The sequence below is a fragment of the Pseudomonas sp. NPDC085632 genome, from assembly GCF_044541255.1.
Lineage (GTDB): Bacteria > Pseudomonadota > Gammaproteobacteria > Pseudomonadales > Pseudomonadaceae > Aquipseudomonas.
This window is the reverse complement of sequence record NZ_JBITSX010000039.1, coordinates 1-44,837: the sequence shown is the minus strand read 5'-3', so window position 1 is coordinate 44,837 and position 44,837 is coordinate 1. Positions and strand designations below refer to the sequence as shown.

Here is a 44,837-nt window from a genome sequence, read left to right as displayed (position 1 = left end):
CCATCCCCTTAGCCAAGACAGGTGACGCTCACGCACGATGAGCGCGCCTTTATGATCGGAGCAGATCATGAATAACAACAACAACGACCAAAGCCTTACGCAGATTGAAACCCACGGGGTCGAACAGATCCCGGACCACGAACGCAGCGCAGGCCCGACGGACTTGTTCCGGATGATCTTCGGTGGTTCGAATACCTTTGCCACCGCCGTGCTCGGCAGTTTCCCGGTGCTGTTCGGTCTGTCTTTTCAGGCTGGCGTCTGGGCGATTGTGTCGGGCGTGCTGCTCGGCTCGCTGATCCTCGCACCGATGGGCCTGTTCGGCCCGCTCAACGGCACCAACAATGCCGTGTCGTCCGGTGCGCATTTCGGTGTGCATGGGCGGATCGTCGGTTCGTTCCTGTCGCTGTTGACCGCTATCGCGTTTTTCTCGCTCTCGGTGTGGAGTTCGGGGGATGCGCTGATCGGTGGTGCAAAACGCCTGATCGGTCTGCCGGAAACCGACCTGACCCTGGGTCTGGCTTACGGTCTGTTCGCGATTCTGGTGCTGACCGTGTGCATCTACGGCTTCCGCTTTCTGCTGTGGGTGAACAAGATCGCGGTGTGGAGCGCCAGCCTGTTGTTCCTGCTGGGCATCTTCGCCTTCGCCGGTCCTTTCGATGTGAACTACGCCGGTACGGTGAACCTCGGTCAGCCGGGCTTCTGGGCCGCGTTCATCGGCGCCGCGCTGGTAGCGATGAGCAATCCGATATCCTTCGGTGCGTTCCTCGGTGACTGGTCGCGCTACATCCCGCGTGAAACCTCCAAGCAACGGATCATGGCCGCCGTCGTGCTGTCGCAGATCGCCACATTCATCCCGTTCCTGTTCGGCCTGAGCACCGCGACCATCGTCGCGATCAAGGCGCCGGACTACATCGCGGCGAACAACTATGTGGGTGGTTTGCTGGCGGTGTCGCCGAGCTGGTTCTTCCTGCCGGTGTGCCTGATTGCGGTGATCGGCGGCATGTCCACCGGCACCACCTCGCTGTATGGCACCGGGCTGGACATGTCCAGCGTGTTCCCGCGCGTGCTGTCGCGCGTGAAAGCGACGCTGCTGATCGGCGTGCTGTCGATTGCCTTCATCTTCATCGGGCGCTTTGCGGCGAACCTGGTGCAGAGCGTGTCGACCTTCGCCGTGCTGATCATCACCTGCACCACGCCATGGATGGTGATCATGATCATCGGTCTGCTGGTGCGTCGCGGCTTCTACTGCCCGGATGACCTGCAAGTGTTCACCCGGGGCGAACAGGGCGGCCGCTACTGGTTCAGCCACGGCTGGAACTGGCGTGGTCTGGGCGCGTGGATCCCGAGTGCGGCGGTAGGTTTGTGCTTCGTGAATTTGCCGGGACAGTTCGTTGGCCCGCTGGGTGAAATGGCCGGCGGCATCGACATCAGTTTGCCGGTGACCCTGGGCCTGGCCTCGGTGGTGTACCTGACGCTGCTGAGCCTGTTCCCGGAACCGCGCGAAGTGTTCGGCCCGAAGGATGCCCGTAGTCAGGGCGCGAAGTCGCCGGTTAAAGCAGCAATGCGCCAAGCCGCCTGAGTAAACGCCTACCTCCTGTGGGAGCGAGCTTGCTCCCACAGTGAGACTCGAATTCAGCCTCACCATAAAAAAGACAATCGGAGACACGCCATCATGGCTTTGGATTTATTCGTCGTCCTCATCTACGCCGCCGGCATGCTCTTGCTCGGCTACTTCGGCATGCGCAAGGCCAAGACCAACGAGGACTTTCTCGTTGCCGGTCGTAACCTCGGCCCAAGCCTGTACATGGGCACCATGGCCGCGACCGTACTGGGTGGCGCGTCCACCGTCGGCACCGTGCGTCTGGGTTACGTGCATGGCATTTCCGGTTTCTGGCTGTGCGCAGCACTCGGTTGCGGCATCGTCGCGCTGAACCTGTTCCTCGCCAAACCACTGTTGAAACTGAAGATCTACACCGTTACCCAGGTCCTGGAAAAACGCTACAACCCGATGGCCCGCTCCGCCAGCGCGGCGATCATGCTGGCGTACGCGCTGATGATCGGCGTAACCTCGATCCTCGCCATCGGCACCGTGCTGCAAGTATTGTTCGGCCTGCCGTTCTGGATCTCGGTACTGCTCGGCGGTGGCGTGGTGGTGGTTTATTCGGCGATCGGCGGCATGTGGTCGCTGACCCTCACCGACATCGTCCAGTTCATCATCAAGACCGTGGGCCTGATGTTCATCCTGTTGCCGATCTGCCTGTACCGCGTTGGCGGTTGGGACGAACTGGTACTGAAACTGCCGGCGACTGCCTTCAGCTTCACCACCATCGGCTGGGACACGATCATCACCTACTTCATGATCTACTTCTTCGGCATCCTGATCGGTCAGGACATCTGGCAACGGGTGTTCACCGTCAAGACTGCCAAAGTCGCGCAATACGCCGGCAGCATCGCGGGCATCTACTGCATCGTCTACGGTCTGGCCTGCGCCCTGATCGGCATGGCTGCGCACGTGTTGATTCCGGATCTGGACAACGTCAACAACGCCTTCGCCGCCATCGTCAAACTGTCACTGCCGGACGGCATCCGTGGTCTGGTGATCGCTGCGGCACTGGCCGCCATGATGTCCACCGCCAGCGCCGGCCTGCTCGCCGCTGCCACTACGTTGACTGAAGACCTGCTGCCGAAACTGCGTGGCGGCAAACCATCGAGCCTGGGCATCAACCGCCTGTTTACCTTGCTGACCGGTGTGGTCGTGCTGGGTATCGCGCTCGTTGTAAACGATGTGATCAGCGCCCTGACCCTCGCTTACAACCTGTTGGTGGGCGGCATGCTGATCCCGCTGATGGGGGCGATCTTCTGGAAACGCGCGACCACCGCCGGCGCCATCGCCAGCATGGGCCTGGGTTTCGCCACCGCGCTGCTGTTCATGTTCAAGGACGGTCTGGATGCCAACACGCCGATCTACTACAGCCTGGCTGTGGGTCTGGTGAGTTTTGTGGTGGTCAGCTTGGTCTCCCCTCGCCCGGCAACCGTGGCGAGTGCGATCTAAGCTCTGATGTAACGACTTGATGCTTTCTTCGACGGGTGTGGCGTCGGTTGCCACACCCGTTTTTTTACGTCTGGAGAAAATGATTTATGAAGATCGTTTCTCGCGATCAGTGGTTTGAAGTGCAGCACCTGAACGATGGCATTCGGCTGATTCACGAGCCGTATATCCGCCCATTCTACCGCTGCAACCTCTGGCATGTGCAGGGCCGCGACAAAGACTTGCTGCTGGATAGCGGTTCGGGGCTGGTCAGCCTGCGCGTGCAGTTGCCGTGGATTACCGAACGGCCATTGGTGGCAGTCGCCAGTCATTGCCATTTCGACCACATCGCCGGGCATCATGAGTTTGACGAGCGGCTGGTGCATCGCGCCGAGGCTGACATCCTTGCGGCGCCGGATGGCGAGAATGATTTGAGCCGCGCGTTTGTCGGCGACGACATGTTCGAAGCGCACCCGGATTGCCCGTTGTGCTACGCCGAATACCGGGTCAAAGCCGCGCCGGCGACCGGGTTTGTCGAGGACGGTGATGTGCTGGATCTGGGCAATCGTACGCTGCAGGTACTGCACACGCCGGGGCACTCGCCGGGCGGGATCAGCCTGTATGAGTCGGCGACGCAAACGCTGTTCAGCGGCGACATCATTTACGACGGGCCGCTGATCGAAGACGCCTACCACTCCAATCTTGAGGATTACGCCACCAGTCTGCGACGTTTGCAGGCGTTGCCGATCCGCACGGTGCATGGCGGACATTTCGGCAGTTTTTCCGGGGAGCATTTGCGCTCGATGATTGACGAGTGGTTGCGCGGGCACGCCTGAGGCCTGCTTCACTCAAGCACAACAACCCTCAGAAAAATCTGCCATGAGAAGAGCTGCCGTACGTGCCGCCGTACACCGATATATCCGGCGTCTGCTGGAAACCCGCGAGTTCAATGACCACACCAGCCTGGTGCAACTGGGCCTGGAGAAAGCCGATATAGAAGATTTGATCTTTCATCTTGAAGATGAATTCGGACTGACGGCGTTCACCGCCGAGGAAGACCGCATGCTCAAGACCGCGAAGACCGCGAATGACTTGAGCCGGTTCTTGTTTGAGATCGGCCGTCATTAAAAGCAAAAGATCGCAGCCTGCGGCAGCTCCTGCATTGATCCGTGCAGGAGCTGCCGAAGGCTACGATCTTTTGATCTTTTATTTATGCACTACCGCCGACGAGGCTGGCGCCGGCGCTGCTCGTCATCGGTGCGGATCGGTACAGGTTGCAGAGGCGGTTCGATCAAGCCGAGGGCAACACCCAAGTCGTGCAGCCAGTTTTGAATTTTCTCTTTCATCGTCATGCCCCCTTCAGGGTGGTGCTGAGCGGCCGGAATTCTGAGGCCGCTTCGCACTGATAATAGTCCGAAGTCCTACGCAATGCTCAGCCAAATCCGCAATGATCTGTTACTGAATTGAACAGAAATCGTCGGCATTGGTTCAGGCGGTTTCGCGGGTTTCGATCTGAGCCGCAGGATAGACAGCCTGCTGCACCTCGATCCAGGCATTGAGGTTGGCGCCGACCATGCCTTTGCGCCACATGAGCCATGTTGTCGCACCCACAAATGGCTCGGCCAACGGATGCGCGGCGACGCTCTCGCGCCCCGGCAGACTGGCCAGCATCGACTCCGACATCAGCGCCACACCACTGCCGGCGATCACACAGGCGAGCATGCCCTGATAGGACTCGATCTCCATCGCCCGGCCCATAGTCGCGTGGTAGTGCGAAAACCAGGCCTCCAGACGCATGCGATATGAACAGCCGCGACGAAAGGTGAACACCGACCGCCCTTCAACGTCCCGGGCGCCATGTACTGGCGGATGATCAGGTTCCGTGATCAACACCAGTCGTTCCTCGCACAACGGCACACCGTCCAGGCCAGCCAACTCCAGTGGGCCATCGACCAACGCGGCATCCAGGCGTCCGGTCAGCAACCCCTCCAACAACTCACCACTCGGGGCCGACTGCACCTGCAGATTCACCGCCGGATAGCGCTTGTGATACTGCGCAAGCAACGCCGGCAGGTGGATCGCCGCCGTGCTGTACATGGTGCCCAAAGCAAAATCACCGGCCGGCTTGCCACCCATGACCGCCGCGCTGGCCTGATCGCGCAGGGCGAAGAGTCTGGCGGTGTAGTCCAGCAGGACTTTTCCTGCAGGCGACAGTTGCAAACGCTGACGCTCACGGACGAATAGCTCGACGCCCAGTTGCTCTTCGAGCTGCTTAAGCCGGGTCGACAGATTCGACGGCACCCTATGCAGGCGTTCGGCGGCGCGGGTAATTGACCCCTCTTCGGCCACGGCCTGAAAGATCCGCAGTTGACTGAACTCCACAGCCTTTCTCCAGAACAGAACAAGTTACTCACTATTATTCAATTTTAAAGAAAGTCAATCAGTCCTAGCCTGACGGTCATTGATCCTTCAACGGAATCCCGACCATGTCGCCACTGATTCGCTTATCCGCCTGCTTCGTGGCCCTGATGATGGCCATGGGCATCGGGCGTTTCGCCCTCACCCCGCAAATGCCACACCTGCTCAGTGAAGGGCAGATCGACCTGACGGCCGCCGGTCTGATTGCGGCGGCCAACTACCTCGGTTATCTGCTCGGCGCGGTGGACGCGATGTTTGCGCATCGCCCGCAGCAGGTGCAACGCCGTCTGCACGGCGGCTTGTGGTTGTGCGTACTACTGACCTTGGCGTCGTTCTGGGCTGAAGGGTTCTGGTCGCATCTTGTGCTGCGCTTCGGCACCGGCGTGGCGAGTGCCTGGGTGTTGGTGATGATCACGGCGTTGAGTCAACCGCTGGCAGCGGCAGCGGGCCGTGCACGCTGGGGCGCTCTGGTATTTGCCGGGCCGGGTCTGGGGATTTTTCTGACGGGGTTGTTGGCACTGGTCTCACATCTGCTGCAGCAGACGTCTGCGACGTTGTGGCTGATTTACGCTGCGGCTGCGTTGGTGATGATGCTGGGCGTGTGGCGGCTTCTGCCAACGCCCGTTGCAACGGTTACGGTAACTGCGGCGGCAGTCAAACCATCGAATCGAGGCATTGCGCGGTTGGCCGTGATCTATGCACTGTACGGCGTCGGCTACATCATCCCGGCGACCTTCCTCTCGCAAATGGCCAACGTGCAGTTTCACGGGCAATGGCAGGCGGATCTGTTCTGGCCATGCTTCGGTCTTGGCGCCGCGATTGGAGTGTTGCTGGTGAGCCTGCGGCGCCACGATCCACAGACCACAAGGCATTGGTTGATGGCGACGTTGTGGCTGCAAGCGGCCGGTGTGTTTGCCTGTCTGTTGGGCAGCGGCCTCGGCCTGGCGTTGGGTGTGCTCTTGTGTGGCACGCCGTTTCTGGCCTGCATGCAACTGGTGATGCAGCGCTCGCGGGAACTGGCGCCTCACGCCACACAGCGCAATGCCGGCATGCTCACCGCGTGTTTCGCGGTAGGCCAACTCAGCGGCCCGCTGCTGGCGGCGTTGAGCAGCCATTTCAGCGGCGGTTTGCAGCCGGCATTGGTGATCGCCGGCAGCGGTTTGCTGATTGCCGGCGGACTGGCAATGCAATCGACTAACGTTGGCCGAGCGCTTTGCGCAAACGCCGGCGCAGCCACTGCTCGGCGCTGACTAAGGTGATGCCGAGCAACACCAGCACCGCGCCGATGATGAAGTTCACACTCAGCTGTTCGCCCAGCAGGATCACACCAAAGGTCACGCCGAACAGCGGCGTCATAAACGAGAAGACCGCCAGGTTGGCCGCCAGATACCGGCGCAGCAACCAGAACCAGACCAGGTAACTGAAGAACGACACCACCAGCCCCTGGAACAGCACACTCGCGACCGCCACAGTGGTGAGGCTGACATGAGTGATCTGGCCGCTGAAGAGCGCGATCAACAGCAGGCCGAGGAAACCGACGATCAACTGATAAAACAGGGTCAACGTCACCGGCGCTTCCGACAATCGCGAGGCGCGCACCACCACCGTGGTTGCGCCCCAGCAGGCACCGGCCAATACACCAAAGGCATCGCCCAGAAGCATGCGCCGATCAAGGTTGTCCCAGGACACGCCGCCCGCGAAAGCAATCGCAATGCCGATAAACGCGAGCAGAATCCCCAACCATTGCAACGGCCGCAGGCGCTCGCTGGCCAACAGGAAATGCACACCCAGCGCGGTGAAAATCGGCGCCGTGTAAAGGAACACCGACATGTGCGCGGCGGTAGTCAGTTGCAAACCTTCGGCGATGAAGAAGAACTCCAGACCGAACAACGCACCGGCCAGCAGCCCGCCACGCCAGGTCACGCCAACCTGATCCCAGCCGCCCTTCCAGCAGATCAGCAACCCCACCAGCAACGCAGAGATCCCCGAGCGCGCGGCCGCTTGCATGACAGGCGCGATGTCCGGTGCCGCCCATTTGATCATCACCTGCTGCACGCCCCAGATCAGGCACAAACCGATCATCACTTGCAGGGCAAAACGGTCGACGTTGCGCCGCTCGACACTCATCGCAACACCTCGAACACACACAACATGGCAGGCCATCCAATGGTCAGAAAACAGTGCCGAGGATTATCAATCAGTCGGGCGGAAAAAGCCGTCTGGAAAAGACATTTGTTTCTTCAGTGGCTGCAGCAGTGGATGGCTGTCGGCTGCGCAGCCATTCGCTGGCAAGCCAGCTCCCACAGGAACCGGGGTTGCTCACTGATTCTTTGTTCAACACAAAACCCTGTGGGAGTCTGGCTTGCCAGCGATGGCGTCAGTTCAATCAACCCGGCTCATGGATCTGAATTCAGTCGTTTAGCCAACAAGAACCCAACGCTACAAGCCACAGCAGTAGCAAACGTCCCCCACGCCCAATCCATCAACGTCACCTGCACCGACCACCCTCGCAATGTTGCCAAGTTCGTCAGGTCATACGTGCCGTAAGCTACCAGCCCTAACAACGCGCCCCGCTTCGCCGCCCATTGCCACGTCACGGCCGGCAGCACCACAAACACCACGCAGCCAAAAACATACAGGCAATAAAAAACCGCTGCGGGTACCAGCAGCGGTTTTTCGAGCATCAGCGAACCGAGCAGTTCGCGATAGGTCGGCGCCATCAACAGGCCGAGCCAGAGGCCGTCGAGCAGCAGAAACGCAATCAACGTCGCAACATAGGCAACCAGAGTTTTCTTCATCACACCCGCCCTCATGTAGGAGCTGCCGAAGGCTGCAATCTATTGATCTTCAAGTTCAAAAGATCGCAGCCTTCGGCAGCTCCTACATGGGGCCAGCGGTGTCTCAGGTTAGTTCAATGCGATCAGCGTGAATGACGATCTTGCCTTCCTTGTACAGCGAGCCGATGGCCTTCTTGAAGTTGCCTTTGCTGACGCCAAACAGACTGCTGATCAACGCCGGATCACTCTTGTCACTGACCGGCAACGTGCCGCTGTTGTCGCGCAATTTGCTGAGGATCTTCGAGTTCAGGCTGCTGGCCGCTTCCTGGCCAACCGGTTGCAGGCTCAAGGCGATCTTGCCGTCGGCACGGATTTCCTTGATGTAGCCTTTCTCGCTCATGCCGGCGCGCATGAACTTGAAGATTTCATTCTTGTGGATCAAACCCCAATGCTTGTTGTTGATGATCGCCTTGAAGCCCATGTCGGTGGCTTCGGCAACCAGCAGATCAACTTCCTGACCCGGGCTGTAGTTCGCCGGGGTCTTGTCGAGGTAGCGATCCAGACGCGCAGTGGCGGTGATGCGGCGGGTGTGCTTGTCGAGGTAGACGTGCACCACGCAGTATTCGCCGGCGGTCATCTGGCGCTTTTCTTCGGAATACGGCAGCAACAGATCCTTCGGCAGCCCCCAATCGAGGAACACACCGATGCTGTTTACTTCAACGACTTTCAGACTGGCAAATTCGCCGACCTGAACTTTTGGTTTTTCCGTGGTGGCGAGAAGTTTGTCTTCGCTGTCCAGATAAACAAATACGTTGAGCCAATCTTCATCTTCGGTAGGAATATCTTTCGGAATATAACGATTAGGCAAAAGAATCTCGCCGTCAGCACCGCCGTCCAGATATAAACCGAAGTTAGTGTGTTTAACCACTTGCAAACTGTTGTAACGCCCGACTAAAGCCATTTCCAGAACCCTCATTGCGTGGGCGGCATTCTACCCGTTTTTGGCCTGGCCGTCGGGCGGCAGATCGGCACAGGTGGAAAATCGGCGCAACGCCTTGATTTTCCTTGTTTGCGCCTGGGCTGAGGTGCCGCTCGTCAGGCAGGCTCGACCGCTGACGGTTGAACATTCCAATGCCCCCGCACATTAATGTTCTTATTTAAAACAGCAGGTTAGCCGGATATTTCGAATATTGAATCGAGAATAATGCAGCACAGCAGTGGGTTATTCCGGGGGATATTTACCAAGCAATTGTCAAGTTATTCCTGTACGATGCCTGGCCGAGTTACTTTTCTACAGGTTAATGGCCGCCATGCGTGTAAAAGCATCCACCAGCAAAGCAAAGCCAGCTCCAGCCGTTGAAACCAGCGAATCGATCAACGATCAGATCGCAGCGTTCCTCAAGTCTGGCGGCGAGATCCAGCAAATTGCCAAAGGCGTCAGTGGCCAGACATTCGGCCCGTCCAAGCAGATCAGCCTGGGCAAGAAGTAACACCCGGTTTTACACCCGTCCAGAGGCGCTTTGAGCTTCGAAGCGCCTGGACTGGCACCGCGCAACACCCCCTTCTTTTTAAACAAAACCCTGGTAAATCGACGAACGGCCATCAATGCCGAGCATTCGCCGGTATCCTTGCACGCGTCTAGATCAAGCGTTTCAGCAGGCCCGCCGCCCTGCCCTCGCTGTTCATGGAGTGACGCATGCGCAAATTTTCCTGTTTATCACTTGTAGGCCTGCTGGCTTGCGCGACCGCGCACGCGCAAATTTTCCAGCGTGAACTCGGCGACTTCGATCTCAAACTTGGCACCACCCCCACCCGCAGCATGGCCCAGGGCCTGGTCAAACCGGCGGCAGTCGGCTCGTTCCATGGCGGCCTCGACCTGAGCCACGACAGCGGCATCTACGTCGGCCAGTACGCACCGAGCATGGGCATCTCGCCGGGCAAGAACCTCGAGATCGACTCCTACGTCGGCTTTAAACAGCCTTTCGATCAGACCCTCGGTTACGAAGTCGGGATGATCCACTACAGCTATCCCAAGGTGGACACTCTCGACAGCCAGGAGCTGTTCGGCGGTTTGACCCTGCTCGGCAGCCGCTTCGGCGTGGCCTTCAGCAACGACCCGGATAAACAGAACAACACCTTGTTTGCCGATCTTGGCGGTAATCAACCATTCGGCATCGGCGTCAGCATGAAATACACCACCCACCAACTGAACACGCCGGTGGCTGTGGACGGTGGTTATGTCGGCAGTTTTACCGATTGGTCAGTGAAATTGTCCCGGCCATTCATGGGCGTCGATCTCGACCTGATCTACAGCAACTCCAGCCTCAGCGGCAGCGATTGTTCGGCCTATTCCGGGCACAACAGTCAGTGCGACGGCCTCGTCACCCTGAAGGCTGAACGCGCGTTCTATTGATCGGCTGAACTGCCGGGTTCATTCTGCGTTCACATAGGAATCAGCCCCTCGAAGCCAGGCTTACGCAAGGATTCGCCCATGTCTCGCTGGTTCAAACACATCGCCGCACTACTGATTTTCACTCTCGCCCTCGGCGCTTGCAGTCGCGTCGGCCTGGCCTATCGCAACCTCGACGTGATCATTCCATGGACGCTCGGCGATTACCTGGACATGAACGGCGAGCAGAAAGACTGGTTCAACGAACGCCTCAAGGACCATCTGAGCTGGCATTGCACCACGCAATTGCCGGGCTACCTGGACTGGCTTGATCGCCTGCAGACAATGGTCGAAACCAATCGGGTCACCGATGCCGCATTGCAGGCCCGCACGGTAGAGGCCAAGCAGGCCATCGCCGAAACGGCGCGGGAGATCACTCCGTCCGCCGTCGAACTGTTGCAAGGTCTGGACGACAAACAGGTGGCGGAAATGAATGACGCGTTTGCCAAGGATTTGCGCAAGCGCCAGCAGGAATACCTGAAACCACCGCTCGATCAACAGATTGCCGAGCGTGGCGCGCGAATGGTCAAACGCCTGAACGACTGGCTCGGTCCCTTGAGCGCCACGCAAGAGCAGCGGGTCATGGCGTGGTCGACCGCCCTGGGCGATCAGTACACGCAATGGATCGCCAATCGCGCCCACTGGCAGAAACAGTTCAGTGCTGCCGTGGCGCAACGTAAAAGTCCCGAATTCCCACAGAGAATCGAGACGCTTCTGGTCAATCGCGAGAGCTTATGGACAGCGGATTACCGCAAGGCCTTCGCCGATACCGAGGCGCAGGGACGCTCGCTGGCGGTGGACCTGATGGCCGAAAGTACGCCGCAACAGCGTCAGCGGTTGTTGAAGAAGATCGAGGGCGTGCGCAAAGACTTCAATGAGCTCAAATGCCTGAAGGCTGCGAAGCAGAATTAGAAGATCAAAAGATCGCAGCCTTCGGCAGCTCCTACACCGATCTCTATAGGAGCTGCCGAAGGCTGCGATCTTTTGCCCTGTGGAGGATCAGGCGATCTGGGCTTTAGACGCCACTTCATCGAAGGTTGCCTCGGCCAGCGCATCCTCCTGCTCATCCAGCACCTGACGCGGATGGTCGTTGCCGGGAATGCTGCTGTCGATCAGGCTCAGCAGGCTTGAACCGCGCGGCGTCAGGACAAAATTGTTGCCCGTGCTGCCCTCTTCATCCGGACGCGGTGCGATGTAACCGCGCAAGAGCAGCAAACGCTCATAATCGCAGGCCAGCGTTTTCAAGTGATCAAGGTTCTCGATCGGCTCGCCCGCACTGGCTTTCGCCGCCGCATAGTCTTCGGCATAAGCCCGTGGTGCGAAACTGTGGCCGGCACTGTTCTGCACTTCGTGCAGCAAGCGTTCAATCAAATCCCAGTTATAAGTCGTCATCCTGATACAACCTCCGGTGCGCGTGATTTATGCCGCGTTCATAGGTTGTGACCGGAGCGGCTCGCAGCCGTTCAGCGGCATTTTCCGAGCCGACCGACCGGCGGTCTGTCGATCCTGCGCAGGGTTAAACGACTAGTCTGAAACAGGCTTCAATCCCGCAGGAGAAATCATCATGAACGCTGAGAATCATCCGGTGGTATCGCGCGAAGAATGGCTCGCCGCCCGTAAACAACACCTTGCCCACGAAAAAGCCTTCACTCAGGAGCGCGACCGCCTTAGTGCTGAACGTCGCGCGTTGCCATGGGTGAAGGTCGACAAGAATTACCATTTTCAAGGCCCGAACGGCGAAATGAAACTGGCTGACCTGTTCGGCAAACACAGCCAGTTGATCGTTTACCACTTCATGTTTGCCAAAGACTGGGAGGAAGGCTGCCAGGGTTGCTCGTTCCTCAGCGACCACATTGATGGCGCCAACCAGCATCTGGCCCATCACGACATCGCCGTTGTGGCTGTTTCTCACGCCCCCTTCAACGAGTTTCAAGACTTTAAACGGCGCATGGGCTGGAAGTTTGATTGGGTGTCGTCAGAGGGTTGCGACTTCAATTATGACTTCGGGGTTTGCGCCCGGGCAGAAGATGTCGCGGCGGGAAAGGCTACGTACAACTACGAAAAGACTGACAGCGCCGAGGAGGAAATGCCGGGGCTGAGCGTGTTTTATCGCGACTCAAAGGGCGACATCTTCCACACCTATTCAACCTATGCCCGTGGCCTGGACATGTTGGTCGGCGCCTACAACTACCTCGACCTGACGCCCAAGGGCCGCAATGAGGACGAGATCATGGAGTGGGTGCGGCATCATGATCGTTATGAAGGCGATTCCAGGTCGAGTTGCTGTCACTCTGAGTGATGAGCAATGAACTTTTCGCCCTCTCCTGGCCTCAACCGGTTAACCCGCCTTAACCGGAACTGAGGCCTGCCCCGATGAAAACCCTGATCAAGCTCACCCTTGCCGCCACCCTCGCTTGCGCCCTGCCCGTCTGGGCCTGTACGCCGGAAGAGGCGACTGCCAAACGTGAACAACTGGCCAAGGAAGTCGCCAAGCTCACCGAACAGAATCCGGCCAAGGCCAAAGAGATCAACGCCGAGTTGCAGAAGATGGATCTGGGCACGGCCAGCAAGGATTTGCCGGACAAGTGCCAGCTGATTGATCAGCGGTTGAAAGAGTTGGGTACCGCCGAAAAGAAAGCCGAAAGCTAGAAGCAAAAGATCGCAGCCTGCGGCAGCTCCTACATCAAACCCTGCAGGAGCTGCCGCAGGCTGCGATCTTTTGCCTTTATAAATGCACAAATGCATTTATTTATTTGCACAAACGCATATCCGCATCTACGGTTACATCGAGCAAAGAGATCGGCAACCGCCATCGGAGATGGCAACCCTCAAGCGCCGATCGCTCGGCAACACCCTTACAAGCGGGACGCTTGTTTTCATTCATGGAGGATTGAAAATGTTAACCACTGAAGCAAGACCCTTTACCAGTGAATCACTGCCAAGGTGCCTCATCGGCCATCTGCTCGACCCACAACTGGTCGAAGTCGAAGCGGCCGAACATGCCAGCGCGCTTGCCGCTGGCAGCCTGAACTTCAACATGCAGCAACAAACCCAGACCAACTGGTGCTGGGCCGCCGTTTCCGCCTCGGTCGGCAACTATTACGGCACCGGCAACTGGACGCAGTGCGGCGTGGCCAGCACCCAACTCGACCGCAACTGCTGCAATCAACCGGGCCCATGCAACGTTTACGGCTATCTGGATTCCGCCCTGCAAACCACCCGCAGCTACAACGGCATGAATCAGGGCTCGCTGCAGATGTCGGCCATCCAGAACCAGATCAGCATGGGCCGCCCGGTCGGCCTGCGTTGCGCCTGGTACGGCGGCGGTGCGCATTTCCTGACGATTTACGGCACCAACGGCGATTACGTGTTGGTTGCGGACTCGATCTACGGCTATTCGACCCGTGCGCTGAATGCCTTTCCCCGCGCCTACAACGGCGGCGGCAACTGGACTCACACTTACTTCACGGTAAAAAACTAGGAGGGCGACATCATGCAACTGACTTATCCAAAGGCGCCTTCCAATGGCGTACTGACCTTGCGCCCAGCGCTGCAAGCCGCGCTGCAAACCCAGGGTTTTGGCGCCAACCGGCAGTTCGCCAACGCGGCGCCGGCAAAGATCAGCCTCAGCGAGGCCTACCGTGGCTATTCGCTCAGTCTGGATGACCTGAGCCACGGCAAAGGCCTGAAAGAGGCCCGTCTCGGCGACTGGCATTACCTGGTGTTTGCCGATGGCGTGACGATTGCCGATGCGCAGTTGGCCGAGGTGCGCGGGCATGTCGAGTTCGCCTCGCTCAATCACGGCAACCTTGCCGCTGCCACCGTCGGCGCGCTGAAACTGGCAGAACAGGCGTCGCAGCTAAAGGGTAAAACCGTCGAACTGCGTGTGTTGTTTGTCTCGGCGCTGCACGTTGTGGCGATATGGCTGCACGCCGATGGCGAAGATGTGCTGATCCCGATCGAGCCGACGCCCAAGGAACTGGCGAGCCCCGGGTTGTACAGCGAAGCTGCGTTGCTGGCGCAGTTGAAGCCGGCGGCCGATCAGGCCAAGCGGCGCTTTGACGCCGACACCAGTGGCCAGCTCGGCAACTGATGGACGAAAAAAAACCCGGACACTGTCCGGGTTTTTTATGCACGCCTGAAAAGCTTACTCAGCCGCAGGCTCTGCCGGCTTGCGGCGCTTGAGCGGCGCCATGCCATCGCTGCTGACCAACGAGTCCGGCTTCGGACGGTTGGCGCTCTTGCGCTTGGTCGGCGTCTTGGCGGCGGTTTTCTTCTTGTCGCCTTTGGCGTCAGTCTTTTTCTTCTTCACGCCAACGGCTTTGCCCGAAGCCTTGACCTTTTTCGGTCCGCCGTAGGTGCCTTTGACTTCCTTGATGGTGCGGCGCTCGAAGCTCTGCTTCAGGTAGCGCTCGATGCTCGACATCAGGTTCCAGTCGCCGTGGCAGATCAGCGAGATTGCCAGACCGTCGTTACCGGCGCGGCCAGTACGGCCGATGCGGTGCACGTATTCGTCGCCGCTGCGTGGCATGTCGAAGTTGATCACCAGATCCAGACCATCCACGTCCAGACCACGGGCCGCGACGTCGGTAGCGACCAGAATCTTCACGCCGCCCTGCTTCAGACGGTCGATCGCCAGTTTGCGATCCTTCTGGTCTTTCTCGCCGTGCAGCACGAACGCCTTGTATTCCTGAGCTACCAGGCGGCCATAGATGCGGTCGGCCATGGCGCGGGTGTTGGTGAAAACGATGGCCTTCTGATAGGTCTCGTTGGCCAGCAGCCAGTTCACAATCTGCTCTTTGTGCTGATTGTGGTCGGCGGTGATGATCTGCTGACGGGTGGTCGAGTTCAGTTGGCTGACCGCGTTGAGCTGCAAGTGCTCAGGGTTGTTCAACACCTTGCCGATCATGTCGCGCAGACCGGAACCGCCGGTGGTGGCGGAGAACAGCATGGTCTGCTGACGGTTCGGGCATTCGTCGACCAGACGCTGCACGTCTTCGGCGAAGCCCATGTCGAGCATGCGGTCGGCTTCGTCGAGCACCAGCACTTCGACTTCTTTGAGGTCGAGGTTACCGGCGTTGAGTTGCTCGATCATCCGGCCCGGGGTACCGATAAGGATGTCCGGCACCTTGCGCAGCATCGCGGCCTGGACCTTGAAGTCTTCACCGCCGGTGATCAGGCCGGATTTGATGAAAGTGAACTGCGAAAAGCGCTCAACTTCCTTCAGCGTCTGCTGGGCAAGCTCGCGGGTCGGCAGCAGGATCAGCGTCTTGATGCTGACGCGGACCTTGGCCGGGCCGATCAGGCGATTGAGGATTGGCAGAACGAAAGCGGCGGTTTTGCCGCTACCGGTTTGCGCCGTCACCCGCAGATCACGCCCTTGGAGCGCCAGCGGAATGGCCGCGGCTTGCACAGGCGTTGGCTCGACAAATTTCAGCTCGGCCACAGCTTTAAGCAGGCGTTCGTGCAGGGCGAATTGGGAAAACACGGGTGCTACCTCGAAGATATGCAAAAAAACAGCTGCATAGGTTACCGGTTTCGAGCGCTCAGGCCGAGTTTCTTTATGCAAACGGACGTAATCAGTGGCTTTTTTGTTGCTCGATTTGTCTCCAACGGTAATACACGGCGTCTTAAATGCTCTAATCGCCCATCGCGTCTTACAGAAGAATCGTTGCTCATATGGATTTCAAACAGCTCTGGCTCAACGCCCAGGACCTCTGGGGCACTCTCGAACAGCATCCACTGTTGCAGGCCGGCCTCGCCCTGACGGTGTTGCTGGTGTTCGCGCTGGTACTCGGACGAGTGGCACGTTATCTGATCCTGCACGCCAGCCGCATGCTCGGCCGCCAGCCGGCGCTGCACTGGATCAATGACTTTCGCCACAACAAGGTGTTTCAGCGCCTGGCGCAGATGACGCCGTCGCTGGTCATTCAGTTCGGCCTCCACCTGGTACCGGAACTGAGCAAGACCGCCATGACCTTCCTCGGCAATGTGGCGCTGTCGTTCACCATTCTGTTCCTGTTGCTGGCGGTCAGCGCCCTGCTCAATGCCCTGCTCGACATCTATGCACGAACCGAACACGCCCGTACGCGCTCGATCAAAGGCTACGTGCAGCTGGCGAAAATGGTTTTGTACGTGTTCGGCGCGATCATCATCGTCGCCACACTGATCGACCGCTCTCCGCTGTTGCTACTGTCCGGTCTGGGTGCGATGTCAGCGGTGATTCTGTTGGTCTACAAGGACACGCTGCTGTCATTCGTTGCCAGCGTGCAGTTGACCAGCAACGACATGTTGCGCGTCGGCGACTGGATCGAGATGCCGCAGGTCGGCGCCGACGGCGACGTGGTCGACATCACCCTGCACACGGTCAAGGTGCAGAATTTCGACAAGACCATCGTCTCGATCCCGACCTGGCGGCTGATGTCCGAGTCATTCAAGAACTGGCGCGGCATGCAGCAATCGGGCGGGCGACGGATCAAGCGCAGCCTGTTCATCGACGCCAGCGGCGTGCGTTTCATCCGTGATGACGAAGAAGAAAAGCTCTCGCAGGTGCACCTGCTGACCGACTACATGAGCCGCAAGAAAGCCGAGCTCAAGGCATGGAACGAGGCCCAGGGCAATGTTGCGGCGATGGCGGCCAACCGTCGGCGCATGACCAACATCGGCACGTTCCGCGCCTATGCGCTGGCGTATCTGAAGAGCCATCCGGAGATTCAGCCGAACATGACCTGCATGGTCCGCCAGATGCAGACCACCGCGCAGGGCATTCCGCTGGAGATTTACTGCTTCACCCGTACCACCGCGTGGGCCGATTACGAGCGGATTCAGGGGGATATTTTTGATTATCTGCTGGCGGTGCTGCCGGAGTTTGGGCTGAGTCTGTATCAGCAGCCGAGTGGTGGGGATTTGCGTTCCGGGTTGCTGCCGGCGGTGCTCGGCGCGGCCAGCATCCCTGAACCGCAGAAACACCTGATGTAACCCACGATTCCCGTGTAGGAGCTGCCGCAGGCTGCGATCTTTTGACCTTAAAGATCAAAAGATCGCAGCCTGCGGCAGCTCCTACATGGGTTCATGCAGTGCGGCGGATGCCCAGTCGACTGATCCATACGGCAGCAAGGATGACGCTGCCACCAAGGAACAACCGTCCCAGTTCCTCATGCTGGTTCCAGATCAGCAGATTCAGCAGCAACCCCACCGGCACATGCAGATTGTTCATCACCGCCAGCGTGCCGCCGTTGACCATGCACGCGCCCTTGTTCCACCAGTACATGCCCAGTGCGGTCGAGACCAGGCCGAGGAACAGCAACACGCCCCACTGCAACGGGGCTTCCGGCAGGAAGTTGGCTTTGCCGAACATCAGGAATGCCGGCAGCACCACCGCCAATGCGCCGAGGTAGAAAAAGCCGAAACGCCGGTAATGCGGCAGATTACTCGGGTGTTTCGCCACCAGATGCTTGTACATCACCTGCCCTGCGGCGTAGGTGAAGTTGGCCAGTTGCAGCAGCAGGAAACCCATGAAGAAGTCCGGACTGAAGCTGTCGAAGCGAATCACCGCTGCCCCGCTCACCGCCACCAGCGCGGCGATCAGCGCCCACGGGTTGAAGCGGCGGTTCAGCGCATCTTCGATCAGCGTCACGTGCAGCGGCGTGAGGATGGTGAACAGCAACACTTCCGGCACCGTCAGCACGCGGAAGCTGAGGTACAAGCAGACGTAGGTCACGCCGAACTGCAACGCGCCGATCACCAGCATGCCGCGCATGAACGAAGGTTCCACCGAGCGCCAGCGGGTCAAAGGAATGAACACCAGCCCGGCCAGCACTACACGCACCAGCACCGCGAAGTAACTGTCGACGTGGCCGGCCAGGTATTCGCCGATCAGACTGAAGGAAAACGCCTGGATCAGCGTGACAAAAAGTAGATAGCCCATGCTCGCCTCGAAATCGAATGGCGGCGACGATAGCGGTTTTTCGATTCCGCAACCAACACAAATCCCCGTGTAGGAGCTGCCGAAGGCTGCGATCTTTTGATGTTGATTTTAAAAAACAAGATCAAAAGATCGCAGCCTGCGGCAGCTCCTACAGGGGATCGGTGAATCCCAGGCAAAAAAAAGCCCGATCTCGCTAATGCGTTCAATCGGGCTACAGCACTCAGGAGCAACAAGTGCAAAGGGAGGTTCGATGCGCGTAGAGCCTTGAAGGGGTTGCGCCAGGTCACTTAAACAATCGGCGATTATCTGGGGATTAACCTATCAAGCGACCTGGGACAGTTTGGCGTTGGCCTGATTCAAGCCCTTCTCCTGGAAGTCGCCACCGAGGTTCATGCCCTCGGCGTGAATGAACGTCACGTCGTTGATGCCGATGAAGCCCATGACCTGACGCAGGTACGGTTCCTGATGGTCCGCCGGGCCGCCGGCGTAGATACCGCCGCGAGCGGTGAGCACGTAGGCACGTTTGCCGCTGAGCAGGCCTTGCGGGCCGGTTTCGGTGTACTTGAAAGTCACACCGGCACGCAGCACGTGGTCGAGCCAGGCCTTGAGGGTGCTCGGGATCGCAAAGTTGTACATCGGCGCCGCCATCACCAGTACATCGGCGGCGAGCAACTCATCGGTCAATTCGTTGGAACGATCCAGCGACGATTGCTCGTTGGCGTTGCGCTGCTCGGCAGGCTTCATCCAGCCACCCAGCAGATTGATGTCCAGGTGTGGCACCGGGTTCACGGCGAGGTCACGTACGGTGATCTGATCGGCCGGGTGCGCCGCTTTCCACTGACTGATAAAGGTCTGGGTCAGTTGACGGGATACCGAGTCTTGCTGGCGGGCGCTGCTTTCGATGATCAGAACGCGGGACATGGTGTGTAGCCTCCATCCGAGAATGTTGTAGGTCGATGGAGTGAAGGTTAAACAGAGTTGAATCGATGAAAAAGCGCAAATAATTGCTGCAAAGCATCGAATAATTCGTTTATATGCACCTGGAACATGTGGGAGCGAGCTCGCTCGCGAAAGCAGTATGTCAGTCAAGGAATGTGTGGACTGACACTACGTCTTCGCGAGCAGGCTCACTCCTACAGGGATCGATGTTATTTCGGGGTGCAGGTCAGTTTGATGCGCAGCTTGATGATCTCGCGGGTGAACTTGGCTGTGGCGTTTTTATGTTTGCCCGCCGCCACTTCGATCGTGCGGGTTCGCGGTGCTTCCGGGCCATTGCTGAACACTGCTTTGCACGTCGCATCGACGTCACCGTAGTTGGCCACCCGAATCGAGCCGATGTCGTTATCGGTGTCGAAGGTCTCGTAGTCGATCTTCATGCCGTTGAGGTCTTTCTGCACATCGATCGGGTAAGCAAAAGCAGTCAGCGGAAGCAGCGCCAGCACCACACAACAGAATTTTTTCATTCGGCAGTCTCCATGAGGGACGGCCAGCTTAGGACAAGAGGAGCTATTGATGAAAGCGCCCCGCGTGACCCTGGATCAATGGCGAACATTGCAGGCCGTGGTCGACCACGGCGGATTCGCCCAAGCGGCGGAGGCCCTGCACCGTTCGCAATCGTCGGTGAGCTACACCGTCGCCCGCATGCAGGACCAGCTCGGCGTGCCGTTGCTGCGCATCGACGGGCGCAAAGCCGTACTCACCGAAGCCGGCGGTGTGCTGCTGCGCCGCTCGCGGCAACTGGTGAAACAGGCCAGTCAGCTGGAAGACCTTGCTCATCACATGGAGCAAGGATGGGAAGCCGAAGTACGGCTGGTGGTCGATGCGGCCTACCCGAGCGCACGCATCGTCCGCGCACTGACCGCGTTCATGCCGCAGAGTCGCGGCTGTCGCGTGCGTCTGCGTGAGGAAGTGTTGTCGGGTGTCGAGGAAGTGCTGCTTGAAGGCGTGGCCGATCTGGCCATCACTGGCCTGAGCATTCCCGGTTACCTCGGTGCGGAATTGAGCGACGTCGAATTCGTCGCCGTCGCCCACCCCGATCACCCGCTGCATCGGCTCAACCGCGAATTGAGCTTTCAGGATCTGGAAACCCAGATGCAGGTGGTGATTCGCGACTCGGGTCGTCAGCAACCACGGGACGTTGGCTGGCTCGGCGCCGAGCAGCGCTGGACGGTCGGCAGCCTTGCCACGGCCGCCACTTTTGTCAGCAGCGGCCTCGGTTTTGCCTGGTTGCCCCGGCATATGATCGAACGCGAACTGAAAGATGGCTCGCTCAAGCTGCTACCGTTGGACAGGGGTGGCAACCGCAACTCCAGCTTCTATCTGTATTCGAACAAGGACAAACCCTTGGGCCCGGCCACACAAATCCTCATCGAACTGCTGCGCACCTTCGACACCTTGCCGCTGGACGCACCGTTCGCCGCCCCTGAACAAGCCTGACACGGAGTTCACCGATGGCGTATTTCGAGCACGATGGTTGCAATTTGCACTACGAGGAATATGGCCACGGCACGCCGTTGCTACTGGTTCACGGGCTCGGTTCGAGCACGCAGGACTGGGAAATGCAGATCCCGGCACTGGCCGCGCATTACCGGGTGATCGTCCCGGATATTCGCGGTCACGGGCGCTCGGACAAACCGCGCGAGCGCTACAGCATTGCCGGTTTCAGTGCCGATGTGCTTGCCCTGATCGAGCATCTGAACCTTGGCCCGGTGCATTATGTCGGGCTGTCGATGGGCGGCATGATCGGCTTCCAGTTCGGCGTCGATCAGCCTCATCTGCTCAAGAGTCTGACCATCGTCAACAGCGCGCCCGAGGTCAAAATACGCAGCCGCGACGACTACTGGCAGTGGTTCAAACGCTGGAGCCTGATGCGCGTGCTCAGCCTCGCGACCATCGGCAAAGCCCTTGGCAGCAAACTTTTTCCCAAGCCGGAACAAGCCGATCTGCGGCAGAAAATGGCCGAACGCTGGGCAAAAAACGACAAACGTGCTTATCTCGCCAGCTTCGATGCAATTGTTGGCTGGGGCGTTCAGGAACGACTTTCCCGAGTGTCCTGTCCAACGCTCGTCATCAGCGCCGACCGTGACTACACGCCCGTCTCGCTGAAAGAAACCTATGTAAAACTGCTGCCGAATGCGCGGCTGGTGGTGATCGCCGATTCGCGCCACGCCACCCCGCTGGATCAACCCGAACGCTTCAACCAAACGCTGCTGGAGTTCCTCGCCGCAGCCGATACTCAATCTCAGGATCACTGACCCATGTTGAAAAAACTCGCCCTCGCCGCTGGTACTGTGCTGTTTGCCGCCAACCTGATGGCTGCCACGCCGGCCAAAGCACCGCACGTGCTGCTGGACACCACCAACGGCCAGATCGAAATCGAACTGGACCCGGTCAAGGCACCAATCAGTACCAAAAACTTTCTCGATTACGTCAACAGCGGCTTCTACAACAACACGATTTTCCACCGTGTGATCCCGGGCTTTATGGTCCAGGGCGGCGGTTTCACTCAACAGATGCAGCAGAAAGAAACCAAGGCTCCAATCAAGAACGAACACAAAAACGGTCTGGCGAACGTTCGTGGCACCTTGTCCATGGCTCGCACTTCCGTACCTGATTCGGCGACCAGCCAGTTCTTCATCAACGTCAAGGACAACGACTTCCTCGACCAGGGCGACGGCTACGCAGTATTCGGCAAAGTGGTCAAAGGCATGGACGTTGTCGACATCATCGTCAACTCGCCGACCACCACCAAAAGCGGCATGAAAGACGTGCCTTCCGACCCTGTGTTCATCAAGTCGGCCAAAGTCATCGACTAAGCTGTACAGGGCGTATCGAGCGGCGCGGGCCTGATCCCGCGCCGCTCACACCGATAAAAGGAGAGCCCGTACTCCGGGCGGTTATCTGATGCTCTATCGCCGTTTCGAACAACTGATCGACATATTCCGTGAAGCCCCGACGGCGTCTCCGCCGGACCGCGTTCTGCCCTTCTATACCTATTACCTCAAGCAGGTCTGGCCGAGTTTTGCCGCCCTGCTCGTCGTTGGCCTGTTCGCCGCGTTGATCGAAGTCGCGCTGTTCAGTTACCTGAGCCGCATCATCGACCTGGCCCAAGGCACGCCCAACCCGAATTTCTTCAGCGACCACGCCCTCGAACTGACGTGGATGCTGGTGGTTGCGCTGGTGCTGCGACCGATTTTCTTCGGCCTGCACGACTTGCTGGTGCACCAGACCTTGAGTCCCGGCATGACCAGCATGATCCGCTGGCAGAACCACAGTTACGTGCTCAAGCAGAGCCTGAATTTCTTCCAGAACGACTTCGCCGGGCGCATCGCCCAACGCATCATGCAGACCGGCAACTCGCTGCGTGATTCGGCGGTGCAAGCGGTGGATGCGCTGTGGCACGTAGTGATCTACGCAATCAGTTCGCTGGTGTTGTTCGCCGAGGCTGACTGGCGCCTGATGATCCCGCTGCTGACGTGGATCGTCGCCTACATCGGCGCGCTGTATTACTTCGTTCCGCGCGTGAAAGAGCGCTCGGTGGAAGCCTCCGATGCGCGCTCGAAACTGATGGGCCGCATCGTCGACGGCTACACCAACATCGCCACGCTGAAGCTGTTTGCCCACACCAATTTCGAACAGCACTACGCCAAGGAAGCCATCGAAGAACAGACCGTCAAAGCGCAAATGGCCGGCCGCGTCGTCACCAGCATGGACGTGGTAATTACCGCCATGAACGGCTTGCTGATTGTCGGCACGACGGCGTTGGCCCTGTGGCTGTGGACGCAGTCACTGATCACTGTCGGCGCGATCGCCCTGGCCACGGGCCTGGTGATTCGCATCGTCAACATGTCCGGCTGGATCATGTGGGTGGTCACCGGCATTTTCGAAAACATCGGCATGGTCCAGGACGGTCTGCGCACCATCTCGCAACCGGTCAGCGTCACCGATCACGAGCAGGCCAAACCACTGGACGTGGCCCGTGGCGAAGTGCGTTTCGAGCACGTGGATTTTCACTACGGCAAGAAGCGCGGGATCATTGGCGACCTCAATCTGAACATCAAACCGGGCGAAAAAATCGGTTTGATCGGGCCGTCCGGTGCGGGTAAATCGACACTGGTCAACCTGTTGCTGCGCCTGTACGACGTCGAAGGCGGACGGATTATGATCGACGGCCAGAACATCGCCGAAGTCGGCCAGGAAAGCCTGCGCGCGCGGATCGGCATGATCACGCAGGACACCTCGCTGCTGCACCGTTCGATCCGCGACAACTTGTTGTATGGCAAGCCTGACGCCACCGATGCAGAGTTGTGGGACGCGGTGCACAAGGCGCGCGCCGATGAGTTTATTCCGCTGTTGTCGGACGCTGAGGGGCGTACCGGGTTTGACGCGCATGTCGGTGAGCGCGGGGTGAAATTGTCCGGTGGCCAGCGTCAGCGCATCGCCATTGCCCGGGTGCTGCTCAAGGACGCGCCGATCCTGATCATGGACGAAGCGACCTCGGCACTGGATTCGGAAGTCGAAGCGGCGATTCAGGAAAGCCTGGAAACCCTGATGCAGGGCAAAACCGTGATCGCGATTGCCCACCGACTCTCGACCATCGCCCGCATGGATCGGCTGGTGGTGCTGGAGAACGGCAAGATTGCCGAGAGCGGCACTCACGCCGAACTGCTCGCCCATCGCGGCCTGTATGCGCGGCTGTGGGCGCACCAGACCGGTGGGTTTGTCGGGATCGATTGATCCCTCCAAGATCGTTCCCACGCTCTGCGTGGGAACGCAGCCCGTGACGCTCCGCGTCCTGGACGCGGAGCGTCCCTTGAAGCATTCCCACGCAGAGCGTGGGAACGATCACCGCCACAGCCCGCCATCCACGGGCGCTGGCGGTTTTTTTGTGGTCGCTGGAAATCCGTTGAAAGCCTGCTGTACTCAGCCAAGGTTCCGGAATGGGAACCTGTCGTAAGTCTGCAAGGACGCACAACTCGATGCAGTCTCGATAGCAGGGCTATCAAGGACGCCTCTCATGTCTCTGTTCAAACGTTCAGTCACTGAGTTGTTGGGTACGTTCTGGTTGGTATTGGGTGGTTGCGGCAGCGCGGTGATTGCCGCGTCTACACCGTTGGGAATCGGGGTGCTGGGGGTGGCCCTGGCGTTTGGTTTGACGGTGCTGACCATGGCGTTCGCCATTGGCCACATCAGCGGATGTCATCTCAACCCGGCCGTGTCGGTCGGCCTGTTCGTCGGTGGTCGGTTTCCGGCCAAAGAGTTGCCCGCCTACATCATCGCGCAGGTGCTCGGCGCGATTCTCGCGGCGGCGCTGATCGCCCACATCGCCAGCGGCAAGGAAGGTTTCGACATCGCCGCAGGCCTTGCTTCCAACGGTTATGGCGAGCATTCGCCGGGCAAATATTCGATGGCGGCGGGTTTTGTCTGTGAAGTGGTGATGACCGGGATGTTTGTGATCATCATCCTCGGTGCCACCGATAAGCGCGCGCCTCCCGGGCTGGCCCCGATCGCCATCGGCCTGGGCCTGACGCTGATTCACCTGATCTCGATTCCGGTGACCAACACCTCGGTGAATCCGGCGCGCAGTACCGGGCCGGCACTGATGGTCGGCGGCTGGGCGATTGCGCAGTTGTGGATGTTCTGGGTCGCGCCGTTGATTGGCGCGGTGGTCGGTGGCGGGATCTATCGCTGGCTGGGCAAGGAAGAAACCTGAGGGGTGCCTGAGATCCCTTTGTAGGAGCTGCCGAAGGCTGCGATCTTTTGATCTTGATGTTCAAAAAACAAAATCAAAAGATCGCAGCCTTCGGCAGCTCCTACAGGGGATCTACGTTTGGCGGTAGGGCAACGCTGTTTTCGCTTCTTCGGCATACGCAAGAATGCCGGCGCGTTCCTGTTGCAGGAAATCCTTCACCGCTGCTTTCAGACCCGGATGCAGCAAGTAATGCCACGAATGCGTGATCACCGGCTCGAACCCGCGAATCAACTTGTGCTCGCCTTGGGCGCCAGCATCGAAACGCTGATAACCCTGGGCAATCGCGTAATCCATACCCTGATAAAAACAGGTTTCAAAATGCAGGCGATCATACTCGGCCAGACATCCCCAATAGCGCCCGTAGAAACTGTCGCCACCTACCAGACTGAACGCCATCGCCACGGGCCGTGAGCCCTGTTTGGCCAGCACCACGCGAATGGCCTCGGGCATGCGCTCGGCCAGCAGACTGAAAAACTCCCGCGTCAGGTAGGGCGTCTGACGCCGCACCGCATAAGTGTTGGCGTAGCAGGCGTAAACAAAATCCCATTGCGCCTCGTCCAGCTCACGCCCCTCCAGCCACTCAAATTCAAAGCCCTGCCCCGCCACTTGCTCGCGTTCCTTGCGCATCTGTTTGCGCTTGCGCGAACTGAGCACGTCGAGGAAATCCTGAAAGTCTCGATAACCGCGATTCTGCCAGTGATATTGACAGCCAATCCGTTGCAGCCAGCCCGGTTGCTCGGCCATCGCGGCGTCAGTGAAAGCGTCGGTGAAATTGATGTGCGCACTGGAAAGCCCTTCGATCTCCAGGTAACCAGGCAGGCTCTTGAGCAATTCGAAACCGTCTTCGACATTGGCCGCCAACAAGCGCGGGCCGCTGACCGGGCTGAACGGCACAGCCGTCAAAAGCTTGGGGTAGTAATCGATGCCGGCCCGGGCGCAGGCGTCGGCCCAGCCGTGATCGAACACGTACTCGCCGTAGGAATGCCACTTGCGATAACCGGGTAACGCGGCGATCAGGCGATCGTCTTCGATGTGCAGTAAATGCTCCGGCTGCCAGCCGGTGTGGGGGCCAACGCTACCACTGTCTTCCAGCGCACTGAGGAAGGCGTGGCGCAGAAATGGCTGAGTTTCAGGCACCAGTGCATCCCAGGTTGCAGGAGCGATTTGAGACAGGTTTTGCAGGCGTTGCAACGGCATCAACAAGCTCTCCACAACAGGACTTCAGTGCCCGGCGAGTATCGCCGATTGCGCGGCTTTGCACACCCGCAATCGGCCGACACCGCTCTAGATCAATAGTTCAGGGCCAATCGATATCGTCATCAACCTGCCATCACTGTGCCACCGCTCTGTCATAAACCATCGCGATACTGGCGCCTGTTTTTAGAGCGCCGGGTTCTACCCGGACACTGTTTTCCGACGTTCGAATCGTCGGTTGTGCCCCGGATGGCTGTGCCATCCCCTCTCATCTTCGGAGATTGCTATGCGTCTTGCTTCCACGAAAACTGCGGCGGCCCTGTGCGGTGGCTTGTTGCTGGCCATGAGTGTTCCGGCCAGTGCTGCAGTCGACGCCAAACTGCTCGACATGCTCAAGGCTAACGGTTCCATTTCCCAGGCGCAGTACATCGAACTGCAAACTGAACTGGCCAAGGATCAGAAGGCTCAGCAAATCGCGCAGCAGGCGCAGCAAGAGACCAACGAACAAGTCGCCGCCGTTGCGAAGAAAACCAACGAACAAAGCGTCTTCGACCAGAAACTGGCCTGGGCCGCGAAGACTCAGTTCAAGGGCGACGTGCGTATCCGTCAGGAAACCATCAAGATCGACGGCGAGCCGAACAACGGTGGCCGCGACAAGGATCGTCAGCGTATCCGTGCCCGCCTGGGTGCCTACACCGAGATCAACCCGCAAGTCGACACCGGCATCCGCATCGCCACCGGCGGCGGCGACGATGCCCGTTCGACCAACCAGGACCAGGACAACTACTTCGACAAGAAGCAGATCTGGCTCGACCTGGGCTACATCGACTACCACCCTGATCAGATCAAGAATCTGCACATCATCGGCGGCAAGATGCTCCAGCCGTGGGTCAGCATGGGCGACGTGATCTGGGACAGCGACATCAACCCGGAAGGTCTGGCCGTTACCTACAAATACCCGTTGGGCAGCAGCGCCGAACTGTTCGGCAGCCTGGGTAACTACAACCTCAAGGACAACGTCGACGGCGATGGCGTGCAATTCCGTCACGACCTGCGTCTGACCGCCGGCCAGTTGGGTAGCCGTTTCAACATCACCGACAACCTGAAAGTGACCCTGGGGGGCAGCGTCTACGCCTACCAGAACGACGAAGACAGCCGCTGCACCGGCACGTCCACACCGTGTGCGCTGGCGGTCAACGGCAACTCGGCCAACAACGAATTCCGTCTGTATGAAGGGTTCAGCCAGGTCGACATCGGCGGTCTGCCGATGCCACTGTCGTTCTACGGTCAATACGTGAAGAACAACGATGCCGTGACCGACCAGGACACCGCGTGGCTGTTGGGTGCCAAGTCGAAGGTCTTCGGCCTGAACCTCGATTACAACTATCGTGACGTGCAGCGCAACGCCGTGGTCGGCGCCTTCACCGACTCCGACTTCGCCAACGGCACCACAGGTTCGCGTGGTCACAAGTTCAAGGTCGGTTACGACATCGACAAGAACTTCGCCATCGGTGCCACGTACTTCCTGACCAAAGCCGACTTCGCCAGCCGTACTCAGCGTGACGCTGACGCCAACACCCTGCAGCTGGATGCGGAAGCCAAGTTCTAAGAAAAGAGCGACAAGCTTCGAGCGACAAGTCGCAAGTCACCGCTCCCCTTGCGATTTGCCGATCGAAGCTGATTTTCCTGCAGCCCGATGCAGTTACAGCGATCCCCATCATCCGTTCGCTGGCGCTGCATCGGGCTGTGTTTTTTCACGGGCTATCGTCCCGCCGCTGCGCCGCCAGGCGTTCAGCCAACGCATCCACTCCCTCCTCCGGCTTCTCCGGCATCGCCTTCAAGGTCGCTTGCATCAAACGCATCTGACGAATGAAGCGCCGACAGTTCGGGCAAAACATCAGGTGATGACGCACCAACAGCTTTTCGCGAAAGCTCAATTGGCCATCGAGATAATCGCTGGAGCGCGCCACTTGTTCCTTACAGGTCAGCATTCCCCGGTCTCCTCAAAATGCTCCACGGTCGCGAAGACTTTCAGCCGCGCACGATGCAGCAGCACACGGACATTGGAGAGGGAGATCTCCAGAAGATTACAGATTTCCTCAAGCTCCAGTCCCTGGCGCTCGCGCAACAGCAAAACGCTGCTTTGCAGTTCCGAAAGGTTCAGCAGGGTGTGCTCCAGACAGTCGCGCAATTCGCCTTCAGTGAGCAGCGCTTCGGGAGTGTCCTGATGCCAGGCGAAAGGGGCAACCAGCCAATGGCCATCACCTGGAGAAAAGCGGTCGTCGTCGATCGTGCCGTGGGGCGATGGCAAATCATCCATCAACACTTCCCGGCGATTTTGTTTATAACGACTTTTGGCCGAGTTGGCCGTGATGGTCAACAGCCAGGTCTTGAGACTGGAGCGGCCTTCGAAGGTAGCAATGTGGCGCACCACCGACAACCAGGCGTCCTGCACCACTTCTTCAACGTGGCGCTGGCCGACAATCGCATACGCCACGGCGCGCATGGCGCTCTGATACGTCGTCACCAGTTCCTTGAAAGCCTGTTGTTCGCCCGCCAGCAGGCGCGCAAGCAGTTGGGTGTCGTCAGCCGCCATCCAAAAATCTCCTTGTGCCGATTCCGAAAATGATAGCGGCAGGTCTTCACCTGCCGCCATTTCCGAAAAATTACAGCGTTTGAGCCGATTCGGATGTAGGAAAGGTCGGCGCGTTCAAGAGGAAATTAAACCAATTTTCAACGCTTGCGCAGAATCACGCTGCCGATCGAATAGCCTGCACCGAACGAACTCAAAACAGCCAGCGAACCGGCAGCCAGATCGTCCTGGTATTTGTGGAAAGCAATGACCGAACCTGCGGAGCTGGTGTTGGCGTAGGTGTCGAGAATCACCGGCGCTTCTTCTTCGGTGGCTTCGCGGCCCAACAGCTTGCGCACGATCAGGTGATTCATGCTCAGGTTGGCCTGGTGCAGCCAGAAGCGCTTAACGTCGCCGACGTTGAGCTGGTTTTCTTGCAGATGTTCACCGATCAGCTCGGCGACCATCGGGCAGACATCCTTGAACACCTTGCGGCCTTCCTGCACGAACAGCTTGTCGCGGGTACCGATACCCTCTTCCGCTGCGCGGTTGAGGAAGCCGAAGTTGTTGCGGATGTTGTTGGAGAACTTGGTCAGCAGCTTGGTGCTGACCACGTCGAACTGGTACGCGGACGTCGCGGTATCAGCACGCTCGATGATCACCGCAGTCGCGGCGTCGCCGAAGATGAAGTGGCTGTCGCGGTCACGGAAGTTCAGGTGACCGGTGCAGACTTCCGGGTTGACCATCAGGATCGCCCGGGCCTGGCCCAGTTGCACGCTGTTGGCCGCGGCCTGAATACCGAAAGTCGCCGAGGAGCAGGCGACGTTCATGTCGAAACCGAAGCCTTGAATGCCCAGTGCTTCCTGGACTTCGATGGCGATGGCCGGGTAAGCGCGTTGCAGGTTGGAACAGGCAACGATCACACCGTCGATGTCAGCGGCAGTTTTGCCGGCGCGCTGCAGGGCCTGTTCGGCAGCGCCAATGGCCATCTGACAAAGTACCGACCATTCGTCGTTGGAACGCTCCGGCAGGCGTGGGGCCATACGTTGTGGATCGAGGATGCCGTCCTTGTCCATGACAAAACGGCTCTTGATGCCCGAGGCTTTTTCGATGAACGCGGCGCTGGATTCGGTCAGGGCCTGGATTTCGCCACTGGCGATGGCCTCGGCGTTGTCGGCATTGAACTGGGCGACGTAGGCGTTGAAAGACTGCACCAGCTCTTCGTTGGAGATGCTGTTGGCCGGGGTGTACAGGCCGGTGCCGCTGATGACGACGTTATGCATGGTCGTTTCTCTAATCTGTTCAGGCAGAAAGTGCTGGAACCGTCGTACCAACACACAAAGGGTCTATTCCCATCCGGGGGACGCAAACCTGGCATCGCATTATTCCGTCGCGCGACACGGCCGAAGGCTCTGGGTCGCGAAACCGGCGTTTATGGTCGCGAAGTTTGCCATAAACGCAGGCTTTTGGCGCCTTTCTCAAGATCAACGCGGATGATCGTTCCCACGCTCCTGCGTGGGAATGCAGCCCGTGACGCTCTGCGTCACTGGACGCGGAGCGTCCCCAGAGGCGTTCCCACGCAGAGCGTGGGAACGATCAGCGGCGGGGGCTCAGGGTTCTACTTGGGTCCATTGCTTGTTCAGGCGTTTGTCGGAGATCGGCACTTTGGTCCCCAACTGTTGGGCAAACAGCGACACCCGGTATTCCTCCAGCCACCAGCGATACAGCTCAAGCTGCGGATCGCGTTTGCCTTCCTGCGCATGTTTGGCCGCGCGGGTCTGGTATTGCGCCCAGAGGCCGGCGAGTTCGCCGCTCCAGACGCGATCCTTCTGCACCTGCGCGCCAAGTTTTTCGAAACGCTGCTCGACCGCCTTCAGATAACGCGGCAACTCTTTGAGCCACTGCATCGGCGTCTCGCGGACAAAGCCCGGATACACCAGATTATTGATCTGCTGCTTGATGTCATTCAGCGCCACGGCTTGGGCCAGATCGATCTTGCCCTTGAAGCGTTTTTGCAGACTGTGCCAGAGCTTGAGAATCTCCAGCGTCAACCGGGCGACGCGCTCGGCGTGCTCGGTCCAACTGCCGCGTTTGCGCTCGGCCAGTGCCGCCAACCCGGCACCGTCACGGGGCAACGGGTCTTCGCCTTCAAGAATGCAGCTGTCGAGGCTGGCCAGCAGAATGTCTTCAACCAGCGCATCAACGCGGCCCAGTTCGCGGTAGAGCAAGCCCAGCTCAGTCTGCCCCGGCAACTTGCCGCGCAGGAATTTGGCCGGCTCGGCCAGTTGCTGCATCAACAACCGCTGCAACGCGCGACGATGCTGGAACTCGGCCTCGGCCGGGGTCGAGAAGCGCCCTTCCTTGACCGTACCGCCCTCTTCGACCAGCGCCGGATACACCGTCATCGACAGCCCGGCGATCTTCTGCTGGGTCTTTTCCGCCACCGGGGCGAAGACTTTCGCCTCCACCGGCTGCTGACTTTTCGCACTCTGCGGCACCGCTAGCGCGGCCTGACTGGCTTCGGCAAACCGTGCGGTCAGCTCGGCAAGATCGCGACCTTCGCCAAGGAATTTGCCTTGGCCATCGACGATCTCCAGGTTCATCCGCAAATGCCCTTCGACGCCTTGCTCAGCTTCTGCCCACGCCTCATCGCTGACCCGCGCACCGGTCATGCGCAGCAATTCGCGGCCCAGCGCTTGCGGTAACGAGCCTTCGGCAAAGGTCATGCGTTGCAAGGCAGCCTTGATAAAGTCCGGCACCGGCACGAAGTTTTTGCGCAAAGCTTTGGGCAGGTTGCGCACGAGGGCGATGCACTTGGCCTCGATCATCCCCGGCACCAGCCACTCCAGACGCTCCGGCGGCAGCATCGGCAACAGCGGGGCCGGCACACGCAGGGTCACGCCGTCACGCGGATGATTGGGTTCGAAGTGGTAGGTCAGTGCCAGCTCCAGATCGCCGATGTGCAACGTGTCCGGGTAATCGCGCGCGGTGACTTCACTGGCCTCGCGGGCCAGCACGTCCTCTTCGCGCATGATCAACAGCTGCGGGTTCTTCTGGCTGTTGATGCGGTACCAACTGTCGAAGGTCGCGGTCTGATGAATCTCCGCTGGCAGCCGCGCATCGTAGAACGCGTACAAGGTTTCTTCGTCGGCGAGAATGTCGCGGCGACGGGCCTTGGCTTCCAGTTCGTCGAGTTGTTCCAGCAGTTGTTTGTTCGCGCTCAGGCACTTGGCTTTCGATTGAATTTCGCCACGCACCAGGCCTTCACGGATAAACAGCTCCCGCGAAACCACCGGATCCACCGGACCGTAATGCACCGGACGGCGGCCGACCACGATCAGCCCGAACAAGGTGATCTGTTCGAACGCCACGACCTGGCCGCGCTTCTTTTCCCAGTGCGGTTCAAAGTGGTTTTTCTTGATCAGGTGCCCGGCCAGCGGTTCGATCCAGTCGGCATCGATCTTGGCGACCATGCGTGCGTAGAGTTTGGTGGTCTCCACCAGTTCGGCGGTCATCAGCCACTGCGGGCGCTTCTTGCCGATGCCCGACGACGGATGAATCCAGAAACGTCGCTGACGCGCGCCGAGGTAATCGCCGTCTTCGGTTTTCTGGCCGATCTGGCTGAGCAGGCCGACCAGCACCGCTTTGTGCAGTTTCGGATAATCCGCCGGCTCTTTATTCAGGCTCAGCTGCATGTCGCGGCAGATCAGGCTCAATTGGCGGTGAGAATCACGCCACTCGCGCAGACGCAGGTAGTTGAGGAAGTTCTTGCGGCACCAGTTGCGCAGCGGGCTGGCCGTCAGCGCCTGGCGCTGCTCTTCAAAACCACGCCACAGATTCACCAGACCGGCGAAGTCCGAGTCGATATCTTTCCATTGCGCGTGCGCCTGATCGGCGGCTTGCTGACGCTCCGGCGGGCGTTCGCGCGGATCCTGGATCGACATGGCACTGGCGACGATCAGCACTTCCTGCAGGCTGCCGAGTTTGGCCGCTTCGAGCAGCATGCGGCCCATACGTGGGTCGACCGGCAGGCGCGCCAACTGGCGACCGAGCGGCGTCAACTGACTGTTGCGATCAACCGCCGAGAGCTCTTGCAGCAGGTTGAAACCATCGCTGATCGCCTTGCCATCCGGCGGCTCGATAAACGGGAACGCGGTGATCTCGCCGAGACGCAGATGCAGCATCTGCAAAATTACGGCGGCGAGGTTGGTGCGCAGAATTTCCGGATCGGTGAACTCCGGGCGACCGAGAAAATCTTCTTCGCTGTACAACCGAATGCAGATACCCGGCTCGACCCGACCACAGCGACCTTTACGCTGATTGGCACTGGCCTGGGAAATCGCCTCGATCGGCAAGCGCTGCACCTTGGCGCGATAGCTGTAGCGGCTGATGCGCGCGGTGCCGCTGTCGATCACGTAGCGGATGCCCGGCACCGTCAGCGAGGTCTCGGCAACGTTGGTCGCCAGCACCACACGACGGCCCGGGTGCGACTGGAAAATCCGCTGCTGCTCCGCCGGCGACAGGCGGGCGTACAGCGGCAGGATTTCAGTGTGTTTGATTTGGGCCTTGCGCAGCATGTCGGCAGCGTCGCGAATCTCACGCTCGCCGGGCAGGAACACCAAAACATCGCCGGGACTACGGCGTTCGCTGCGCTCATAGGCGGCGATTTCGTCGAGGGTGGCGAGGATCGCCTGATCCACCGTGAGGTCATCCTCGACGCGGTTGCCCTCCTCGTCCTGCTCCAGCGTCAGCGGGCGATACCAGGTGTCCACCGGGAAGGTACGGCCGGAGACTTCAACAATCGGCGCATCGTCGAAATGCTTGGAAAAGCGCTCCAGATCGATGGTCGCCGAGGTGATGATGACCTTCAGATCCGGGCGACGCGGCAGCAGGGTTTTCAGGTAACCGAGCAGGAAGTCGATGTTGAGGCTGCGTTCGTGGGCTTCGTCGACGATGATCGTGTCGTAGCGTTCGAGGTAGCGGTCGTTCTGGGTTTCCGCGAGCAAAATGCCGTCGGTCATCAGTTTGATCAGGGTGTTGGAATCGCTTTGATCTTCGAAACGCACCTGATAGCCGACCAGCGAACCGAGCGGCGTGCCGAGCTCGTCGGCGACCCGGCTGGCGACGCTGCGTGCAGCGATTCGGCGCGGCTGGGTGTGACCGATCAGACCGTGCTGGCCGCGACCGATTTCCAGACAGATTTTCGGCAACTGGGTGGTTTTGCCCGAACCGGTTTCGCCGGCGATGATCAGCACCTGATGTTGCTCCAGCGCCTTTTTGATTTCGTCGCGCTTGGCCGCAATTGGCAGGCTGTCGTCGTAACGAATCACTGGCAGGCTGGCCTTGCGGGCCAGCACCTGATCACAGGACGCCTGCATGCGCGTCACCCACTCAGCCAGTTTGGCCTCATCGGGTTTCTTGCGCAGCTCAAGCAACTGCCGCCGCAGCCGGTGACGGTCGGCGATCATGGCGTGGTCGAGGTTTTTCAGCAGTTTGTCGATGGAGGGCGATTCGTCGGTCATCGGGTAGGCAATTCGGTCGTCTATTTATGCAGGGGGCGGATTGTCGCAGATTTGGGAGATGTTTGGCGTGTCAGGGGGATTGCAGCCCTCACCCTAGCCCTCTCCCAAAGGGAGAGGGGACCGACCGAGTCAACTTTGCCAACTTCGCCGACCTGAACGTGCATCACCGATTCCATAATCGCCAGGCTCTTTCAGGTCGGCGTTCGACTTGAGACACCTCGGTAGGCCCCCTCTCCCTCTGGGAGAGGGCTGGGGTGAGGGGCTTTTAAAAGAGCTATTCGTTGTCGAGACCTTTGCGCCGATACGGAAAGACATCAATGACCTTCCCCGCGCGAATCGCCTCTTGCAGGCTCTTCCAGTAATCGGCGTTATACAACTCGCCATGCAACTGATCGAACAACTTGCGCTGCCCCGAATCGGCAAACAGGAACGGTGGAAATTCTTCGGGAAACACATCCAGCGGTCCGATTGAATACCACGGCTCGGAGGCCATCTCATCTTCGGGCGTGCGCGGCGCAGGAATGTGGCGGAAGTTGGCCTCCGTCAGAAAGCAGATCTCGTCATAGTCATAAAACACCACCCGCCCATGCCGGGTGACGCCGAAGTTCTTCAGCAGCATGTCGCCGGGGAAGATATTCGCCGCCGCCAGTTGCTTGATCGCCAGGCCGTAATCCTCCAGCGCCTCGCGCACTTGCGCGTCATTGGCGTTTTCCAGATACAGATTGAGCGGGGTCATCCGCCGTTCGGTCCAGCAGTGACGGATCAGCACGGTGTCGCCCTCGACTGAAACCGTCGACGGCGCCACTTCCAACAATTCCTCAAGACATGCCGGATCAAACTTGCTCAGCGGAAAACGGAAGTCGGCGAACTCCTGGGTATCGGCCATGCGCCCTACCCGGTCGACACTTTTCACCAATCGGTACTTCTCGATCACCGTGGCGCGGTCGACGTTTTTCGACGGTGAGAAGCGGTCCTTGATGATCTTGAACACGGTGTTGAAGCCCGGCAGGGTGAACACGCTCATGACCATGCCTCGCACCCCCGGGGCCATGATGAACTGGTCATCGGTGTTGGCCAGATGGTTGATCAGCGCGCGATAAAACTCGGATTTTCCGTGTTTGTAGAAGCCGATCGAGGTGTACAGCTCGGCGATGTGCTTGCCCGGCAGGATACGCCGCAGGAAACCGATGAATTCCGCCGGCACTGGCACATCGACCATGAAGTACGAACGGGTGAACGAGAAGATGATCGACACATCGGCTTCGTCGGTGATCAATGCATCGATCTGGATCCCGCGCCCTTCACGGTGCAGCAGCGGAATCACCAGCGGCCACTGCTCGTCGCGGGTGAAGATGCGCCCGACCAGATACGCGCCCTTGTTGCGGTAGAGCACCGAGGAAAACAGCTCGACGCTGAGTTCCGGGTCCTTGCACACCCAGTCCGGCAGATTCTCGCGCAGTTGCGCTTCGAGGCGGCGCAGGTCACCGGGCAAATCGGCGTAGTCCTCGCTGAAACGGTAGTCAGCAAAAATGCTCGCCAGCATCCCCGACAACTGGCCCTGGGGCTTGTAGGTGCGGGTTTGCGCGGCGCGGGCTCGGCGCAGGCTCGGGCGAGTGGTGTGGATGAACATGCAGCCGTCGCTGATCAGGTCGTGGCTGAACAGCCCGCAGAAAATCGAGTTGTACCAGGTCTCGGACAGCTCATCGTCGAAGCGCAGGTCGATGACGCTGATGTAGGCACTTTTCACCAACGGCCAGCAGCTGACATTCATCAGCGTTTCGTCGTCAAAATATTCGCGCAGGCGGGCGATGGTTTCGCCGACCTTCTCTTCGTAGAGGTTGATCCGTGCTGCCGATGCGGTTTGCGTCTCCTGCCAGCGCGCCTGCTCGAAGCGCTCCCGGGCACCGTCGGTGATGCGCCGGAACTGCTCGCGGTAATCGTCAAAGCCATCGAGGATCATCCGGGCGATGTCGGTGGCTGGCCATTGCTGCGGCATAGATAAGACCTCGGCGTGCGTTGGGAAATCTGTGCCTGAGCTTAGCCACGGATAGGCGCGCAGGTGAAGTGCAATTTCTGCCAAATCTGCGCCAGGGTTGTACAGCGATACGATTTTTAGCAAAGTTTTTTTAATCGACCGTTCGGTCAGTTAATCACCTTGACGGTCCTTCTGGCCGGCCTGCGCCAGCCCGCGAATTCTCTGGGTTTCGGATCCAATACAGTACAGACGCGTCTAGTCCGTGGCTTTTGTGCAACTGCGCGGATCGTCAGCAACGACTCCAGATTGGTCTTACCAAAATAGTGGCACTTTGATATATAGCCCGCCATTACCCACCTCATAACAAGATCCTCGCTGACGAGGACGACCTCCCCCCTCAAAGATCAAGGAGCACATTGATGTCTATCCGGAATCTGCGCATAGGTTTGCGCGCCAGTTTGAGCTTTGCCATTTTGGCCGGTCTGCTGGTGGTGGTCGGCCTGTTCGGTCTGGGCCAGATGAAAACCCTGCGCGAGAGTGCAGCGGTGATCGAAGAGTCATGGATGCCCAGCATCGAGAGCATTCATGACGCGGCGGCGAATATCGCCAGCATCCGTCTTGAATCGTTGCGTCTGATCACTAACTCCCAGCCTGCGGTGCGCGACCGAAGCAAAGGCATTCTCAAGGCGCAACGTGAGGAATTGCTCAAACGCCTCAACGATCACAAAGCCCTGATCGCCAGTGATCAGGAACAGGCGATGCTCGACGGTCTGAACGTGGCTGTCGGTAAATATCTCAACATCCTCGACCAGATTGTCAGCCAGATTGAAGCCGGTCAGAACGAGCAGGCCTCCGCTCGTTTGAGCAACGAGCTGGCACCGCAGGGCACTGTGCTCGACAAGACGCTGGAGCAGATGATCAGCCTCAATCAACAAGGTGCCGACGCCGCCGCCAAGGCTGCGTCGGCGATGTACCAACGGGCATTGTGGATCGTCGCGACGATCATCGTGGTCGCTCTGATTGCCACGCTGCTGTTGGCCTGGCAGTTGACGCGCAGCATCACCACCCCGATCAATCAGGCCCTGAATGTGGCGCGGCGTATTGCTGCCGGTGATCTCAGCGGCCAGATCGTCAGCACCGGTAAAGATGAGGCTGCGCATTTGCTCGACGCCTTGGCCGAGATGCAAGGCAATTTGCGCTCGACCATTCGAGGAATCAGTGAATCGGCACAGCAACTGGCTTCCGCTGCCGAGGAAATGAGTTCGGTGATGGAGCAAAGCACTCGCGGCCTGCAGCAGCAGAACGATCAGATCGAACAAGCCGCCACAGCGGTCACCGAGATGAGCACGGCGGTGGATGAAGTCGCCGCCAACGCGGTGTCCAGCGCCGAAGCGTCCGCTGCCTCCAACGAAGACAGCAAACACGGCCATGTACAGGTCAGCGAAACCATCAGTTCGATTCAGGCGTTGGTCGATGCCGTACTCGGCGCTTCCGCCCAAGCCGAGGGCCTGGCCACTCAGGCACAGGACATCAGCAAAGTGCTGGAGGTGATTCGCGGGATCGCCGGGCAGACCAATCTCCTGGCCCTCAATGCGGCGATCGAAGCGGCTCGGGCCGGTGAGGCCGGGCGCGGCTTTGCTGTGGTGGCCGATGAGGTGCGTTCGCTGGCCCAACGCACGCAAAATTCCACCGAAGAAATCGAGCTGATGATCAGCAGCATCCAGCAAGGTACGGGGGCGACCGTGGGCGCGTTGCAGAGCAGTGCCGAACAGGCGGGTCAGACGTTGCGGCGCGCCAACAGCGCCGGGCAGGCACTGGAAAAAATCACCGCGTCGATCTCGCAGATCAACCAACGTAACCTGGTGATCGCCAGCGCGGCCGAGCAGCAGGCCTTGGTTGCCCGTGAAGTCGATCAGAATCTGGTGACCATCCGCGACCTCTCGACCCAGACCGCCGCCGGCGCCACCCAGACCTCGGCCGCAAGCCAGGAACTGTCGCGTCTGGCCGTCGACCTTAACGGTCTGGTGACACGCTTTGTGATCTGAACGCAAAGTTGAATGCCCGAATAGCGGTTGCCTTCGTCAGGGCGCTCGGCAACACTCTCGTCCCGATCAAGGAAGGAGATCCGCCGTGAGCCCTGTCGATATTTTCCGTATGTTGTCGCTGGCGGCCATCTGGGGCGCGAGTTTTCTGTTCATGCGCATTATTGCGCCGGTGATCGGCACGATCCCGACCGGTTTTTTTCGCGTGTCGATTGCGGCCGTTGGCCTGTTGGTGATTCTCGGGCTGATGCGCGTGCGCTGGGATTTCAAAGGCAAACTGAAAACCGTGATGCTGCTGGGCGTCATCAACTCGGGTATACCTGCCACGCTGTATTCGGTTGCCGCCCAGGTACTGCCAGCCGGCTACTCGGCGATTTTCAATGCCACGACACCGTTGATGGGCGTGCTGATTGGCGGGTTGTTCTTCAGTGAAAAACTCACTGCTGCCAAGTTGGGTGGGGTGTTCCTCGGCCTGTTCGGTGTTGGCGTGCTGACCCGCGCCGGCCCCGTGGCGTTCGACTTGCAGCTGTTGATGGGCGCCGTCGCCTGCCTGCTCGCGACCACTTGCTATGGCTTCGCCGGTTTCCTCGCACGACGCTGGCTCGATCAAGCTGGCGGCCTGGACAGCCGTCTGTCGGCGCTGGGCAGCATGCTCGGTGCGACGCTGTTCCTGTTGCCATTGTTCGCCTATAGCGTGATCACTGCACCGCCGGTCAGTTGGGGCGGCTGGAATGTCTGGTTGTCGCTGCTCGGTCTGGGTCTGGGCTGCACGGCATTTGCCTACATTATCTATTTCCGCTTGCTCAGTTCCATTGGCCCGGTGAAATCGATGACCGTGACCTTCATGATCCCTCCGTTCGGCGTGTTGTGGGGGGCGTTGTTGCTGGATGAGCCGTTATCGATGGCGCACATTTATGGCGGGGTGTTGATTGCTGCGGCGTTGTGGCTGGTGTTGAAGCCTGCTGTGGTGAAACCTTCGCAGGTGACAGCTCGCTAGACTTCTGACGCTGCCGAAATGGCTATCGCGAGCAGGCTCACTCCTACAGGGGAATGCATTCCAATGTGGGAGCGACGGTGCGACGATTCGACCTGCTCGCGAAGGCTATGTAACAGTCTCTACTCAGTGGTTTTGCGGAACACAAATGCCAGGCCGACCACAATCAACAGCATCCCCAGCACGCTCAATGCCGCCAGGCGATTGCCGAAAATCAGGTAATCCATTACTGCCGTCACCGCTGGCACCAGATAAAACAGACTGGTGACATTCACCAGATTGCCTCGCGCGATCAGTCGATACAGCAACAGCGTCGCCAGCACCGAGACCACCAGCCCCATCCACAACACAGGTACGATAAAACCTGCGTTGTGTTCAAAGTGGAAAGGCTGAAACGGCACAAAGATCCCGCACAACAACAGCCCGGCCAGATACTGCACCGGCAGCGTGCCGAGAGGATTTTCCGTGATGCGCTTCTGCATGATCGACCCCAGCGTCATGCTCGCCAGCGCCAGCAACCCGAACAGCATCCCTGCCCAGGACATTCCGGCCAGACCGATGCCCTGGTAAACCACCATGATCAGCCCCGCCAGCCCCAAGGCCAGACCGAACATCCGGCTCGCCGAGCGCTGCCGCTCCATCAAGACCACGGTGAGAATCGGCTGTACGCCCATGATGGTCGCCATCACGCCGGGCGTGACTTTGCTGTTGAGCGCCAGCAGATAGAAAATCTGATAAGCCCCCAACAACACCACGCCGGTGGCGATCGCAAACATCATTGGTTTGCCGCCCTTGGGCAGCTTCAGCTTGAGCAACGGCGCCAGCAGCACCAGCCCGCACAAGGCAATCACAAAGCGAATCAGCAGAAAGGCAAACGGCGAAGCGTGGGCCAGGCCCCATTTGGAGAAGATCGCGCCGCTGCTCCACAGCAGAACGAACAGGCTCGTGGACGCCGCCGCGAGCGCGGATTTTTTCGACAGGACAAACATGAATACCACCTGTAGTCAGGCAAGAAGCCAACTCAGCCGAGGCTGAAATTCAGTAGGTTTTTCTGGCGGGCGCAGGGGTCAGCAAAAACTGCCGATCAGCCCGAAACGCCAACGCCCGGCGGTGATACGACTGCGCACACCGGCGTGCTACTGACAGGTGGGGGGTAATGACTGATCTGCTTGGGCTGCTGATTCCCGCACGGCACGACGCCAGCGTTGACCGCTGAATCGACTACCGCGTTGATGAGGGATGCAGGCATTTGGCAGATCTTTTTTGAGAGGGTGGAAGGTGAGGCATACGACTCACGAGCGCCGACTATAACCAGCGGGCGACATGGATTGCAATGATTTGGACAAAGGGCCAGTAGCGACGGATGCATGAGAGCTGAATAGGCTGTTGAGCAACGGCTACACCTACCGATGGGGAGACATGGAATGCTCGAAATCATATGCCAAGGGAACGGAGTTATCTGCGCTATCAGTTGTATCGGTCAGAGGCGAGAAAGGCGGCTAGTATCACCACCAAGAAAATGCTTTTTCATGAGGGAGCAGACTTTTCGAAAGTACGCTTCGAAGCCATCGATGCTCAGGCAATGAGTGCTTTTGAGCTTTGGGATAACCCGCATTTTTCCTGGGGAGATGTCGTCACCTGGAAGACCCGAGAACCCTTGTCTCTGGATGTCGCGATCTGGTTTGAACAAGAGCTCTGCGGGCTGTGTTTTGTCATTCCAAACAATAGCCGTCAGCGGATTCGAATCGTGCGGCTAGAGGGAAGGCCAGGGGAAGCGCATCCACTTAAAAACCGTATCGCGGCGTTGGCGATGCTGGCCATTGACGAATTTGCCCAAATTATTGGCAGCAGATTGATTGAAGTTCAGGAGCCCATGCAAGGAGCCATTCCGAAATATAGACAGCTCGGCTTCACATTTGATTTGGATGGCCGGCTTGTGCTCGCAGTGGAGGGTAAAGTATTGTGAAAACTGTTCAATTAATGATCAGCGAGGGCAAAAAAATGCGTAAGGTTGTTAAACGAACCCCCTCGAAAAAGGGATCACGCAAAGCCGATGAAAAGCTGGGGGATTTAGTGTTATCCACCAACCAGCAACGATTTCTGCAAGTTCTTGTCGATGGCATTGACGTAGATGAACCCAACGTTCTCGCTGGACGGCGCTGATTCGCAGGCAATAAAAAACCGCTCACAAGGAGCGGTTTTTTATTGCCTGATCCAGCCTCAACCAAACAGCCAATACCCCAACAACGTCAACACCACCACCGCCAGCACCGGTCGCATCACGCGGTAGGCTTTCGGATGACGACGTTTCCACTGTTTGACCACGCCGCTGAACCTGTCACTGAAGTTCTTGCTCCAGGCGTAGGCCTGGTTGATCCCGCCGACGCGTTCATCATCAAGGTTCTGCGGTGCGGTGGCACGGCCGAGCCAGGCGCTGATCGCGCGGTTGATGCGAGTCATGAGGCGGTTGCTCAGCGGGCGCTCGACGTCGCAGAACAGAATTACACGGGTTTGGTCGGTTTCGTTCTTGACCCAGTGCACGTAGGTCTCGTCGAACATCACGTCTTCACCGTCACGCCAGGCGTAAACCTGACCGTCGACGAAAATCCGGCAGTCGTCGGAGTTCGGCGTCGACAAGCCGAGGTGATAACGCAGCGAGCCGGCGAACGGATCGCGGTGCGGGTTGAGGTGGCTGCCACCCGGCAACAACGCAAACATCGCACCTTTGACGTTGGGAATCGCACTGACCAGCGCCACGGTTTTCGGGCACAGGGTTTCAGCCGATGGCAACGGTTTGTCGTACCACTTGAGGTAGAAACGCTTCCAGCCTTTCTTGAAAAACGAGCCGAAACCGGCGTCGTTGTTCTTTTCCGCCGCGCGAATATAGCCCTCATCGAACAAATGCATGGCTTCGTCGCGAATGGTTTCCCAGTTGTCGCGCAGTACATCCAGCTCCGGGAATTTGCTGCGATCCAGATACGGCTTGGACGGTACGCCGGAGAACAGGTACATCAGGGCGTTGTACGGGGCGAACAGCGCCGAGTGGTTGACGAACTGGCGCAGAACCGGCAAACGCGCTTTGCCGCGCAAATGCACATAGAGGATGCTGCCCACAAACAGCAGCAGCACCGACACCTTGGCGGCTAACGAAAAGCTCATCAACGACTCCTTGAATAAAGACAACGCTGCGCAATGCCATTTTACCCGGCATGGCAGCCGGCCATGATAAACACTACCGGCGCCGGGCAAAACCCGCCTTACACAAGATTCAGTGTTAAGAATTGCGCAACAAAGCATTTATTAGCATAACGATCCTGAACCCTGGCTGACCTGAATCAACTGGATTACTGCTGAGTCTCCTGCTCAGTGAACAAATCGCTGAACAGCATGCTCGACAGATAACGCTCGCCGGAGTCAGGCAGAATCACGACGATGGTCTTGCCCTGCATCTCCGGCGTCTCGGCCAGACGCACCGCTACGGCCATTGCAGCACCGCAGGAAATCCCGCACAAAATCCCTTCTTCCTGCATCAACCGCAGGGCCATGGCCTTGGACTCTTCGTCGGTGACCTGCTCGACCCGGTCGACCATCGACAGATCCAGATTCTTTGGCACAAAGCCGGCTCCGATCCCTTGAATCTTGTGCGGGCTCGGTTTGATCTCTTCACCCGCCAACGCCTGGGTGATCACCGGCGACGACATCGGCTCCACCGCCACCGAAAGGATCGGTTTGCCCTGAGTATTCTTGATATACCGCGAAACGCCCGTGATGGTTCCACCGGTGCCGACGCCTGCCACGAGTACATCGACGGCACCGTCGGTGTCGTTCCAGATTTCCGGACCGGTGGTCTTTTCGTGGATGGCCGGGTTGGCCGGGTTATCGAACTGCGCCGGCATGAAATATTTGTCAGCATCGCTGGCGACGATTTCGGCAGCCTTTTCGATAGCCCCTTTCATGCCCTTGGCCGGTTCGGTCAAAACCAGTTCGGCGCCCAAGGCCTTGAGGACCTTACGGCGCTCGATGCTCATCGAGGCCGGCATCGTCAGCATCAATTTGTAACCACGAGCAGCAGCCACAAAGGCCAGACCGATGCCGGTATTCCCCGATGTCGGCTCGACAATGGTCATGCCCGGCTTGAGTTTACCGCTGCTTTCGGCGTCCCAGATCATGTTGGCGCCGATCCGGCACTTGACCGAGTACCCGGGGTTGCGTCCTTCGATCTTGGCCAGAATGGTCACACCACGTGGCGCTATGCGGTTGATCTGCACCAGCGGCGTATTACCGATGGAATGGGCGTTGTCAGCGAAAATACGGCTCATGGCTGGGTCCTTATGCAGCGTTGAATTCAGCCTTCCAAGGTAAGCCTGTTGCCTGGCGCAGTCCAGTCGGGTCGAACGACTGCGCGGTGTAACAGTCAATCGCTTACATCGTCAGGGAATTGCCGTCATGAAGCGTCGCTACAGTTGGCCACTAGGGATTTTCGCCGTCGTCGTTGTGTTGCTGATCGCGCTGCACATTGCCCTGCCTTACATGGTGCGCGATTACCTGAACGGCAAGCTGGCGGACATGGGTGACTATCGGGGCCAGATCACTGATGTCGATCTGGCCCTATGGCGCGGCGCCTACAAGATTAACGGCCTGAAAATCGTCAAAGTCGACGGCAAGGTGCCGGTGCCGTTCGTCAATGCGCCGCTGATCGATCTGGCAGTCAGTTGGCATTCGCTGTGGTACGACCATGCTGTCGTGGCGCAAGTGAAGTTCATCAATCCCGAGATCAACTTCGTCGATGGCGGGGCCAACAAGCAGAATTCCCAGACCGGTCAGGGCACTGACTGGCGCGCGCAACTGGGCAAGTTGCTGCCGATCACCCTCGACGAAGTGCAGATTCACGACGGCAAGATCAGTTTCCGCAATTTCAACTCAAAGCCGCCGGTCAACATGAACGCCACCAATGTCGACGCGAGCATCTACAACCTGACCAACGTGGTCGACAAACAGGGCAAACGCGATGCCCGTTTCGAAGGTAAAGCCCTGCTGCTCGGCCACGCACCGCTGGAAACCACCGCCACGTTTGACCCGCTGAGCAATTTCGAAGACTTCGAATTCCGCCTGCGCGCCAAAGACATCGAACTCAAAAGCATGAACGACTTCGCCTCGGCTTACGGCAAGTTCGACTTCAACGCCGGCC

General features: G+C 59.0%; 44 protein-coding genes. 24 read left to right on the top strand and 20 right to left on the bottom strand.

The genetic code is table 11. The features are described 5' to 3' along the window. The first annotated feature begins 67 nt into the window (after positions 1-67). The 4 genes from ACIF4X_RS21420 to ACIF4X_RS21405 all read left to right on the top strand — a co-directional run bounded on the left by ACIF4X_RS21420 (position 68) and on the right by ACIF4X_RS21405 (position 4,156). On the top strand, positions 68-1,579 hold the full coding sequence (locus ACIF4X_RS21420; protein WP_397483636.1) for a purine-cytosine permease family protein: 1,512 nt from the start codon (positions 68-70) through the stop codon (positions 1,577-1,579). A 93-nt stretch (positions 1,580-1,672) separates the two neighbouring features. Next, on the top strand, positions 1,673-3,052 hold the full coding sequence (locus ACIF4X_RS21415; protein WP_034153225.1) for a sodium:solute symporter: 1,380 nt from the start codon (positions 1,673-1,675) through the stop codon (positions 3,050-3,052). Between the two features lie 86 nt (positions 3,053-3,138). Then, positions 3,139-3,864 carry an MBL fold metallo-hydrolase gene (locus ACIF4X_RS21410; RefSeq protein ID WP_397483635.1) on the top strand — a complete coding sequence of 242 codons (726 nt, stop codon included), beginning with the start codon at positions 3,139-3,141 and terminating at the stop codon, positions 3,862-3,864. Between the two features lie 43 nt (positions 3,865-3,907). Then, positions 3,908-4,156, top strand: a complete 249-nt coding sequence (locus ACIF4X_RS21405) for an acyl carrier protein (protein WP_397483634.1) — start codon at positions 3,908-3,910, stop codon at positions 4,154-4,156. 89 nt (positions 4,157-4,245) lie between these two features. Here ACIF4X_RS21405 and ACIF4X_RS21400 read toward each other — a convergent pair whose 3' ends face one another. Beyond that, positions 4,246-4,374, bottom strand: coding sequence for a PA1414 family protein (locus tag ACIF4X_RS21400; protein ID WP_003184145.1), 129 nt, complete (start codon positions 4,372-4,374; stop codon positions 4,246-4,248). Positions 4,375-4,516: 142 nt separating this feature from the next. Further along, on the bottom strand, positions 4,517-5,410 hold the full coding sequence (locus ACIF4X_RS21395; protein ID WP_397483633.1) for a LysR substrate-binding domain-containing protein: 894 nt from the start codon (positions 5,408-5,410) through the stop codon (positions 4,517-4,519). A gap of 104 nt (positions 5,411-5,514) precedes the next feature. Between ACIF4X_RS21395 and ACIF4X_RS21390 the strand changes: the two genes are divergently transcribed. Next, positions 5,515-6,696 carry a YbfB/YjiJ family MFS transporter gene (locus ACIF4X_RS21390; RefSeq protein ID WP_397483632.1) on the top strand — a complete coding sequence of 394 codons (1,182 nt, stop codon included), beginning with the start codon at positions 5,515-5,517 and terminating at the stop codon, positions 6,694-6,696. Here the strand turns inward: ACIF4X_RS21390 and ACIF4X_RS21385 are convergent. From ACIF4X_RS21385 to ACIF4X_RS21375, 3 genes are all read right to left on the bottom strand, one after another. After that, the gene (locus ACIF4X_RS21385) at positions 6,641-7,573 is read right to left on the bottom strand and encodes a DMT family transporter (RefSeq protein WP_397483631.1); all 933 of its coding nucleotides are present in this window, start codon (positions 7,571-7,573) and stop codon (positions 6,641-6,643) included. The two genes, ACIF4X_RS21390 and ACIF4X_RS21385, sit on opposite strands and share 56 nt — an antisense overlap. Before the next feature lie 269 nt (positions 7,574-7,842). Beyond that, complete coding sequence (locus tag ACIF4X_RS21380) at positions 7,843-8,244, bottom strand: DUF2177 family protein (RefSeq protein WP_397483630.1); 402 nt, start codon at positions 8,242-8,244, stop codon at positions 7,843-7,845. 103 nt (positions 8,245-8,347) lie between these two features. Further along, the gene (locus ACIF4X_RS21375; protein WP_397483629.1) at positions 8,348-9,184 is read right to left on the bottom strand and encodes a S1 RNA-binding domain-containing protein; all 837 of its coding nucleotides are present in this window, start codon (positions 9,182-9,184) and stop codon (positions 8,348-8,350) included. A gap of 340 nt (positions 9,185-9,524) precedes the next feature. On the opposite strand from ACIF4X_RS21375, the gene ACIF4X_RS21370 reads away from it, so the two are divergent. From ACIF4X_RS21370 to ACIF4X_RS21360, 3 genes are all read left to right on the top strand, one after another. Then, positions 9,525-9,713, top strand: a complete 189-nt coding sequence (locus tag ACIF4X_RS21370) for a hypothetical protein (protein ID WP_016985943.1) — start codon at positions 9,525-9,527, stop codon at positions 9,711-9,713. 206 nt (positions 9,714-9,919) lie between these two features. After that, positions 9,920-10,636, top strand: coding sequence for a TorF family putative porin (locus ACIF4X_RS21365; protein WP_397483628.1), 717 nt, complete (start codon positions 9,920-9,922; stop codon positions 10,634-10,636). Positions 10,637-10,714: 78 nt separating this feature from the next. Continuing rightward, positions 10,715-11,584, top strand: coding sequence for a DUF6279 family lipoprotein (locus tag ACIF4X_RS21360; RefSeq protein ID WP_397483627.1), 870 nt, complete (start codon positions 10,715-10,717; stop codon positions 11,582-11,584). A gap of 87 nt (positions 11,585-11,671) precedes the next feature. Here ACIF4X_RS21360 and ACIF4X_RS21355 read toward each other — a convergent pair whose 3' ends face one another. Continuing rightward, complete coding sequence (locus ACIF4X_RS21355; RefSeq protein ID WP_007914475.1) at positions 11,672-12,064, bottom strand: hypothetical protein; 393 nt, start codon at positions 12,062-12,064, stop codon at positions 11,672-11,674. Positions 12,065-12,236: 172 nt separating this feature from the next. Between ACIF4X_RS21355 and ACIF4X_RS21350 the strand changes: the two genes are divergently transcribed. The 4 genes from ACIF4X_RS21350 (at position 12,237) to ACIF4X_RS21335 (ending at position 14,765) form a co-directional block, all read left to right on the top strand. After that, the gene (locus tag ACIF4X_RS21350; RefSeq protein ID WP_397483626.1) at positions 12,237-12,971 is read left to right on the top strand and encodes a DUF899 domain-containing protein; all 735 of its coding nucleotides are present in this window, start codon (positions 12,237-12,239) and stop codon (positions 12,969-12,971) included. Positions 12,972-13,045: 74 nt separating this feature from the next. Next, positions 13,046-13,321, top strand: a complete 276-nt coding sequence (locus ACIF4X_RS21345) for a hypothetical protein (protein ID WP_397483625.1) — start codon at positions 13,046-13,048, stop codon at positions 13,319-13,321. Positions 13,322-13,568: 247 nt separating this feature from the next. Next, positions 13,569-14,153 (top strand): papain-like cysteine protease family protein, encoded by a 585-nt coding sequence (locus ACIF4X_RS21340; RefSeq protein WP_008088867.1) that lies wholly within the window; start codon positions 13,569-13,571, stop codon positions 14,151-14,153. Positions 14,154-14,165: 12 nt separating this feature from the next. Further along, entirely contained in the window at positions 14,166-14,765 is a 600-nt protein-coding gene (locus ACIF4X_RS21335) for a hypothetical protein (protein ID WP_397483624.1), read from the top strand. A 54-nt stretch (positions 14,766-14,819) separates the two neighbouring features. Here ACIF4X_RS21335 and ACIF4X_RS21330 read toward each other — a convergent pair whose 3' ends face one another. Then, a complete protein-coding gene (locus ACIF4X_RS21330; protein WP_007914470.1) occupies positions 14,820-16,160 on the bottom strand; it encodes a DEAD/DEAH box helicase in 1,341 nt (446 codons plus the stop codon). A gap of 191 nt (positions 16,161-16,351) precedes the next feature. On the opposite strand from ACIF4X_RS21330, the gene ACIF4X_RS21325 reads away from it, so the two are divergent. After that, positions 16,352-17,650 (top strand): mechanosensitive ion channel family protein, encoded by a 1,299-nt coding sequence (locus tag ACIF4X_RS21325; RefSeq protein ID WP_397483623.1) that lies wholly within the window; start codon positions 16,352-16,354, stop codon positions 17,648-17,650. Between the two features lie 91 nt (positions 17,651-17,741). Here ACIF4X_RS21325 and ACIF4X_RS21320 read toward each other — a convergent pair whose 3' ends face one another. The 3 genes from ACIF4X_RS21320 to ACIF4X_RS21310 form a co-directional block, all read right to left on the bottom strand. Continuing rightward, on the bottom strand, positions 17,742-18,599 hold the full coding sequence (locus ACIF4X_RS21320; RefSeq protein WP_397483622.1) for a carboxylate/amino acid/amine transporter: 858 nt from the start codon (positions 18,597-18,599) through the stop codon (positions 17,742-17,744). A 321-nt stretch (positions 18,600-18,920) separates the two neighbouring features. Further along, entirely contained in the window at positions 18,921-19,520 is a 600-nt protein-coding gene (locus tag ACIF4X_RS21315; protein ID WP_397483621.1) for an FMN-dependent NADH-azoreductase, read from the bottom strand. Between the two features lie 227 nt (positions 19,521-19,747). Continuing rightward, complete coding sequence (locus tag ACIF4X_RS21310) at positions 19,748-20,062, bottom strand: 3-phosphoglycerate kinase (protein ID WP_397483620.1); 315 nt, start codon at positions 20,060-20,062, stop codon at positions 19,748-19,750. Between the two features lie 49 nt (positions 20,063-20,111). Between ACIF4X_RS21310 and ACIF4X_RS21305 the strand changes: the two genes are divergently transcribed. From ACIF4X_RS21305 to aqpZ, 5 genes are all read left to right on the top strand, one after another. Further along, on the top strand, positions 20,112-21,035 hold the full coding sequence (locus tag ACIF4X_RS21305; protein WP_007914443.1) for a LysR family transcriptional regulator: 924 nt from the start codon (positions 20,112-20,114) through the stop codon (positions 21,033-21,035). A gap of 14 nt (positions 21,036-21,049) precedes the next feature. Continuing rightward, on the top strand, positions 21,050-21,853 hold the full coding sequence (locus ACIF4X_RS21300) for an alpha/beta fold hydrolase (protein WP_397483619.1): 804 nt from the start codon (positions 21,050-21,052) through the stop codon (positions 21,851-21,853). Positions 21,854-21,856: 3 nt separating this feature from the next. Next, positions 21,857-22,414 (top strand): peptidylprolyl isomerase, encoded by a 558-nt coding sequence (locus ACIF4X_RS21295; RefSeq protein ID WP_242204461.1) that lies wholly within the window; start codon positions 21,857-21,859, stop codon positions 22,412-22,414. Between the two features lie 88 nt (positions 22,415-22,502). Then, positions 22,503-24,335, top strand: a complete 1,833-nt coding sequence (locus ACIF4X_RS21290) for an ABC transporter ATP-binding protein (protein ID WP_397483618.1) — start codon at positions 22,503-22,505, stop codon at positions 24,333-24,335. A gap of 280 nt (positions 24,336-24,615) precedes the next feature. Next, on the top strand, positions 24,616-25,311 hold the full coding sequence (gene aqpZ, locus ACIF4X_RS21285) for an aquaporin Z (RefSeq protein WP_397483617.1): 696 nt from the start codon (positions 24,616-24,618) through the stop codon (positions 25,309-25,311). A 111-nt stretch (positions 25,312-25,422) separates the two neighbouring features. On the opposite strand, the gene ACIF4X_RS21280 is transcribed toward aqpZ, so the two are convergent. After that, positions 25,423-26,547, bottom strand: coding sequence for a GNAT family N-acetyltransferase (locus ACIF4X_RS21280; protein WP_397483616.1), 1,125 nt, complete (start codon positions 26,545-26,547; stop codon positions 25,423-25,425). A 283-nt stretch (positions 26,548-26,830) separates the two neighbouring features. Between ACIF4X_RS21280 and ACIF4X_RS21275 the strand changes: the two genes are divergently transcribed. Beyond that, a complete protein-coding gene (locus ACIF4X_RS21275; protein ID WP_007914428.1) occupies positions 26,831-28,153 on the top strand; it encodes a putative porin in 1,323 nt (440 codons plus the stop codon). 145 nt (positions 28,154-28,298) lie between these two features. Here the strand turns inward: ACIF4X_RS21275 and ACIF4X_RS21270 are convergent, their stop codons facing one another. The 5 genes from ACIF4X_RS21270 to aceK form a co-directional block, all read right to left on the bottom strand. Then, positions 28,299-28,535 (bottom strand): anti-sigma factor family protein, encoded by a 237-nt coding sequence (locus ACIF4X_RS21270; RefSeq protein ID WP_397483615.1) that lies wholly within the window; start codon positions 28,533-28,535, stop codon positions 28,299-28,301. Beyond that, on the bottom strand, positions 28,529-29,140 hold the full coding sequence (locus ACIF4X_RS21265) for an RNA polymerase sigma factor (RefSeq protein WP_397483643.1): 612 nt from the start codon (positions 29,138-29,140) through the stop codon (positions 28,529-28,531). Before ACIF4X_RS21265 ends, ACIF4X_RS21270 begins: the two co-directional genes overlap by 7 nt. 137 nt (positions 29,141-29,277) lie before the next feature. Then, the gene (locus ACIF4X_RS21260; RefSeq protein ID WP_397483614.1) at positions 29,278-30,399 is read right to left on the bottom strand and encodes a beta-ketoacyl-ACP synthase III; all 1,122 of its coding nucleotides are present in this window, start codon (positions 30,397-30,399) and stop codon (positions 29,278-29,280) included. A 327-nt stretch (positions 30,400-30,726) separates the two neighbouring features. Beyond that, complete coding sequence (gene hrpA / locus ACIF4X_RS21255) at positions 30,727-34,638, bottom strand: ATP-dependent RNA helicase HrpA (protein ID WP_397483613.1); 3,912 nt, start codon at positions 34,636-34,638, stop codon at positions 30,727-30,729. Positions 34,639-34,912: 274 nt separating this feature from the next. Continuing rightward, on the bottom strand, positions 34,913-36,634 hold the full coding sequence (gene aceK / locus ACIF4X_RS21250) for a bifunctional isocitrate dehydrogenase kinase/phosphatase (protein ID WP_397483612.1): 1,722 nt from the start codon (positions 36,632-36,634) through the stop codon (positions 34,913-34,915). A gap of 398 nt (positions 36,635-37,032) precedes the next feature. On the opposite strand from aceK, the gene ACIF4X_RS21245 reads away from it, so the two are divergent. After that, on the top strand, positions 37,033-38,658 hold the full coding sequence (locus tag ACIF4X_RS21245) for a methyl-accepting chemotaxis protein (protein WP_397483611.1): 1,626 nt from the start codon (positions 37,033-37,035) through the stop codon (positions 38,656-38,658). Between the two features lie 85 nt (positions 38,659-38,743). Beyond that, a complete protein-coding gene (locus tag ACIF4X_RS21240) occupies positions 38,744-39,652 on the top strand; it encodes a DMT family transporter (RefSeq protein ID WP_397483610.1) in 909 nt (302 codons plus the stop codon). A gap of 119 nt (positions 39,653-39,771) precedes the next feature. Here ACIF4X_RS21240 and ACIF4X_RS21235 read toward each other — a convergent pair whose 3' ends face one another. Both ACIF4X_RS21235 and ACIF4X_RS21230 read right to left on the bottom strand, forming a co-directional pair. Then, entirely contained in the window at positions 39,772-40,638 is an 867-nt protein-coding gene (locus tag ACIF4X_RS21235; RefSeq protein ID WP_397483609.1) for a DMT family transporter, read from the bottom strand. A gap of 95 nt (positions 40,639-40,733) precedes the next feature. Next, positions 40,734-40,898 carry a hypothetical protein gene (locus ACIF4X_RS21230; protein WP_162835961.1) on the bottom strand — a complete coding sequence of 55 codons (165 nt, stop codon included), beginning with the start codon at positions 40,896-40,898 and terminating at the stop codon, positions 40,734-40,736. Positions 40,899-41,087: 189 nt separating this feature from the next. Between ACIF4X_RS21230 and ACIF4X_RS21225 the strand changes: the two genes are divergently transcribed. Both ACIF4X_RS21225 and ACIF4X_RS21220 read left to right on the top strand, forming a co-directional pair. Beyond that, positions 41,088-41,615, top strand: a complete 528-nt coding sequence (locus tag ACIF4X_RS21225) for a hypothetical protein (RefSeq protein WP_150730371.1) — start codon at positions 41,088-41,090, stop codon at positions 41,613-41,615. Next, the gene (locus tag ACIF4X_RS21220; protein WP_397483608.1) at positions 41,612-41,812 is read left to right on the top strand and encodes a hypothetical protein; all 201 of its coding nucleotides are present in this window, start codon (positions 41,612-41,614) and stop codon (positions 41,810-41,812) included. The genes ACIF4X_RS21225 and ACIF4X_RS21220 overlap by 4 nt, the downstream gene beginning before the upstream one ends. A 57-nt stretch (positions 41,813-41,869) precedes the next feature. On the opposite strand, the gene ACIF4X_RS21215 is transcribed toward ACIF4X_RS21220, so the two are convergent. Next, positions 41,870-42,808, bottom strand: a complete 939-nt coding sequence (locus ACIF4X_RS21215) for an aspartyl/asparaginyl beta-hydroxylase domain-containing protein (RefSeq protein WP_397483607.1) — start codon at positions 42,806-42,808, stop codon at positions 41,870-41,872. A 185-nt stretch (positions 42,809-42,993) separates the two neighbouring features. Next, positions 42,994-43,968: a cysteine synthase A gene (gene cysK / locus ACIF4X_RS21210; protein ID WP_007911289.1), complete on the bottom strand. Its 975-nt coding sequence runs from the start codon at positions 43,966-43,968 to the stop codon at positions 42,994-42,996. Positions 43,969-44,095: 127 nt separating this feature from the next. Between cysK and ACIF4X_RS21205 the strand changes: the two genes are divergently transcribed. Further along, positions 44,096-44,837, top strand: a 742-nt coding sequence (locus ACIF4X_RS21205) for a DUF748 domain-containing protein (protein WP_397483606.1), incomplete at its 3' end; no start/stop codon positions are given.

Coding starts and splice junctions, on each gene's coding strand:
- ACIF4X_RS21340 (WP_008088867.1), top strand. CDS start 13,569: ATGTTAACCACTGAAGCAAGACCCTTTACCAGTGAATCACTGCCAAGG.
- ACIF4X_RS21350 (WP_397483626.1), top strand. CDS start 12,237: ATGAACGCTGAGAATCATCCGGTGGTATCGCGCGAAGAATGGCTCGCC.
- ACIF4X_RS21355 (WP_007914475.1), bottom strand. CDS start 12,064: ATGACGACTTATAACTGGGATTTGATTGAACGCTTGCTGCACGAAGTG.
- ACIF4X_RS21415 (WP_034153225.1), top strand. CDS start 1,673: ATGGCTTTGGATTTATTCGTCGTCCTCATCTACGCCGCCGGCATGCTC.
- ACIF4X_RS21305 (WP_007914443.1), top strand. CDS start 20,112: ATGAAAGCGCCCCGCGTGACCCTGGATCAATGGCGAACATTGCAGGCC.
- ACIF4X_RS21245 (WP_397483611.1), top strand. CDS start 37,033: ATGTCTATCCGGAATCTGCGCATAGGTTTGCGCGCCAGTTTGAGCTTT.
- ACIF4X_RS21310 (WP_397483620.1), bottom strand. CDS start 20,062: ATGAAAAAATTCTGTTGTGTGGTGCTGGCGCTGCTTCCGCTGACTGCT.
- ACIF4X_RS21375 (WP_397483629.1), bottom strand. CDS start 9,184: ATGGCTTTAGTCGGGCGTTACAACAGTTTGCAAGTGGTTAAACACACT.
- ACIF4X_RS21410 (WP_397483635.1), top strand. CDS start 3,139: ATGAAGATCGTTTCTCGCGATCAGTGGTTTGAAGTGCAGCACCTGAAC.
- ACIF4X_RS21380 (WP_397483630.1), bottom strand. CDS start 8,244: ATGAAGAAAACTCTGGTTGCCTATGTTGCGACGTTGATTGCGTTTCTG.
- ACIF4X_RS21270 (WP_397483615.1), bottom strand. CDS start 28,535: ATGCTGACCTGTAAGGAACAAGTGGCGCGCTCCAGCGATTATCTCGAT.
- ACIF4X_RS21360 (WP_397483627.1), top strand. CDS start 10,715: ATGTCTCGCTGGTTCAAACACATCGCCGCACTACTGATTTTCACTCTC.
- ACIF4X_RS21265 (WP_397483643.1), bottom strand. CDS start 29,140: ATGGCGGCTGACGACACCCAACTGCTTGCGCGCCTGCTGGCGGGCGAA.
- ACIF4X_RS21365 (WP_397483628.1), top strand. CDS start 9,920: ATGCGCAAATTTTCCTGTTTATCACTTGTAGGCCTGCTGGCTTGCGCG.
- ACIF4X_RS21280 (WP_397483616.1), bottom strand. CDS start 26,547: ATGCCGTTGCAACGCCTGCAAAACCTGTCTCAAATCGCTCCTGCAACC.
- cysK (WP_007911289.1), bottom strand. CDS start 43,968: ATGAGCCGTATTTTCGCTGACAACGCCCATTCCATCGGTAATACGCCG.
- ACIF4X_RS21385 (WP_397483631.1), bottom strand. CDS start 7,573: ATGAGTGTCGAGCGGCGCAACGTCGACCGTTTTGCCCTGCAAGTGATG.
- ACIF4X_RS21420 (WP_397483636.1), top strand. CDS start 68: ATGAATAACAACAACAACGACCAAAGCCTTACGCAGATTGAAACCCAC.
- ACIF4X_RS21235 (WP_397483609.1), bottom strand. CDS start 40,638: ATGTTTGTCCTGTCGAAAAAATCCGCGCTCGCGGCGGCGTCCACGAGC.
- ACIF4X_RS21325 (WP_397483623.1), top strand. CDS start 16,352: ATGGATTTCAAACAGCTCTGGCTCAACGCCCAGGACCTCTGGGGCACT.
- ACIF4X_RS21400 (WP_003184145.1), bottom strand. CDS start 4,374: ATGAAAGAGAAAATTCAAAACTGGCTGCACGACTTGGGTGTTGCCCTC.
- ACIF4X_RS21390 (WP_397483632.1), top strand. CDS start 5,515: ATGTCGCCACTGATTCGCTTATCCGCCTGCTTCGTGGCCCTGATGATG.
- ACIF4X_RS21335 (WP_397483624.1), top strand. CDS start 14,166: ATGCAACTGACTTATCCAAAGGCGCCTTCCAATGGCGTACTGACCTTG.
- hrpA (WP_397483613.1), bottom strand. CDS start 34,638: ATGACCGACGAATCGCCCTCCATCGACAAACTGCTGAAAAACCTCGAC.
- ACIF4X_RS21225 (WP_150730371.1), top strand. CDS start 41,088: ATGCCAAGGGAACGGAGTTATCTGCGCTATCAGTTGTATCGGTCAGAG.
- ACIF4X_RS21215 (WP_397483607.1), bottom strand. CDS start 42,808: ATGAGCTTTTCGTTAGCCGCCAAGGTGTCGGTGCTGCTGCTGTTTGTG.
- ACIF4X_RS21315 (WP_397483621.1), bottom strand. CDS start 19,520: ATGTCCCGCGTTCTGATCATCGAAAGCAGCGCCCGCCAGCAAGACTCG.
- ACIF4X_RS21300 (WP_397483619.1), top strand. CDS start 21,050: ATGGCGTATTTCGAGCACGATGGTTGCAATTTGCACTACGAGGAATAT.
- ACIF4X_RS21290 (WP_397483618.1), top strand. CDS start 22,503: ATGCTCTATCGCCGTTTCGAACAACTGATCGACATATTCCGTGAAGCC.
- ACIF4X_RS21320 (WP_397483622.1), bottom strand. CDS start 18,599: ATGGGCTATCTACTTTTTGTCACGCTGATCCAGGCGTTTTCCTTCAGT.
- ACIF4X_RS21370 (WP_016985943.1), top strand. CDS start 9,525: ATGGCCGCCATGCGTGTAAAAGCATCCACCAGCAAAGCAAAGCCAGCT.
- ACIF4X_RS21230 (WP_162835961.1), bottom strand. CDS start 40,898: ATGCCTGCATCCCTCATCAACGCGGTAGTCGATTCAGCGGTCAACGCT.
- aqpZ (WP_397483617.1), top strand. CDS start 24,616: ATGTCTCTGTTCAAACGTTCAGTCACTGAGTTGTTGGGTACGTTCTGG.
- ACIF4X_RS21295 (WP_242204461.1), top strand. CDS start 21,857: ATGTTGAAAAAACTCGCCCTCGCCGCTGGTACTGTGCTGTTTGCCGCC.
- ACIF4X_RS21405 (WP_397483634.1), top strand. CDS start 3,908: ATGAGAAGAGCTGCCGTACGTGCCGCCGTACACCGATATATCCGGCGT.
- ACIF4X_RS21275 (WP_007914428.1), top strand. CDS start 26,831: ATGCGTCTTGCTTCCACGAAAACTGCGGCGGCCCTGTGCGGTGGCTTG.
- ACIF4X_RS21260 (WP_397483614.1), bottom strand. CDS start 30,399: ATGCATAACGTCGTCATCAGCGGCACCGGCCTGTACACCCCGGCCAAC.
- aceK (WP_397483612.1), bottom strand. CDS start 36,634: ATGCCGCAGCAATGGCCAGCCACCGACATCGCCCGGATGATCCTCGAT.
- ACIF4X_RS21345 (WP_397483625.1), top strand. CDS start 13,046: ATGAAAACCCTGATCAAGCTCACCCTTGCCGCCACCCTCGCTTGCGCC.